This is a genomic window from Cognatilysobacter bugurensis (assembly GCF_014652095.1).
Taxonomy (GTDB): domain Bacteria; phylum Pseudomonadota; class Gammaproteobacteria; order Xanthomonadales; family Xanthomonadaceae; genus Cognatilysobacter; species Cognatilysobacter bugurensis.
This window is the reverse complement of sequence record NZ_BMYD01000001.1, coordinates 1381727-1437031: the sequence shown is the minus strand read 5'-3', so window position 1 is coordinate 1437031 and position 55305 is coordinate 1381727. Positions and strand designations below refer to the sequence as shown.

Annotated in this window: 61 protein-coding genes and 1 pseudogene (1 of these 62 running past the window's edge); 39 read left to right on the top strand and 23 right to left on the bottom strand. The window is 62.2% G+C overall.

Annotated elements, in window-relative coordinates:
- Both murD and IE075_RS06505 read left to right on the top strand, forming a co-directional pair.
- A protein-coding gene (gene murD, locus IE075_RS06510) for a UDP-N-acetylmuramoyl-L-alanine--D-glutamate ligase (protein WP_229792346.1) crosses the window boundary here: on the top strand, positions 1 to 330 show its 3' end. It extends 1089 nt beyond the left edge of the window; 330 of the gene's 1419 nt are visible here — the last part of the coding sequence; the start codon falls outside the window, past its left edge; its stop codon occupies positions 328 to 330.
- 62 nt (positions 331 to 392) lie between these two features.
- Positions 393 to 1184: a dienelactone hydrolase family protein gene (locus IE075_RS06505; RefSeq protein WP_189454405.1), complete on the top strand. Its 792-nt coding sequence runs from the start codon at positions 393 to 395 to the stop codon at positions 1182 to 1184.
- A 98-nt stretch (positions 1185 to 1282) separates the two neighbouring features.
- Here the strand turns inward: IE075_RS06505 and IE075_RS06500 are convergent, their stop codons facing one another.
- Entirely contained in the window at positions 1283 to 2278 is a 996-nt protein-coding gene (locus IE075_RS06500; RefSeq protein WP_189454403.1) for a polyprenyl synthetase family protein, read from the bottom strand.
- 278 nt (positions 2279 to 2556) lie between these two features.
- On the opposite strand from IE075_RS06500, the gene ssb reads away from it, so the two are divergent.
- From ssb to IE075_RS06470, 6 genes are all read left to right on the top strand, one after another.
- Positions 2557 to 3069, top strand: a complete 513-nt coding sequence (ssb, locus tag IE075_RS06495) for a single-stranded DNA-binding protein (RefSeq protein ID WP_189454401.1) — start codon at positions 2557 to 2559, stop codon at positions 3067 to 3069.
- A gap of 657 nt (positions 3070 to 3726) precedes the next feature.
- Positions 3727 to 4452, top strand: coding sequence for a site-specific integrase (locus IE075_RS06490; RefSeq protein ID WP_189454399.1), 726 nt, complete (start codon positions 3727 to 3729; stop codon positions 4450 to 4452).
- Positions 4453 to 4784: 332 nt separating this feature from the next.
- Entirely contained in the window at positions 4785 to 6038 is a 1254-nt protein-coding gene (locus tag IE075_RS06485; protein ID WP_189454397.1) for a site-specific integrase, read from the top strand.
- Complete coding sequence (locus tag IE075_RS06480; protein ID WP_189454395.1) at positions 6038 to 8032, top strand: integrase; 1995 nt, start codon at positions 6038 to 6040, stop codon at positions 8030 to 8032. Before IE075_RS06485 ends, IE075_RS06480 begins: the two co-directional genes overlap by 1 nt.
- Positions 7992 to 8489 carry a protein kinase gene (locus IE075_RS06475; RefSeq protein ID WP_189454393.1) on the top strand — a complete coding sequence of 166 codons (498 nt, stop codon included), beginning with the start codon at positions 7992 to 7994 and terminating at the stop codon, positions 8487 to 8489. Before IE075_RS06480 ends, IE075_RS06475 begins: the two co-directional genes overlap by 41 nt.
- Positions 8490 to 9006: 517 nt before the next feature.
- Entirely contained in the window at positions 9007 to 10752 is a 1746-nt protein-coding gene (locus IE075_RS06470) for an ATP-dependent DNA helicase (RefSeq protein ID WP_229792345.1), read from the top strand.
- Between the two features lie 548 nt (positions 10753 to 11300).
- Here the strand turns inward: IE075_RS06470 and IE075_RS06465 are convergent.
- The 4 genes from IE075_RS06465 to IE075_RS06450 form a co-directional block, all read right to left on the bottom strand.
- Positions 11301 to 12506: a serine hydrolase domain-containing protein gene (locus IE075_RS06465; RefSeq protein WP_229792344.1), complete on the bottom strand. Its 1206-nt coding sequence runs from the start codon at positions 12504 to 12506 to the stop codon at positions 11301 to 11303.
- 282 nt (positions 12507 to 12788) lie between these two features.
- Positions 12789 to 13373 (bottom strand): HAAS signaling domain-containing protein, encoded by a 585-nt coding sequence (locus tag IE075_RS06460; RefSeq protein ID WP_189454387.1) that lies wholly within the window; start codon positions 13371 to 13373, stop codon positions 12789 to 12791.
- Positions 13370 to 13705: a PadR family transcriptional regulator gene (locus IE075_RS06455; protein WP_189454385.1), complete on the bottom strand. Its 336-nt coding sequence runs from the start codon at positions 13703 to 13705 to the stop codon at positions 13370 to 13372. Before IE075_RS06455 ends, IE075_RS06460 begins: the two co-directional genes overlap by 4 nt.
- Positions 13706 to 13991: 286 nt before the next feature.
- Positions 13992 to 16877 (bottom strand): ATP-binding protein, encoded by a 2886-nt coding sequence (locus IE075_RS06450; protein ID WP_189454383.1) that lies wholly within the window; start codon positions 16875 to 16877, stop codon positions 13992 to 13994.
- Positions 16878 to 17307: 430 nt separating this feature from the next.
- Here IE075_RS06450 and IE075_RS06445 point away from each other — a divergent pair, with 430 nt between their 5' ends.
- Positions 17308 to 20232, top strand: a complete 2925-nt coding sequence (locus tag IE075_RS06445) for a hybrid sensor histidine kinase/response regulator (protein WP_189454381.1) — start codon at positions 17308 to 17310, stop codon at positions 20230 to 20232.
- A 393-nt stretch (positions 20233 to 20625) separates the two neighbouring features.
- Here IE075_RS06445 and IE075_RS06440 read toward each other — a convergent pair whose 3' ends face one another.
- The 8 genes from IE075_RS06440 to IE075_RS06405 form a co-directional block, all read right to left on the bottom strand.
- Entirely contained in the window at positions 20626 to 21474 is an 849-nt protein-coding gene (locus tag IE075_RS06440; RefSeq protein WP_189454379.1) for a YsnF/AvaK domain-containing protein, read from the bottom strand.
- 280 nt (positions 21475 to 21754) lie between these two features.
- Positions 21755 to 22036 carry a WGxxGxxG family protein gene (locus tag IE075_RS06435; protein ID WP_189454377.1) on the bottom strand — a complete coding sequence of 94 codons (282 nt, stop codon included), beginning with the start codon at positions 22034 to 22036 and terminating at the stop codon, positions 21755 to 21757.
- A gap of 137 nt (positions 22037 to 22173) precedes the next feature.
- A complete protein-coding gene (locus IE075_RS06430) occupies positions 22174 to 22557 on the bottom strand; it encodes a DUF2382 domain-containing protein (RefSeq protein WP_189454866.1) in 384 nt (127 codons plus the stop codon).
- Positions 22558 to 22892: 335 nt separating this feature from the next.
- Entirely contained in the window at positions 22893 to 23501 is a 609-nt protein-coding gene (locus IE075_RS06425) for a tyrosine-type recombinase/integrase (RefSeq protein ID WP_189454374.1), read from the bottom strand.
- 46 nt (positions 23502 to 23547) lie between these two features.
- Positions 23548 to 23973, bottom strand: coding sequence for a helix-turn-helix domain-containing protein (locus tag IE075_RS06420; protein ID WP_189454372.1), 426 nt, complete (start codon positions 23971 to 23973; stop codon positions 23548 to 23550).
- 129 nt (positions 23974 to 24102) lie between these two features.
- Positions 24103 to 24483, bottom strand: a complete 381-nt coding sequence (locus tag IE075_RS06415) for a nuclear transport factor 2 family protein (RefSeq protein ID WP_268244913.1) — start codon at positions 24481 to 24483, stop codon at positions 24103 to 24105.
- Positions 24480 to 24683, bottom strand: a complete 204-nt coding sequence (locus tag IE075_RS06410; RefSeq protein WP_189454371.1) for a tautomerase family protein — start codon at positions 24681 to 24683, stop codon at positions 24480 to 24482. Before IE075_RS06410 ends, IE075_RS06415 begins: the two co-directional genes overlap by 4 nt.
- Before the next feature lie 3 nt (positions 24684 to 24686).
- Entirely contained in the window at positions 24687 to 25250 is a 564-nt protein-coding gene (locus tag IE075_RS06405) for a flavodoxin family protein (RefSeq protein WP_189454862.1), read from the bottom strand.
- Between the two features lie 100 nt (positions 25251 to 25350).
- On the opposite strand from IE075_RS06405, the gene IE075_RS06400 reads away from it, so the two are divergent.
- The 4 genes from IE075_RS06400 (at position 25351) to IE075_RS06385 (ending at position 28232) form a co-directional block, all read left to right on the top strand.
- A complete protein-coding gene (locus tag IE075_RS06400) occupies positions 25351 to 26280 on the top strand; it encodes a LysR family transcriptional regulator (protein WP_189454369.1) in 930 nt (309 codons plus the stop codon).
- Between the two features lie 438 nt (positions 26281 to 26718).
- Complete coding sequence (locus tag IE075_RS06395; protein ID WP_189454367.1) at positions 26719 to 26913, top strand: helix-turn-helix transcriptional regulator; 195 nt, start codon at positions 26719 to 26721, stop codon at positions 26911 to 26913.
- Between the two features lie 39 nt (positions 26914 to 26952).
- On the top strand, positions 26953 to 27354 hold the full coding sequence (locus IE075_RS06390) for a hypothetical protein (RefSeq protein WP_189454365.1): 402 nt from the start codon (positions 26953 to 26955) through the stop codon (positions 27352 to 27354).
- A gap of 359 nt (positions 27355 to 27713) precedes the next feature.
- Entirely contained in the window at positions 27714 to 28232 is a 519-nt protein-coding gene (locus IE075_RS06385; protein ID WP_189454363.1) for a helix-turn-helix domain-containing protein, read from the top strand.
- On the opposite strand, the gene IE075_RS06380 is transcribed toward IE075_RS06385, so the two are convergent.
- A complete protein-coding gene (locus IE075_RS06380) occupies positions 28208 to 28549 on the bottom strand; it encodes a DUF2834 domain-containing protein (protein ID WP_229792343.1) in 342 nt (113 codons plus the stop codon). The two genes, IE075_RS06385 and IE075_RS06380, sit on opposite strands and share 25 nt — an antisense overlap.
- 126 nt (positions 28550 to 28675) lie before the next feature.
- Between IE075_RS06380 and IE075_RS06375 the strand changes: the two genes are divergently transcribed.
- Both IE075_RS06375 and IE075_RS06370 read left to right on the top strand, forming a co-directional pair.
- On the top strand, positions 28676 to 28834 hold the full coding sequence (locus IE075_RS06375) for a hypothetical protein (protein ID WP_189454361.1): 159 nt from the start codon (positions 28676 to 28678) through the stop codon (positions 28832 to 28834).
- Positions 28835 to 28966: 132 nt separating this feature from the next.
- Positions 28967 to 29131: a hypothetical protein gene (locus tag IE075_RS06370; protein ID WP_189454359.1), complete on the top strand. Its 165-nt coding sequence runs from the start codon at positions 28967 to 28969 to the stop codon at positions 29129 to 29131.
- An 84-nt stretch (positions 29132 to 29215) separates the two neighbouring features.
- On the opposite strand, the gene IE075_RS06365 is transcribed toward IE075_RS06370, so the two are convergent.
- Both IE075_RS06365 and IE075_RS06360 read right to left on the bottom strand, forming a co-directional pair.
- On the bottom strand, positions 29216 to 30523 hold the full coding sequence (locus tag IE075_RS06365; protein WP_189454358.1) for a DUF3616 domain-containing protein: 1308 nt from the start codon (positions 30521 to 30523) through the stop codon (positions 29216 to 29218).
- A 69-nt stretch (positions 30524 to 30592) separates the two neighbouring features.
- The gene (locus IE075_RS06360; RefSeq protein ID WP_189454356.1) at positions 30593 to 31594 is read right to left on the bottom strand and encodes an integron integrase; all 1002 of its coding nucleotides are present in this window, start codon (positions 31592 to 31594) and stop codon (positions 30593 to 30595) included.
- A gap of 182 nt (positions 31595 to 31776) precedes the next feature.
- On the opposite strand from IE075_RS06360, the pseudogene IE075_RS16060 reads away from it, so the two are divergent.
- From IE075_RS16060 to IE075_RS06255, 22 genes and pseudogenes are all read left to right on the top strand, one after another.
- Positions 31777 to 31863 (top strand): annotated as a pseudogene (locus IE075_RS16060) (hypothetical protein); the annotation flags it as partial.
- A gap of 11 nt (positions 31864 to 31874) precedes the next feature.
- Complete coding sequence (locus IE075_RS06355; RefSeq protein WP_229792342.1) at positions 31875 to 32336, top strand: hypothetical protein; 462 nt, start codon at positions 31875 to 31877, stop codon at positions 32334 to 32336.
- A 137-nt stretch (positions 32337 to 32473) separates the two neighbouring features.
- Complete coding sequence (locus tag IE075_RS06350) at positions 32474 to 32920, top strand: DUF6678 family protein (RefSeq protein ID WP_189454354.1); 447 nt, start codon at positions 32474 to 32476, stop codon at positions 32918 to 32920.
- Between the two features lie 338 nt (positions 32921 to 33258).
- Positions 33259 to 33567, top strand: a complete 309-nt coding sequence (locus IE075_RS06345) for a hypothetical protein (RefSeq protein ID WP_189454352.1) — start codon at positions 33259 to 33261, stop codon at positions 33565 to 33567.
- Positions 33568 to 33609: 42 nt separating this feature from the next.
- Positions 33610 to 34026 (top strand): hypothetical protein, encoded by a 417-nt coding sequence (locus tag IE075_RS06340; RefSeq protein ID WP_229792341.1) that lies wholly within the window; start codon positions 33610 to 33612, stop codon positions 34024 to 34026.
- 615 nt (positions 34027 to 34641) lie between these two features.
- Positions 34642 to 34890 (top strand): hypothetical protein, encoded by a 249-nt coding sequence (locus IE075_RS06335; RefSeq protein WP_229792340.1) that lies wholly within the window; start codon positions 34642 to 34644, stop codon positions 34888 to 34890.
- Positions 34891 to 35673: 783 nt separating this feature from the next.
- Entirely contained in the window at positions 35674 to 36168 is a 495-nt protein-coding gene (locus IE075_RS06330; RefSeq protein WP_189454345.1) for a hypothetical protein, read from the top strand.
- 456 nt (positions 36169 to 36624) lie between these two features.
- A complete protein-coding gene (locus tag IE075_RS06325) occupies positions 36625 to 36918 on the top strand; it encodes a hypothetical protein (protein ID WP_189454343.1) in 294 nt (97 codons plus the stop codon).
- A 124-nt stretch (positions 36919 to 37042) separates the two neighbouring features.
- On the top strand, positions 37043 to 37585 hold the full coding sequence (locus IE075_RS06320) for a DUF2262 domain-containing protein (protein ID WP_189454341.1): 543 nt from the start codon (positions 37043 to 37045) through the stop codon (positions 37583 to 37585).
- A 1297-nt stretch (positions 37586 to 38882) separates the two neighbouring features.
- On the top strand, positions 38883 to 39113 hold the full coding sequence (locus tag IE075_RS06315; protein WP_189454339.1) for a hypothetical protein: 231 nt from the start codon (positions 38883 to 38885) through the stop codon (positions 39111 to 39113).
- Between the two features lie 90 nt (positions 39114 to 39203).
- Positions 39204 to 39539: a hypothetical protein gene (locus IE075_RS06310; protein WP_189454337.1), complete on the top strand. Its 336-nt coding sequence runs from the start codon at positions 39204 to 39206 to the stop codon at positions 39537 to 39539.
- A gap of 578 nt (positions 39540 to 40117) precedes the next feature.
- A complete protein-coding gene (locus IE075_RS06305; RefSeq protein ID WP_189454335.1) occupies positions 40118 to 40486 on the top strand; it encodes a hypothetical protein in 369 nt (122 codons plus the stop codon).
- A gap of 491 nt (positions 40487 to 40977) precedes the next feature.
- Positions 40978 to 41358: a hypothetical protein gene (locus tag IE075_RS06300; RefSeq protein ID WP_189454334.1), complete on the top strand. Its 381-nt coding sequence runs from the start codon at positions 40978 to 40980 to the stop codon at positions 41356 to 41358.
- A gap of 58 nt (positions 41359 to 41416) precedes the next feature.
- On the top strand, positions 41417 to 41626 hold the full coding sequence (locus IE075_RS06295) for a hypothetical protein (RefSeq protein ID WP_189454332.1): 210 nt from the start codon (positions 41417 to 41419) through the stop codon (positions 41624 to 41626).
- A 121-nt stretch (positions 41627 to 41747) separates the two neighbouring features.
- Complete coding sequence (locus IE075_RS06290; protein WP_189454330.1) at positions 41748 to 42101, top strand: hypothetical protein; 354 nt, start codon at positions 41748 to 41750, stop codon at positions 42099 to 42101.
- A gap of 66 nt (positions 42102 to 42167) precedes the next feature.
- Positions 42168 to 42581 carry an SMI1/KNR4 family protein gene (locus IE075_RS15970; RefSeq protein ID WP_189454328.1) on the top strand — a complete coding sequence of 138 codons (414 nt, stop codon included), beginning with the start codon at positions 42168 to 42170 and terminating at the stop codon, positions 42579 to 42581.
- A 123-nt stretch (positions 42582 to 42704) separates the two neighbouring features.
- Positions 42705 to 43397, top strand: a complete 693-nt coding sequence (locus tag IE075_RS06280; RefSeq protein WP_189454326.1) for a hypothetical protein — start codon at positions 42705 to 42707, stop codon at positions 43395 to 43397.
- 20 nt (positions 43398 to 43417) lie between these two features.
- Positions 43418 to 43924, top strand: a complete 507-nt coding sequence (locus IE075_RS06275; protein WP_189454324.1) for a GNAT family N-acetyltransferase — start codon at positions 43418 to 43420, stop codon at positions 43922 to 43924.
- A gap of 143 nt (positions 43925 to 44067) precedes the next feature.
- Positions 44068 to 44940: a S41 family peptidase gene (locus IE075_RS06270; RefSeq protein ID WP_189454323.1), complete on the top strand. Its 873-nt coding sequence runs from the start codon at positions 44068 to 44070 to the stop codon at positions 44938 to 44940.
- Between the two features lie 64 nt (positions 44941 to 45004).
- Complete coding sequence (locus IE075_RS06265; RefSeq protein WP_268244912.1) at positions 45005 to 45493, top strand: DUF4262 domain-containing protein; 489 nt, start codon at positions 45005 to 45007, stop codon at positions 45491 to 45493.
- Between the two features lie 629 nt (positions 45494 to 46122).
- On the top strand, positions 46123 to 46560 hold the full coding sequence (locus IE075_RS06260) for a hypothetical protein (RefSeq protein WP_189454319.1): 438 nt from the start codon (positions 46123 to 46125) through the stop codon (positions 46558 to 46560).
- A 58-nt stretch (positions 46561 to 46618) separates the two neighbouring features.
- Positions 46619 to 46909, top strand: a complete 291-nt coding sequence (locus tag IE075_RS06255) for a hypothetical protein (RefSeq protein ID WP_189454317.1) — start codon at positions 46619 to 46621, stop codon at positions 46907 to 46909.
- Positions 46910 to 47815: 906 nt separating this feature from the next.
- Here the strand turns inward: IE075_RS06255 and IE075_RS06250 are convergent.
- The 7 genes from IE075_RS06250 to IE075_RS06220 form a co-directional block, all read right to left on the bottom strand.
- On the bottom strand, positions 47816 to 48472 hold the full coding sequence (locus IE075_RS06250) for a flavodoxin (RefSeq protein ID WP_189454315.1): 657 nt from the start codon (positions 48470 to 48472) through the stop codon (positions 47816 to 47818).
- A 454-nt stretch (positions 48473 to 48926) separates the two neighbouring features.
- Positions 48927 to 49571: a DUF4145 domain-containing protein gene (locus IE075_RS06245; RefSeq protein ID WP_189454313.1), complete on the bottom strand. Its 645-nt coding sequence runs from the start codon at positions 49569 to 49571 to the stop codon at positions 48927 to 48929.
- A gap of 135 nt (positions 49572 to 49706) precedes the next feature.
- Positions 49707 to 50525 (bottom strand): abortive infection family protein, encoded by an 819-nt coding sequence (locus IE075_RS06240; protein WP_189454311.1) that lies wholly within the window; start codon positions 50523 to 50525, stop codon positions 49707 to 49709.
- A 30-nt stretch (positions 50526 to 50555) separates the two neighbouring features.
- The gene (locus IE075_RS06235; protein ID WP_189454309.1) at positions 50556 to 51038 is read right to left on the bottom strand and encodes a hypothetical protein; all 483 of its coding nucleotides are present in this window, start codon (positions 51036 to 51038) and stop codon (positions 50556 to 50558) included.
- Positions 51039 to 51051: 13 nt separating this feature from the next.
- A complete protein-coding gene (locus IE075_RS06230) occupies positions 51052 to 52158 on the bottom strand; it encodes a HigA family addiction module antitoxin (RefSeq protein ID WP_189454307.1) in 1107 nt (368 codons plus the stop codon).
- Positions 52159 to 52175: 17 nt separating this feature from the next.
- Positions 52176 to 52472 (bottom strand): type II toxin-antitoxin system RelE/ParE family toxin, encoded by a 297-nt coding sequence (locus tag IE075_RS06225; protein ID WP_189454305.1) that lies wholly within the window; start codon positions 52470 to 52472, stop codon positions 52176 to 52178.
- 109 nt (positions 52473 to 52581) lie between these two features.
- Positions 52582 to 53349: a hypothetical protein gene (locus IE075_RS06220; protein ID WP_189454303.1), complete on the bottom strand. Its 768-nt coding sequence runs from the start codon at positions 53347 to 53349 to the stop codon at positions 52582 to 52584.
- A gap of 113 nt (positions 53350 to 53462) precedes the next feature.
- On the opposite strand from IE075_RS06220, the gene IE075_RS06215 reads away from it, so the two are divergent.
- Positions 53463 to 53831 carry a helix-turn-helix domain-containing protein gene (locus IE075_RS06215; RefSeq protein WP_189454301.1) on the top strand — a complete coding sequence of 123 codons (369 nt, stop codon included), beginning with the start codon at positions 53463 to 53465 and terminating at the stop codon, positions 53829 to 53831.
- 80 nt (positions 53832 to 53911) lie between these two features.
- On the top strand, positions 53912 to 54631 hold the full coding sequence (locus IE075_RS06210; protein WP_189454299.1) for an SseB family protein: 720 nt from the start codon (positions 53912 to 53914) through the stop codon (positions 54629 to 54631).
- The last annotated feature ends 674 nt before the right edge of the window (positions 54632 to 55305 follow it).

Here is a 55305-nt window from a genome sequence, read left to right as displayed (position 1 = left end):
GACTGGCAGGCATTCTCCGATGCGCTGCGCGACGGCGTCGCTCGGCCGCAGGCAATCGTCACGATGGGGCAGAACGGTCCGCGCATCCACGCACTGATCGAGCCCCTCGCAACGCAGTGCGGCATTGCACTTTCGGCTGCGTGCGATCTGCGTGATGCAATGACGCAGGCGCGCGAGGCGCTGGACGGCGAGGGCGTCGTGCTGTTGTCGCCGGGCGCGCCGAGCTTTGGGGTGTATCGGGATTACGTCGAACGCGGCCGTCACTTCGCCTCGCTCGCCGGCTTCAATCCCGATTTGATCAGTGCGATTCCGGGGCTCGGCATCGCCTGAGTTTCACGCGTGGCGAGCGGCGTGGGGCTACGCTCGCTGGCACTTCATCCGGAGCTGCCGCCATGGCCCGCCGCCTGCTTGCCGCTGCACTCGCCTGCCTTGTGTCGCCCGCGTTCGCCGCTCCGGTCGAGCGGCCGGTTGAATGGACGATCGACGGCGAATCGTTCACCGGCACGATCGTCTACGACGACGCGGTCGCGACGAAGCGACCGGGCCTTCTCATGGTGCCGAACTGGCGCGGCGTAACCGCGCCGTCGGTCGAACTTGCGAAGCGCATCGCTGCGGATGACTACGTGATTCTCGTCGCCGACGTGTACGGGACCCAGGTGCGGCCCGAAACCAATGAAGCGGCCGGTAAGGTCGCTGGCGCGCTGCGCTCGGATCCGGCGTTGTTGCGCTCGCGGACGGCGAAAGCGGTCGAGGTGCTGCGGGCGCAGGCCGGCAACGCCCCGCTCGACGCGGGCAGGGTCGGCGCGATCGGCTTCTGCTTCGGCGGCACCGCGGTGCTCGAGCTCGCGCGCAGCGGCGCTGATCTCGCGGGCGTCGCGAGCTTTCACGGCGGGCTCGACACGTCGATGCGTGCAAAGGAAGACGTCATGCAGACGCCGGTGCTCGTGCTCAACGGCGCGGCGGACAAAGCCGTGACCGACGAGGACATCGAGGAATTCGAACGGGAAATGGACCTTGCGAACGCCGACTGGCAGTTCGTGAACTTTGGCGGGGCCGTGCACTGCTTCGCCGAGCCGCGCGCGGGCAACGACCCGGCCAGCAACTGCCGTTACGACGAGCGCGCTGCCACGCGCGCGCACGGGATGATGGAAGACTTCTTCCGGCGGCAGTTCGCGAGCGAGTAAGCTGCGCGCCGCGTCTGACGCGTCTGACGGAACATCCAACCAGCTTTGGCTGGTTTGACCTCGGACGACGCCCGCTCTGAGCGGACGCTGAGATGCACTCAGTGGTCGCGGCTGACCGCGTACCGCGCAAGTCCGCGCAGCGCATCGACATAGGCGTTGTTGGCCAGCCCACCGAGCGCGCCCTCCGCAAGCGCGGCGTAGTGGCGCGCTTGGTTGCGGCTGTGTTCGAGCCCACCGGTCGCGTGGATCGCGGCGACCACCTCGGGCAGCGCCTCGGTGTCGCCGTGCTCGACCGCCGCACGCAGCCGCGCCTGAGTTGCCGCGTCGGCGTGGGCGATCGCGTGAATCAACGGCAGCGTCGCCTTGCCTTCGGCAAGGTCATCGCCCAGGTTCTTACCGAGTGTCTCCGCATCGGACGCGTAGTCGAGCACGTCGTCGGCAATCTGAAATGCATACCCGAGGTGCAAGCCGAAATCGTGCAGCGCCTGCTCGGTCGCCTCGTCCGCGCCGGCCAGCAGTGCACCCAGCTGCGTCGCGGCCGCGAAAAGCACCGCCGTCTTGCGCTCGATCACGCGCAGATAGGCGGCCTCGTCGGTGTCGGGATTGCGCACGTGCAGCAGCTGCAACACCTCGCCCTCGGCGATGCGATTCGTCGTGTCGGCGAGGATCCGCATCACGCGCGGCTGCTCGAGCTCGACCATGAGCTGGAAGCTCCGCGAATAGAGGAAATCGCCAACGAGAACACTTGCCGCGTTGCCCCACACGGCATTCGCAGTGCGCCGGCCGCGGCGCAGGTCGGACTCATCGACGACGTCGTCGTGGAGGAGCGTCGCGGTGTGGATGAACTCGACGACGGCCGCAAGCTGGTGCGCGTCCGCGCCGCGGTGGCCGAGCGCGCCCGCGGCCAGCAGCAGCAGCATCGGCCGCAGGCGCTTGCCGCCCGCGCCGATGATGTACTCGGCGACCTGGTTGATCAGCACGACGTCCGACGCAAGACGCCGACGGATCAATGCATCGACGGCCTGCATGTCGTCGCGCGCAAGCGCCTGGATCGCGGACAGGTCGGGCGCAGCGGCGAGGGCGGGGGTCGACATGCAGCGTCCGGCGGGGGAGACCGCGCAATTATACGGAGCGCAGCCCGACGCTCGTCGATGCGCGGTCTTGCGCCGGCGCGCGGGTGGGCTTCACGCCGCACCGTGCCGGGTTGCGCCCGCCGTGGACGCCGCCGCGCTCGCCCGAGCCGTCCCGATCGCTGCGACGGCATTGCGGCAAAGTCCTACCCGCCGGTGCGTCGGCGCCCGGGCGGCAGACGCCCCCGGCTATACTTCACACTCGGTCACTGCCTTCGGGCGCCCAACCAGGACCAGCATTCATGGCACGCGGCATCAATAAGGTCATCCTCGTCGGCAATCTCGGCAACGATCCCGAAATGCGATACACGCAGGGCGGCATGGCCGTCTGCTCGCTGTCGCTCGCGACGACCAGCGCTCGCAAGGACCGCGACGGCAACCAGATCGAAAAGACCGAATGGCACCGCGTGAAGCTGTTCGGCAAGCTCGGCGAGATCGCCGGCGAGTACCTCAAGAAGGGCCGCCAGGTCTACATCGAAGGCCGCATCGAGTACTCCACGAGCGGCGAGGGTGAGTCGAAGAAATATTTCACCGACATCATCGCCGACGAGATGCAGATGCTCGGCGGTGGCGGCGAGGGCAGCGGTGGGGCCGGTGGTGGTGGTGGACGCCGCGAGTTCGGTGGCGGCGGTGGCGGCGGCGATCGGCCGGCCCGCGCACCGCAGCGCTCCGAGTCTGCGCCGCGTCGCGAAGCCCCTGCGGCACGCAACAACGATTTCGCGGACGATTTCGCGGACGACGATATTCCGTTCTGATTGGGATAACTTTACAAACGTAAAGTTGCTGGATGTCGTCTGGCTTCAAACATCCCATCTTTACGAAAGATCGAGCACTGCTCTGAGGCCGCCGGACCGTAAGGTTTGGCGGCTTTTCTATTGATCGGGGGTGCGGGTCCGAAAAACGCTTGAAGGTCAGGAATGTAAAGTTCATCGTGGAGCTCTCACCCCGGCTTAGCGCGATGAATGCGAGTCCAACTAGTCTCACATCCGAGCGGCGACGAACTGCCGCTTCTTCTTGATGCCACTGGTCTTCCCATTCCAGAGCCCAATGAATGGACGATCTCCAGACGGGCGAGCTCCCCAGCAACGCTGACCAGGCAGCTACGAGAGCTAATTCCGTTTCTTGAGTGGTGTGCCCAGCACCAGATCGACCCTTGGCACAGGGTTGAGCAAGGGCTTGGCTTCACGGAAGCGGAGTTAGTGGGCTCGCTTGCCGAAGTTCTCCGCGTCCCGCGTCGCGGTGGCTCTCGCGCAGTCACGCCCGCGGTCTTCAATTCGCGGGTAGAGACCACGGCGAGCTACTTGAACTGGATTGCGCGATGCGTTCTGGCGTCGATCTCAAGCGACGAGAAGGTCTGTAGGAGGGTTGAGCGCGTAAAGGGTCTCACTGCTGCCGCGCTCGCCTCTGTGCTCATGAATGAGCCGCTTTCTGCAGCTAGCGCACGAGCTCTTAGCTCTGACCAGCAGTCAGCCTTCCTATCAATGCTAGACCCGGAAATCGACGGTCATGGCGCGTCCCCGGAGCTGCGTTCCCGCAACCAAGTGATCGGCATGACTCTGATGTCTTGCGGGCTACGAAGCGGAGAATTTCTGCTCCTGAAGGTGTCGGACATCAAATTTGGCGCGATACCGTCACTCGAAGTGGTACGCCGCCCGCCGGATCCGCAGGACGTGCGCAGGCCAAGGCCACGCGTCAAGCGGCAAGGGCGAGTACTTCCACTAGACCCAAGTCTCGCCCGAGCACTGAATAACTACATCATGCGTGACCGAGAAGTCCTCGCGATGCGGTCGAGTATCGACTCGCCCTATCTGATTCTGAGTGACGAAGGCGAACCACTCTCGCGGGCTCGCCTGAACGCGCTTTTTGTCGAGTTCCGCTCACGGCTGCCCGGGATGCTGCCAGAAGATTTTTCTCCCCATAGCCTTCGACATACTTTCTCCTGTGAGATAGAGAAAGGACTCGCCGAAGCCGGATTCTCAGAAGAGAAACGTGCCAGTGCACTCGCGCTAATGCGTGGCGACACCTCGCTTGCATCACAGGACGTCTACTTGCAACGGGAGACTGAGCGTCGCGCACATAAAGCCTTAAGCGACTACCAGGCACGAACTCTCGCATCTGCTGTGCGGAGCCGTGAATGAGAATGCCAGCGGCTCGAGAGCGATTTGAGCTTAGCGAAGCGAGGCTCTTAGCGGATATTCCTCAAAACTTCTCGACCCGAGACGGGACGCTCGTAGATGGGTCGTCTGACACATGGACGCTCCCTACGGCCCGAAACATCGATCGCCTCTACTTCGACAGAATCGATGACCCCACTTTCTGCTGGACTGTAAAGCGCTATGTCGTCCATCGCCTTAAGACGATATCAAACACTAGCGGTGTTACGGCGTTCAAAGCACTGAAGCGGCTCTACTCGAACAATTATTCCAAGCGTGGCGGCGCAACTTCCTTCGAAGATCGGCTTCTTGAGGCCATGGAAGCTGCGATCAGCGAGGCCAAGAACAAGAAGGCGTTATGGACAATCTATCTCATAACCCGCTGGTACGTGTGGTGCGCCGAAGCGTTTCCCGAGATCGGATTCGATATTGACTATGCTCACGAACTCGATGGTCTGATTATTCCAGGCAGCCCGAAGGGAGAAGCGGTTCGAGTTAACGATCCCGACGACGGTCCGCTCGATCGCACGGTAGAGCTGCCGTTGCTTCTTCGCGCCTTATCCGAGGACACCTGTCAGGACTACGAGAGCATTGAGCAGAGGGCAGCTCTCGCCCTCTGCATTGCATTCGGCCGTAATCCGGCCTGCTTCGCTTATCTAGAAGCGAATGACATCCGGAACGTCGCCGACGGCCTCGCGAATGTTCCACCCGCATACATGATCGATTTGCCTCGGATAAAGAAGAGGCAATTGCATCCCCGGGACGAAATTCGCACCGAACCGATGGAACATCGGCTAGCCAAATACGTTGTCGACCTGAAGAAACAGTGCATGTCTGAGGTCGTCACCGTCGCAACCTTTGACGGGCCGACCAATGTTTCGTTCCAACCACTGTTCAGACACCCGAGGGGACGTACGCTGCTGGTACATGACGATGTCGTCGACAGGGCTGCACGCGTCCAGAGCGGACGCATAAGTGCCTTGGTGCAAAGTTTCGCACAACGCAATAGGGTCGTTTCGCCGCTGACCCACGAGATCATGCGCGTCACGCCCCGACGGCTCAGGTACACGCTCGCATGCGGGCTCGTTGAGGAAGGGATTAGTCGCAAGGAGTTGGCACGACTGCTCGACCACTCGGATACGCAGCACGTCCGAGTGTACTTCGACCTAAAGAGTAACGTTGTCCGGCGCCTGGATGCCGCCGCGGCCAAGTCGTTCGCTCCGCTGATGAGCTTCTTCCGCGGAACGGTGATCGACCCGGAGACAGGCAATGATTCGACCAATGCGTCTGAGATTGCCTATGCCGACCCATCAGAGCCTGGCACGCTCAGCCAGGTAGGTCTGTGTGGACAGAAAAAACTATGCCATCTCGACCCACCATTTAGCTGCTACCTGTGCGAGAAGTTTCGGCCGTATCGAACGGTGGACCACGAACGTGTGCTCACGAGCATGTTGAGCGAGCGCGAGCGAGTACTAGAAAAGCTTGACGACCAGCGGCTGGGCGTGCAGCTCGACGACGTCATCTTTGCCGTTGCAGAGGTTTGCCGCATCGTCGAGGAGGCTCGAGACTGATGCCTAAGCGGATTGTAGATGGCCGTTCAGAGCGGCGCCGGAAGGTGGTAGCTTTCCTGACGAAACTGCAGCGCAATCGCAAGCAGAACCTCTCAGCGATGGTAGAACTCGCCAAGAAGCTGATGGGTCAGTTCCCTGGCGCAGAATGGGACCAAGAGACGTGGACAGTTACGAGAGGACCCCTAGTCGGTAGGGCCGGCCGCAACAACCGCGCCGTGAGTATTCACTTCGGGCTGCCGCTCAACCGCAAGCAAGAGGCCCTACGCGGCGACTTTGCCGATTGCGCAAAGGCACTGGTTGCACTGCGATACCACCGATCGACACAGTCGGTCGAGAACCAGCGCACGCACGTGCATGCCATTGCCTACGTGCAGGCTGCAGCCGGCGATATTCCACTTTTCGGCATTTTGCCGCAGCATTTGGACGAGGCATCGGAAGCAGTGGCGCGCGACTACACGCCAGGTGCTGCCTACAATATGCATAAGCACATCGCCGAGTTTGCGAGCCACCTCGACGCGAATAGGCTCTGCACTGTTCTTCTCGATTACAAGTTTGCTCGCCAAGCACGTCCGCCCAACACGGGCGGGATCGAGATTCGACATCTCGATGACCCTGATGCGCAAAAGACGGTGTCGAATAAGATGGCTGACACGGCGGTCTACAGGCTCCTTGGCAGCTTGTATCGCAACGTCCCGGCAAGCCATCCGCACAGGATTCATATCCTGGTGCTGTCTCTGCTCGCATGCGCGGGTCGCCGGTTTGCCGAGATTGCTACTCTGCCGCTTTCCTGCGAGGTGTCGAGCCCTGATGGACGCAAAGCCATCCGATATTTCCCCCGCAAGGCGTCGAGAGGTTGCGCCACGAGCGCTTACCGCGATTGCTGGCTTCCTACCGCGACAGTAGAGGTCGTCGGTGACGTAGTCGAGGAGGCACGGCAGCTTTGTAGCGCGGCCCGTGCCACTGCCCGCGTCGTTCGGCTCACCGGCGGCCCCGACCTGTCTTCGATCGCCCACCTGACGGAGGAGCAACGCGTCTGGCGGGGTGATCTCGCCGAGCTTCGTCTCCCCGATGGCGCATTTGACTGGCTTACCCGTAGCGGGCACTCATTCCCCGACGCCGAGCACTCGGGATCTGGTCTGGCTCCCCGTTATGTTCACAAGGCTGGGCTGGAGGCGTATCTCCGTCGCGATTTCAACGAGTGCATCAACTTTTCTGTCCACACCGATCAATTCGGACAGCATTACTACCTGGAAGACATGCTCTTCTGCTGTCCCGTATATCTGGGCGGTGCAGCCCGTGCATGGTGGCTTTCCAGCGGGTATAGCCACGTCATGCTTGCGAAGTTCATCGAGCGGTCTCTACCGCTTTTAGCGAGTGAATATGCCCCGGAGGATGCGCTTTCAATCAGCTTCACGTCACATGCCTTTCGGCACACGATGAATACGCTTCTCGATGAAGGCGGGCTGCCAGAGTTGATCCAGACAGATTGGTTCGGGCGCAAAAACCCGCGCGACACAAAAGCGTATCAACACTCCAGTCGGGAAAAGCGGGTGCTCGAGGTTAGGGCGGCGCTTCTGGAGGGGCGCGCACATGGAAGTATCGCTCAGGTTCTAAAGGTAGTCCCGATCGAGCTGCGGGAGGCGTATGTGGCTGCCAAGGTCAATGCGGTTCATGACGTCGGCCCGGGTGTCTGCATTCACGACTTCAATCAGATGCCCTGCGAACGACACCTGCAGTGCAGTGCCAAATGCGACGATCTGGTTTGGGCGGAGACCGACAGCGGGCGTATGGATGATGTCATGCGCCAATGGGCAATCACGAAGGTGACGGACATGACGGCGCAAGAGCGCCAAACCAGCGGACGCCCGCGACAGAGCGCTGCATGGCGTGATCACAACCGAAAGAAGCTCGAAACACTCGAAGCGATCCTGGAGCAAAACGGAATCGCCCTATTTGATCCAGTCGATTACTTGGGTGCTGGGCATGAAGGCTAAGCGGTTCGGACGCATGTCACCCCAGGAGGAGCAGGCAATCATTAATGAGCTTGGCAAGTGGCAGCGGGGTGAGCTAGGCAGCAGCCTGACCTGGGCGAAGCTGGAGACTCGATTCGGCTTCTCGCGGCAGACGTTGCACACTAGAAAGTCGATAACTGACGCTTTTGCATTGGCAAAGGCGGCGCTTGCTGGCGGCTTATCAAAGGGCAAGACCGATGCGGAACAGCAGATTGCTGCGATGGCGGCAAAAATCACGGTCCTGGAAAACAAACTTGCCGCGAGCGAGGAGCGTGAGAGAAAGTGGATGGTCCGGTGGCAGCAAATAGCGTTTCACGTGAGGCAGCGTGGAATGCATACGCGCGATGTCGACCGCACTGCGACCAGCGCTGTCCCCGATAAGCGGGAGGCCGCTGCGGTGCTTCGCCCGTTTGATCGTCCAATTCCGTCGGCTCAATGAAGGGAGTTAAGTCGACAGCCCAGCGTGACGAGTACGTAGCCGCCCTAGCGGACTTTGCGGCGACAGTGCCTTTGGGGGACTGGCCGATAATGAGGGGACGGGTGAGTCGCTCAGGTATCGAGCGAGAAATGCGGGCAAGAGGATTCACTCGGTTCGATCGAAAGCGATTGCTCAGCGCGGGCTGCCGAAAGATTCTCGACGCCATGGACACCCAGGTGCTCCAGTCGCCTGGTTCGGTGACAAGCCCGATGGCCGAGTCGCCGGTCCCGAATCTGCAGTGTGTGAGGTCCCTTGAGCGACGCCTAAGGGCTGCACTTCAAGCGCTTGATTGTTCAGCCAAGCGAGAGAAGCTCCTCGAACGGCGTTGCGCCCTGCTGTCGGCCGAAGTCGATGCTTTACGATGGCAAAAGTCGGCTTTCGAAGCACATTGTGAGTCAAGCCTGCGTAGCCTATATCGCTGATCATGGCGTCTGATCCGCTATTGTGCGCCGGCGTAGGTCCCTCGACAGCACAAAAGTTGCGCGACAAATTCGGTGATGCGCTCCCGTCCATTCTGGATGCGGGGGATCGCGCGAAACTGCTCGAAGCCATAACGCCCAAGAAGGCAGATGCCATTCTGAAGCACTGGCACTTTAGGCGCTCGCATCGAACTCTTGAGGCTTTGCTTGGGGAGTGGGGTCTTCCTAACGTTTCAGCCGATCGCGCACTTGCGCTGTGGGGACCTAGTGCGGGGTCAGTTCTGTCAGCAGACCTCTACAAGCTGCTTGCAGTGGCAAGCTGGCGAGAGGTCGACGCGGCAGCTCTGAGGGCCGGCGTCCTGAGGGATGCTCCACGGCGGCTCACGGCCGCCTGTGAGGCCGCCGCGTACATGTCGCTAGAGCGAAGCGGCGCTACGTTGATCTCGGAGCCGCACCTTAGGTTGGGGGTTGAGGGCTTGCTGGGTTCGGCGGAACTAGCGGCCGCAGCGTTGGCTTCGGCGCTCGATGCGGGCGCCATTTTGCGGTTGGGGAATGCCTACCAGGTTCCGGGCGCCTATTACGCCGAGCGCGAGGTGGAGGCTTGGGTTGTAGCGAAGGTCGCCGAACCAGGACGCAAACGAGCGGTTTGCGTCGAAGATCGAGTCCTCACGCCTGCGCAGCGTCAGGCCGTACGGAATGCGTTGACCCTCCCCCTCAGTCTGTTTCACGGACCGGCAGGGACTGGCAAAACGTATATCGCGAAAGCCATTTGCCAAGGAGCGGTGGAGCAGGGCGAGACCCCGGTTCTGATTGCGGTAGCGGCACGGGCCGCGCGTCGATTGGCTGAAGCTTCCGGCCATGAAGCTATGACGCTCGCCCGCGCGCAGAAGATACTAGCGAGTCGGTCTGGTTCGTCGATGCTCCTCATCATCGACGAATTCAGCATGGTCGATCTATTGGACTTCCGAAATCTCATCCGGCGGATCCCAGCGACCGCCCGGGTCGTGCTGTGCGGCGATGTAGCGCAGCTTCCGAGTATCGGACCAGGTCGCCTGATCCATTCATTTGTGCGTTCCGGCATTGTCGCTTGTACCGAACTCGTTGATTCGCAACGACAGGCCATCGGAGGGCAGTTGCGTCTGGCGGTCGAAGCGCTTCGGGCAGGCTGCCTCCCACCCTTTCGCGCTGGCTCCGGGACAGCCTCTGAGGACTTCGACGTAATTAGTGGCTCAGAGGGCGAACTCGCGCGACTTGCGAAGGCCCGTTACAGCGAGCTGCCGCACCCGCAGATCATCACTCCATTTGCCAAGGGGCAGCTCGGGTCGAGACGCATTAATCTGGACATTCACCTGCGGGAGACCGGAGGTACGGGGCCGTCACCCGGCGCGCCAGTGGTGTTTACAAAGAACGTCGTAACCGCGCTTGGGTTCAACGTATTGAACGGGCAACAAGGGCTCGTCGAGATCGTCTGGCCACATAAGCCTAATCGTCCGCTCGCCCCTGTGGTGCGCATCAGATCGGGCCTTGAAATAATAGAGCTGACCCAATCGGATTGGGACTGCTACGTCGAATTCGGATATGCGCTCACGATTCACCGGGCTCAAGGCGGGGAGTGGGACTCGGTTATCGCTCTCCTTCCCATGAGCCCATTTATTGATCGAAGTATGGTGTATACGGCTGTAAGCCGCGCTAGGAAACGCTGTATCGTCTTGGCGAGTTCCGTGGGTTGGCTTCGTGAAGTAGTGGCGAAGCCTCCGGTAGTAGCGAGCCGCCTAGACGGGCTGTTTTTTCGCCGCGCGCAGTAACTAGCTAATCCAAAGCTCTGGCAACGCCGGGAGGTGTCTCTGTAATCGGCGCAGCGTCCGTATGCGTATACCCATCGCATTGACCATGGGGGCCAGCGCTAGATGAACCAGGTGCCGAAGGTGATCGGTCGCTGATTCAGTAGCCTTTCTAGCCCTGAACAGCGAGCCAAGGTTTATCAGCCCGCTTTTCGGTGTGCGCGTACCGATCTGGTTGATTGGTAGCACAATTCCGAGGTGATCACTTGCTGCTATTGACCAGGTCCGCGATCGGCCAGAAGCGGACTTCGCTCAATTCAGGCGTCACCGCTCAGCTGTATGGACCAGATGTCCTTGGCTTTAAGGGCGCTTTCTAGCTCACCAGCGCGGCCGTGTCCCGCCGCGTTCGTCGAAGCGCCAACGGCGTCACCTACGCAGCAGACTCCGAGCGTCGTGCGATAACGACGACCACAAGTCGAGTACCAGCTAGCCGGAGATCCTTTGCCGCCTGAGCCGGAACCAGCTTCAGCTAAATCGGAGCAACCTCGGCAGCAAACGACACTCTCACGAGCCTATTTCACGACCTGAGTCACAGGTGCATACGTGCGCAGTAGGGCGCTTAGGGTTTTGAACGCTGCAGTCTGGCCAGGCTCCTCGGGCGCGTTCGTTGCTACCACGATGGCAATGTCCTGAGCCGGAGAGACGAATATGATCGCGAAGAATGTTTCCGCGCTTCCGAGATGCGTGCTCACCGTATTGCCCTTGATGACCTGCTGGTTCCACCCGAGGCCATAGTCGTCCGCAACCGGCGTGTGCAGCTGCTTAAAGGTGGGCGATGACAAAAGACGCGGTGTTCCCGTCAGTCCCCGCAAGTGCAGCTGAGCAAAGCGCGCCAGATCCTCGATGCTGGCGTGAATATCGCCACCCGGACCAACGACGGCCGGGAACTGATAGGCGTCGGTAGGAGGGTGCGGCACCAGCTTGCCAGCCGTTCCGCGGTGACCCCATGGCTGGGCTTGATCAGCCAGACCAGGCCATCCAAATCCGGATCTGGTCATTTTCAGAGGTTGGAATATCCTGCTACGAATCAGATGTTCCCACGACTGGCCAGAAACCTGCTCCGCCATTACCGCAGCGACGGCGTACCCGGCGTTCGAGTAGACGTATTCCGCCCCCGGCTGCTTCTCTGGCTTGCGCGACAGCAGCCATTTGACGTAAGCACGTCGCTTCTGTTCAGCGGAGCCGGTAAACGCCGGAAGCATCTCGAACTCCGCGTCATCCGTAAAGCTCGCTAGTCCTGCACGATGGGAAAGCAACTGCTCAAGGGTGACCTTGGCGAGAGCCGGGTTCATTTCAGCCGCAAGATCTGGAAAGACGCTGGCCGGCGTGCTTTGCCAGGTCAGCCTTCCCTCTTCAACCAGCGTGGCGATCATTGTTGCCGTAATTGGCTTCGTGATCGAGCCAAGGTGAAAGCGGTCAGCTTTGGTCACTGGAGAAGGCGCATCCACGACGCGGTTTCCAACCGCATTTGCTTGAACGATGCCGGTTCCTTTGACCACTGCTGCAGCCAACGCCGGGACGCCGTATTCGGCCCGAAGCTCCTCGAGTATCGGCTCTAGGTCAGGCGTAACTTCGCGGTGGTTAGCAGTCTTAGCTGGCTGGCTAGCGTGGCTCGTGATCGGGCCTGGCCTCTCTGAGACAGAGGTGCAGGCTGCAAGGCCAATGCAGATAGTCTGTGCCATCACCAACAACGCCATCTTCTTCTGCTTAACACTCATTTCCTGCCCCTTCATATTTCAGCCTAAGCGCCCGTTTCGGGTAATGCACAATCTCTTGCGTGTGCGTCCCGTCAGGCGAACCTGGTCATCGCCGCAGTACGCACAATCGCAAACTGAGTTTCCGTCACACGTTCGACGACCGCTCGCGGGGCTCGTCCTCTGTTTGCGTGGGGCGCTCATTTCGGCCTGCAGCACCAACGAGGCATTCCTGCTACCGGCCAGAAGCGGACCAGAACGCGCTTCCACGATGTGGCGCCCAGAGGGGTAGGCGAAGCGGTGAATTCATGCTCGCCGTCTCGACGATGACGGCTGCACGGCGAGTGCTTTCAGTGCGCGAATGAGTGTCAGTCGGCCGGCGACCCAACAGATCGCAACGACGACGGCGGCGAAAGGGTAGATCGCGGCACCGAGCAACTCGCGCGCGTCGGCCGGATCATCGAGCTGTCCAAGCAGCAGCATCCGGTTTGAAGCCCACAGCCCCCAGTGAGTCGGGTCAATAAAGTGCATCAGTGCGGTCAGCAAGACGCCAGCGCCTAGCAGCCCAAGCAGGAGAACGCCTACGAACGCGCCAAAAGCGATGGCGCTTCGATGCGTTCTCTGGCCCACGGCCGCCATCAAACCGGTCGCCGTCCCTTCTCCGAGCGCTCTGGCGAGCTCGTAGTCGTCGAGAAAGCCACGAGCGTAGTCCTCAGGCGAGCCCATCGCTCGGAGCGCATCGGCATCCTCTACGCCGCTGGCTCCCCGCTCTTCCAGATGCGATCGGGCCTCGCGGACGATGTCCGCGCGTTCGGTGTTGGGTAGCGAGCTGAGCGCCCATTCGAGACGCCGTAGCCAGCCGTCCAGGTTGTCTCGGTCCTTTGTGCTCATTGATTTGCCTTTCTCGTAACAAACGCGTGCAGGGCGCTGCTGGTTCGCAGCCAGTCGTCCAGCGCACTGCGCAGCTCGGCACGGCCCGCCGCTGTCAGGCTGTAGTACTTGCGAGGGCGATCCTGGCCCCCGTCGAGCCGCCATTCCGCGCTGACTGAGCCAGCGCGCTCGAGCCGATGCAGCAACGGGTAGATGCTGCCTTCGGCGACATTCAAGCCAGCCTCCTGCCGTACCCGGTCGAGAATGCCTACCCCGTATTGGGCGCCGTCGTCGAGCGTGCTGAGCACCGCGAGTTCTGCCAAGCCCTTGAGGATCTGAGGTTGACTGCTCATTTGTCTTGCTACGCACGTGACCTTGCAATGCAAGGTATAAGCGCGGCGATTGCTTTGCAAGCGTGAATTCTTTCTTGCGAGCCCAGAATGCGAGGTCAGCTTTGGGTCGGAAGCAGCCATCCGCGCGAGGGGCGCTTCCGACCCGAAGCAGACATTCATTAGCTCGACCCGGCCCCGTACAACACTGGCACTCGCACGAAATACATCGCTTGAGAGCATCAGCTTGTGCTCGCGGCGCTCGCCATCGCAAACACGCCAGCCAAGCCAGGCGGCGTCAACGGGTGCCTCAGCGCGGCCTGACGGCAGCAAGCAACCCCGCGAGCGCAATCGGGTCAAGCGGTTTCACGAGATGGTGGTTAAACCCTGCTGCTGCACTGCTTTGTCGATCCAACTCCTGCCCGTACCCCGTCACGGCAATCAGCAGCGTGTCCGCCGTCTTCGGATTGGAACGCAGCTGCCTCGCTAGTTCGTTCCCGTCCATGTCCGGCAGGCCGATATCGAGCAGGCAAACATCAGGCCGCTCCGCAAACGCGCGCGCAAGCCCCTCTCGGGAGCTGTGCTCGGTCGTCACCGCGTGGCCCGACGCCTCCAGAAACATTGCCAGCATGCTGGCAGCATCCTCGTTGTCGTCGACGATCAGGATGCGCAGGGATTGATCCGACTGCGCTCCGCGCGACGCTTCATCCCCGGGTGGCACCACGGACCTGCCGCTGAGCCGCGGCAGGCAGACCGTGAACTTGCTGCCCGTGTCGGCACCGCGGCTCTTGGCTGACACCCGTCCGTCGTGGAGCTCGACCAGGCTTTTGACGAGCGCCAATCCGATTCCAAGGCCGCCGAGGGTCCGGTCTGAAGTCCGCTCGGCCTGGGCGAACAGCGCAAACGCGCGCTCGGCCATCTCGGGGGACATTCCGATTCCGCTGTCCTCGACCGTCACCGAGATGTATTTGTCCTCGATGTCCATCGCGATGGCAATGCGGCCGCCCTCGGGGGTGAACTTGGCCGCGTTGTTGAGCAGGTTGATCAGCACCTGCACGAGTCGCTTGTGGTCGCCCGCTACGTAGGCCGATTCAGGGGGCAGGCCCACACTCAAATGGTGGCGCCTGGCCTCGACGAGTGGACGCACCTGTTCGACCGCATCCGATACGACGCGCTTGAGGTCCACATCGGCCTTCTCGAGCACCACCTGACCGCGCGTGACGCGCGATACGTCCAGCAGGTCGTCGACCAGGCTGGTCAGGTGAATGACCTGTCGCGAGATGATGGCGCTGGCCTTCTTGACCCGTTCTTCGTCCGCAGGGGTTTTCGACAGCAGGTCCGCAGCCGCGCGGATAGGGGCCAATGGATTGCGGAGTTCATGCGCGAGCATGGCCAGGAACTCGTCCTTACGCCGGGCCGCGAGGGCGATCTCTTCCTCCATCCGCTTGCGTGCCGTGATGTTGCGAAAGAAAACAGCCAGCTGGCCGTCAGCGAGTCTGTAGGGCCTGATTTCAATCCACTGCTGCCGGCCTGACGGCGGCGTATACGGGTACTCGAGCGTCTGACTCTCACCTGTGGCCCGCACCTGTTCGTACACGGGCAGTAGCGATGTGCCAGCAGTTTCCGGCAGCGCGTCCCACAGGAACCGGCCGAGCAGTTCGGAGCGCGGCCGCTCCGTCATGGCTGCGCCGACTTCGTTGATTGCCGCAAACCTCCATTCGTTGTCGATCAGCGTAAAGCCCTCGCCCATCGTGTCGAAGATGGACTGGCTGAAGTCGCGCTGATCACGCAGTTCCGCCTGTGCGCCGGCAGTTTCGGCGGCCAGCCAGATCTGCTGTGCAACCGCCTGAGCGACGAGAAGCTCGGTGTCGTGCCAGCGATGTGGCTCAGACCTGTGTATCGCAACGACCAGGCGCAATTCGCCCGCGTGGCTCACAGGCACCACGATCTCCGAGTGCACCCCGAGCGCCTCGAACGCCGCGGCGTTCGCCGCCGTCCTAGGGTCGAGTCGCACGTTGTTGTTTGCGACCACCCTCCCTGCCCGGAGGTCGACAAACATATCCGGCCCGAAGTCCGACAGGGCCAGCGTCACGCCGGTGAGGTCTTCGAAGCCTTCTGCTGTCCAGCTGTGTCGGATGAACAGGCTGTTGCCGCTCTGGACCTGCCCGTAGATCACGCGGCTCGCACCGAGGTGCCTGGCCAGCATGGCAGTTGCGGTACTGATGATCTCTGCGGGTGAGCGCAATACACGTACGGCCTCGACGACCTCCAGCTGGAACGCCAGGCCGGCCGCCGTGGCAAGCGCAAGGGCTTCAGCATTTTTGCGTTCGGTGATGTCGAGTGCGATGCCCGCAAACTGCGCGCCGGGCTTTCCCGGGTCATCGGTCATCCCGCCCTTTACCGCTACCCAGACGTCTTGCCCGTCGTTCTGCGGAATACGGTATTCGACGTCATACGGCTCGCCCCTTTCGAGCGAGTTGCTGATCGCCGCAACGACATGGTCGCGGTCCTCGTCGTGGATCATGTTCGTGAACCGTTCCACCTCGTTGTCGCCGCGCGCTTGGGCAGCATCAAGCTGGAAGAGGCGTGCAAACCGTTCGTCGATCGTCACGATGTTGGTGACCGGGTCGACGGCCCAGGTGCCGATGGAACGCGAAGCATCCAGGGCACCTTGCAGGCGCCGTTCGCTCTCCTTGACGCGCATGGTCGCCGCGACTTTTTCGGTCGTCTCGGTGCCGACGAACAGGATTCCCTTCGCCGGGCCGACCCCCGTGTTGATCGGGCTATAGGAGAACGTGAAAAACCCTTGGTCCGGGCGTCCCGGGCGGTCGATCAAAAACGGCCGGTCTTCGAAGAACGACGATTCACCTGCGAGCGCCTTGTGCGCGATCGGTCCCACCTGATCCCAGGCTTCCGGCCACAGATCGGCCAGCCGGGCGCCCTGCTCGCGAAACGGTCGCGTGCCAAGGATCTCCACGTACGGGTCGTTGTAGAAGACGTGGAAGTCCTCTCCCCAGGCGATGAATGATGGAAAACCCGAGTTCATGACCATGCCAAGCGCGGTCCGGAACTCGACTGGCCAGCCATCCGGGTCGCCGATCGGGTGCGACGACCAGTCGTGCCCGGCGATGGCGCGGCCGGCTTGGCCAGCAGTAGCCAGAAACTCGAGCGAGGGATGCGTATGCGAACGTGCCAAGGAAACTCCCTTCGTCCGAGCCAAATGGATCGACGCTGAAAGCGGCTACCCATGTTTCATAGGTCGAGCACTGATGTGCTTGCGAAGGAACAGTTTATGTCCAGGCCAGCATGGGCTTGATCACGGCTCTGTTCACCGGCGCCTTGGCCCGCCTTTGACATAACGCTGCTTGACGCAACCGTGAGGGTCCCCGTTTGGTCGGAAGCGGGCTTCCCGCAAACGGCCGGTTCACCCGCAACCCAAAGCGGACGCCGAGGTCGGTCGGATCGTTGATGACCGCTGTCACCCGTGCCGCTCGGCGTTCCATCAGCCTTCGCCAATAAATACCGGTCACAAGGCCAGTGCTACGGTGCACAGCCAGCCAGCAGGCGCCGCATTCCACGAATGTTCGCCGCCGTGAACGATCCGCTTGAGGTCGAAGCTCATCCGTATGCCGCACCCAGTCGATTTCGCCGCCCATTTCCAGACCGCGCCGTACCCGTTCCTGCTGATCGGAACCGATCTGGTCCTGCTCGACGCAAACCGGGCTTATCTGCAGGCCACGGGGCGCCACGCGGACGAGATCGTGGGCAGACACATCTTTGATGCGTTCCCGCCCAACCCGTCCGATCCGGACTCGACGAACCTGCGCGAGGTCAAGCGCGCGATCGAACTCGCCATTTCGACGCGCGAGCCGGTGACCAGCCCGTTGTTCCGGTACTCGGTTCCGCGCGAAACGGCGGACGGCACCGTGTTCGACGACCGTTACTGGAGCGTGGTGCATACGCCGGTCCTCGACGACGAGGGCAATGTGGCCTTCGTGTCGCAAAGCCCCATGGACGTGACCGACCTGTACCGGGTCGACCCCGATTCGCGGCTGTTCTTCCTCAAGCCGGGCGCGAACGCAGTGCCCGACATCAGTGACGCGAACCGCCCGCAAATGCATGCGGCAATGGCCCGCATCCTCAAAATAGAGCGCAACCAGCTGCAGCTCCTGTTCGACCAGGCGCCCGGCTTCATCGCGGTGCTGACCGGACGGGACCACGTCTTTGAGATGCTCAACCAGGCCTATTACCAGCTGGTCGGCCATCGCGACCTCATCGGCAAGCGAGTGCTCGACGCGCTGCCGGAGGCGCGTGATCAGGGATTCAAGGAGGTCTTGGACCAAGTGTTCGAGACGGGCGAGCCGATCGTATCGAAAGGCCAGCGGGTGCTCGTCCAGCGCGAGAGTGACGGACCGCTGGCCGAACTCTATGTCGATCTGCTCTACCAACCGATCCTCGGCACGGATGGGCAGGTCAGTGGCATCTTTGTGCAGGGCGTCGACATTACATCGGGCCACCTCGCGACCCGGGCGCTTGAACAGCGCGTCCAGGAGCTCGCGGCGGTGCGTGCCAGCCAAGCGTTCCAGCTCGAGCTGTCCGACCACATCCGCGCGTTGACTTCGCCCGACGCGATCATCGATGCCGCCAGCGAGTTGCTTGGCAAACGCCTGAAGGCATCGCGCGTGTTGTATTCCTTGGTAGACCCAGACGGCGCCGCGGTCTTCGTGCAACGCAGCTGGACCGCGCCCGGCATCGACGACATCGCTGGTAGGGCGTTCGTCCTCGACGATTTCGGGGCCGAGCTTGCGCGTGAGCTTCGCGAAGGCCGTGTCGTCACGAATGGTGACGTCAGGCTCGACCCTCGGACGGCAGCCAGCGCGCAGGCCTACGCGCACGAGGGCGTAGGCGCCGAACTGCTGGTGCCGTTTCGCAGCGGGGGTACTTTGAGCGCGTTGCTCGTCGCCCACAGCGACGTCCCCCGCGCTTGGGCAGCCGATGAAATCGAGGCGATGGAAGAAGTGGCCCAGCGCACCTGGCTCGCAGTCGAAGCGGCTCGCGCCCAGGATGAGCTGCGCGCCCAGCGCGACCTCAGCCAGTCCGTATTTGACAACATGGCCGAGGGCTTCGAGCTGCTCCGCAGCGACTGGACGATCGAGTACATCAATGAGGTTGGCCTGGAGCTCGCGCAGCGCACCGCGGAGGAGATGATCGGGCGCAACCAATGGGAGGCCGTTCCGGAGGCGGCGAATTCAGCCGTGGAGGCCATGTATCGGCAAGCCTTCGCCAGCGGCGAGCCGGGCACGCTCGAGTACTTCTATCGAGCGGACTCGGGGGTCGAACGTTGGATCGAACTGCGTGCCTATCCGATCCCGGGCGACCGCCTGGCGATCTTTTTCCGCGATATCAGCGCGCGCAAGCGTGCCGAGCAGGAGACCCGCGATGCGGACCGCCGCAAGGACGAGTTCCTGGCGATGCTCGCGCACGAGCTGCGCAACCCGCTCGCGCCGATCCGCGCTGCAGCAGACCTGTTGTCGTTGCCCAGCTCCGACCTGGCGCGCGTGAGGTCGACCAGCGCCATCATCTCGCGGCAGGTGGGGCACCTGACGAGCTTGGTTGACGACCTGCTCGACGTCTCACGGGTGACGCGCGGCCTCGTGCTGCTCGAGACGGAACTCGTAGATATGAAGCGCGTGGTCAGCGAGGCGGTGGAGCAGGCGCGTCCGCTGGTGGAGGCGCGGGGCCATTCGCTCACCGTCCATTTGCCACCGGATGCGGCCAACGTGCGGGGCGATCGCAAGCGACTCGTGCAGGTGCTGAGCAATCTGCTCAACAACGCGGCGAAATACACGCCCGAGGGCGGCCGCGTTCGCGTAGCAATGGAGGTTGAATCGGCGCACGTGTCGGTGACGGTGAGCGACAACGGTATCGGCATGTCGGCCGACATGACCTCGCACGCATTCAAACTGTTCGCCCAGGCCGAGCGCACATCAGACCGCACCCAGGGCGGTCTCGGCATCGGCCTGGCGCTGGTCCGGAGCCTGGTCGAACTGCACGATGGAACGGTATCGGCGAAGAGTGCTGGTGCCGACAAAGGCAGCGAATTCACGATCTGTCTACCGCGCATCGCCACCACGAAGGACGCGCCGCCGGTGGTGCGATCGACTCTCCCAAAGGCGGCCGTCACCCCCCTGCGTGTACTCGTCGTCGACGACAACGAGGACGCGGCGGACATGCTTGCAATGTTCCTCGAGGCTCTTGGCCACGCGACGTTCGTGGAGTACGGTTCACGGCAGGGGCTGGCCCGCGCCCTGGCTGAGCAACCCGATGCCTGCCTGCTCGACATCGGCCTGCCGGACATGGATGGAAACGCGCTTGCACGGCAACTGCGAGCGGATTCGCGTACAGCAGACACGGTGCTGATCGCCGTCACTGGCTACGGGCAGGAGTTCGATCGGGCCAGCACGTGCGATGCCGGATTCGACCACCATTTGGTCAAGCCTCTCGACCCGTCCGTCCTTGCAGGGCTTCTCGCGGCGGGAAGACGCGCCTGATAACCCAGTAGAGCGAACGCGCGGGTGTCGAGCGCCGGCGCCGCACAGCGTCGCCTCCGGTTTGCGCTGCCCGCGGGTAGCGGACCTACTGGTCGTGCCGGCATGGCACCTGCAGCACCACGTCCTTGGGCGGCGCCAGTCAAGATCAGACCGCGCGTTGGGGTGCCTAGGTTTTTGACGTCCGCTTCTGGCCGGAAGCGGACCGGGACGCGTGGAGCAAGGGCCATCAGCCCCGGGTCATACCGCTAATCGAGGCTGCGAGCGTCGCCGCAGGTCCGGCTGGCTGCCAGCGCATCGCTCAGCCCATCGGATTTGGCACGAAAGACCCCGCCACGGAGGCGGGGCCTTATTTTCGTTGTGCGTTATCTGCTGAGCCCGCAGCAGGCGGATCGGTCAGCGCACGCCCGGACGGGGCCCATCGCCGGGCTTGCTCCGCATGCGCTCGGCATTCGATGCGTCGAGGTGCTCGACGTCGACATCAGTTCTGCGAATCGTGTCGTTGATCGTCTCTGTATGCTCGACGGCCTTTTTGCCAATGCTGATTTCTTCAACAACGCGGGCCTGCTTGTCGATCACGGCTTCCTCGTGGGTCTCGCGGACCTCGATGGTCTTGTCGCCTGCGTCGAAGCCCTGCAGGTCCGCCGCCGTCGCAAGGCGATCGACCGGACGACGCTCGATCACGGCCTGCTCGTCACGAAGCGTGATCTGCTCGCTCACCGGGGTCTCGACAATATGGCGCCGGACGCGCACACCGCCGGCCTGAACTTGGCGCTTGCCGACGCGCAGCTCTTCCTGCACCACCTTCAGCGTCTCTCGGTCCTTGGCGATCTCATCCGCCGTGAAATCGCGCGCGCCAGCCTTGTAACCGTCGTAGCCGGAGGAGCGCCACGCGTGAACTCGCTCGTCCAGGTCCACCGACCCGGCATTCTCGAGGATGCGTTCGACTTCAGCCGCTTTGTCCTCGTGCTCAAGATGCACAGTCACGACGCTGGAGCCGCGTCGCACAGCCTCGGCGTAGTGTCCGCTCAGTTCGTGGGCATCGTTATCGTGGTCGCCGCCACCGAACAGTTTCGAAAAAAAGCCGTGATGCTCATCAGAACGGCCGCTGGACGACGCGTCGAGGCCAGACCCGTGGTGATGCGCGCGGATGCGCTCCTGTTCAATACCGAGCTTCCGGATCTGCTGCACTGCGTCTTCCGCAACAGCGCGATCATCAAAAATGCCGATCAGGTTGACTGCCATCTGTGCTCTCCTTCAATCGAAGGGCGCAGGAATAGCAATGCAAAAGTGACGGGACTATCGATGAGCTAGGTTGGCCATTCAGTTCGCGGCGCCTTGGCTTCGTGCAAGGTGACGGCCAAGCGCCGCTCGTTGGGCCTCGCGCTTGCACTTTCTCGCGCTTGCACTTTATTGGAACGTTCGCTGGCCCTGGGTCGCGTAGATATGCACGCCTGTGAAAAAAACGCAGCGATTTGCACCGCTGCGTATGTTCGACTTGTGCTCGGGGTGCGACGCGCTGACGTTAGCGACGAGCTCCGGGCGCATTGTCGTTGTGGACGACGCGCGTCTCATCCTTATTCTTGCGAAGCAGGCCCAACAGGCCCAGCAAACCAAGCAGTCCCCACGGGAAGTCGTTGTCCTCTTCGACCTCGACGGCCTCGTAACTGCGGTCCTGCGCGTCTGCGGCGACAGGCGCGGCCGTATCAGCAGTCGGCTCGGCTGTCTGGGCAGCCACCGGCATCGAGAATGCGCCGGCCAGCAGGGCGGCAGTGGCGGCGGCGGTCAGCGATTTACGTACCTTCATACGGTGCTCCGAGTTGCTTGCGAGGGATTCGCGTGCCGAACCTAGGCAGGGGAGTGTCGTGGCCGCGTTACCAGCCGCGAGCATTTATTCACGGGATGGCCCGCGTCCCAGTCTCGTCGGGATAGCGGGCCGGCCGCTCAATCCGCAGGCGGCGCGTCGCCGTTTTCAGGCGGGATCCGCTCAAATGAGACGGACTCGCGGCGTAATGTCACTTCGCCCGTGGCACGTGCCTGCGTCGTCCGGCGAGTGACATGCAGCTCTTCAACCAGCACCCATTGCCGAACGAGCCGCTCCTCGTGCACGGGAATAATCAGCGTGTCGCCGTCTTCGCGCGTGGGGACGGGCTCATCAACGACGCGGTCTACAGGCACGCGGCGCACGGCGACGGCGTCGCGATGCAGCGACAGCTCGATCGGCTCGAGGTGTTCCTCGACGTGCTTACGAATCCGCACCCCACCACTGTCGACGGTGCGGGTGTGGATGTGCAGGCTTTCTTCGACAATGGGGATGGGCTTATCCATGGGCACTCCGAGGGTCGCGGGGGTGATCGGGCCACCGGTCCGGCGGCGTCAATCGACGGTCACACCGTGCAGTGCGGCAGGTGAGCGCGCTATGCATGAGGCAGAGCTTCACGCCGGGACCGGTTGCGCGTGGCGGTGAAACGCAGGCCCGGCACCAGGATCGAACAACGCGCTGGCTTGCCCTCCGTCGGGGCACTGCACTCCCGCCCATCGTTCTTGAGCTCCCGCCTGACGGGCGGGGCAGCGGTGATCCGTGTGGCCGATGTCCACTCCTGGCCAGAAGCAACCGCGACGTCCAAGCGCCGGCGGCTGCTGCGTATGTCCCGCAATGACGGCTAGGCTTCCGTCTGCTCTGCCATCTCCAGCGCGTCCTCGACCTCGATCCCGAGGTACCTCACCGTGCTCTCGAGCTTGGTATGCCCCAGCAGGATCTGGACGGCGCGTAGGTTCTTGGTGCGTCGGTAGATCAGCGAGGCCCTGGTCCGGCGCATGCTGTGTGTCCCGTACGCGTGGCGGTCCAGCCCGATGGCGGTAACCCACCCTGAGACAATCCGCGCGTACTGCCGGGTCGAGAGGTGGCCCTCCCGGCCCGAGCGCCCTGGGAACAGGTGGGAGCCAGACGTTAGCTGAGCTTGGCGCGCCCATTCGGCAATGGACGCTCTCGTTAGGTCCGTCAGCTCGAACTGCACGGGCCTGCCGGTCTTCCGCTGCAGCACGATTGCGCGCTTGGCGATTGCCGTACCGTGGGACACGTCCCTGAGCCGCAGGCTGACGAGGTCACAGCCCCGCAGCTTGGAATCAATGGCCAGATTGAACAGCGCCAGATCACGGGCACTCTCACTTAGCTGCAGGCGGACCCGGATGGACCAAATTTCGCTCAGGCGCAACGGCGCCTTCTGACCGACGAGCTTGCCCTTGTTCCACGGTATGTGCTTTGTACGCATCCAAGCCTCCTAAGTGGAGGCTTCACCGTGACTGAGCCTGGGCCGGTCAGGTTATGGTTTCGAGACGGCGGGCAGCTTCGCGCTTGCCGAGCCCACGGATCGAGGCAAGCGCAGCTTGTTGGCTGCTACGTGGCACAGCCTTGCCAGTCTCCCAGTTATAGACCGACTGACCGCTAGCGCCGACAAGGCGACCAAAGTCTGACGCCGAGAGTCCGAGGCGCGAACGCAGCGCCTTTGCCCCGCTAGCCGCGAAGCGTGTCTTGCGCGGCTTGGATTCAACGTCCGGTTTCGGCTTCGCGGGGCGACCACCGGCCTTCAAATCTCGCTGCAGCAGTGAGATTTGCTGCTTCAGCTCCGCAATCTCACGGCGATACGAAGCGCTTGCCTTGCGAAGTGGATCGACAGCACCTTTGACTTCCTTTCGCGCCAGGCGGGTGATCTCGCTTTTGAGGACAGAGCTTAAACTGGGCATTGACGGTACCAAGTGATCGATCCCGTCAGTCTAGCGACTGTGCTTGTGGCGCTTCCACACGGGGGTGCGCTCTTGGCCAGAAACGGCATCAGGTGGCCGGTCGTATGGGTAGCTGTGGGCCCCGTCCCGTCAATCTCGGATCTCGTAGTGGAAGACCTTAGCGACGATCTGCCATCGGTCATCTACCTTGACTAGCGTCAGCACATCGAGGAAGTGCTTGGGCGGGATGGAGCACATGGCTTTGACCAGGGCCGTTACGGGTCCAACGAAGTCGATGGCAACGATCGCATCCGTCCTGAGGGCGCCCGTGCTCGCCGGGGAGGCGCGGGCATTCACGATCGGGAAGTATTCGGCCATGTCGTAGTGCAGGAGCTCACCGCCACTTGCGGTGAAGTAATGCGCCTGTGGATGGAAGGCCCGCTCCAGTCGCGAGACATCGCTGAAGAACAGGCCGTCGAAATAGTCCTGCATGACTAGTTCGACAGCGCGCGTTTCTTCGAGTCGGCTCACCTGCCGCGCTTCCTGAATTCGGGCACCGCGAGTCCGGCAACGCCCCAGTTGTCCGGGTCTACTTCGTCGATGACGACGTGGGTGGTCATGGGATCCTTGCCGAGCACGTCCACCACCAGGTTGGTCGCACCTGCGATCAGTTTGGCCTTTTGCTCACGTGTCACGCCTTCGCGCGTGATCCGGATATGGATGTAGGGCATGGCTCAGGCTTCCTTGGCGAACAGGGCGGTGACCTCGCGCACGCGCGCGCCGAAAGCGAGTGCCGTGGCGAGGTCGCCCTTCGGCACCTCGTCCACGCCGGCATCGGCCGGGGTCGCGGCCATGAGCCCGGAAAACGAGGCCAGGAAGTTCAGGTCGTCGCGCGTTGACCCCTTCGTGTTGCTCGGCATCAGTCCCGTACCGAGCCAGATCATTCCGTGCTGCTGGGATACGGTGAACAGCGCTTGTAGCGTGCCGTGCTTGTCACCGTTGATACCCGCACTGTTGGTAAAGCCGGCCGCGAGCTTGTTCCGCCACCCCTGCCGGGCCCATACGGCAGAGCTCGCGTCCAGGAACTTCTTGAACTGCCAGCTGACGTTGCCCATGTACGTTGGCGATCCGAACACGATCACCTTGGCCTGCGAGAGCTTCTCCCATTCGTTGGATGGCAGTTCGCCGGCCTCGTCGATCCGGAGCAGGGCGGCCTGGCTCCCCTCGGCGATGGCCTCTGCAACCCTTTGGGTGTGGCCGAAACCACTGTGGAACACGACGCATATCTCGGGATTCATGATGACGCTCCGCAGGTAATGACCGAAGCGCAAGGCTATTGACGCCAGCAGGATTGAAAAAGGCATCATGCGTACCTTCAGATGTTCCATTAGGTAACAAATGAGCCGTCACTTCGGGGATGTCGGGTTGGGCAGCATCGAACTCTTCTGCCTGGCAGCGGAGCACGAGAGCTTCACGACCGCGGCCGTGCATGCAGGGCTGACCCCTGCCGCGGTCAGCCGAACCATCGCGCGCATGGAGGAGCGGCTGAAGGTCCGCCTGTTCGTGAGGAGTACCCGGAGGATCCGGATGACGGACAGTGGGCGTGCGTACTACGCGCAGTGCAGGCAGGCACTCGACCAATTGGTCGATGCCGAACGCGAGCTCACGGGTGCGCAGGTCGAACCCGCAGGGACGCTCCGGATTAGCATTCCGACCCCGCTGGGTCACCACCGCATCCTCCCTCTGCTCCCGCGATTCCGCGAACGCTTTCATCGGGTCGGGTTGGAGATCCACCTGAGCAACAGGAACGTCGACTTGGTCGCCGAGGGTCTCGACCTCGCAGTGCGCGCCCGGGTCCAGCCGGACTCGGGGCTCATCGCCCGCAAGCTGCTCGACGCCGAGCTGGTGGTGGTGGGCACCCCAACCTATCTGGAGGCGCACGGTCGACCGGCCACACCGCAGGATTTGTCACGGCACCAGTGCATCCAGTTCGTCCTGCCCAGCAGTGGTCAGCACGTTCCATGGATGTTCCGCGACAGCGGGCGCGACTTTGAGCTGGTCACGCCGGGCGCCTTGACCTGCTCGGAGGATCTTCTGGGGATCTCCACTTTGGCGCTGCACGGCGGCGGCCTCGCACAGACCTATCGCTTCATCGTTGAGCGGGAGTTAGCGGATGGACGTCTGATCGAAGTTTTGAAGGAATACGGCGGACGCTCCCGGCCATTCTCGTTGGTGTACCCGGCCACGCGGCACATGCCGCTGCACCTGCGAGCATTCATTGATTTCCTGATTGAGGAGATCACCTCTTCAGGCCCTCCCCGGTTATAGGCGGGTACTGGCTCGGCTGTACATCTGACGTACTGAGCGGACCGCTGCAGGCTTTACAGACTGTCGTGGCCGCATAGTGCGCTCCCGCTCCGATGGATCATGAGCATCGGTCCGGGTTGATCGCTGCGCTGTTACTGACCATGTCCGCTTCCGACCCGATAGCGGACACGGCTGTCTGCTTTGGTCCGCCTAGCGAACGCTGTCACCACATCGATCTTGGCGGATTAGCCACAACAACCCGTGCGGCGGAGCGGCATCTGCGTCGCACCCTGCCCGTGGAAACCGGCCTTCGCAGTTGACCCGGCAGCAGCCAGAAGTGTCACGTTTCCAGTCTGCATGGCGGGGACTGACCGTGATCCAGCCGGCGCCCGCTCGCGCCATCATCAGCACCTGTAAAGTTTGCTTTACAGCCTGTAAAGCATGCTTTACATTCCGCCTATGCAGAACCGACTCCGCGAACTTCGCGCTCAGCGCAACTGGTCCCAAGGCGACCTGGCTCAACGGCTCGAGGTGTCGCGGCAGACCGTCAATGCCATCGAGACGTCGAAGTACGACCCCAGCCTTCCGCTCGCCTTCCGAATCGCCCGCCTGTTCGAGTGTTCGATCGAAGAAATCTTTGACTGCGCTGACTAAGCCGCGCTGCCTTTCTGCCCACCCCTGGAGGATCTACCAATGAACCTGTTGCACACGTTCTCAGTCGGAAAGTGGCCCGCGACGGGCAAGCTGGTTGCAGTCGCCGCAGTCACCGTCGCCGCTGCGATACACCTGCTTAATACGGGCTACGAGGACTGGTCATCAGGAGCCGACACGGCGTACGTGCTAGCGCTTCTTGTCCTGTTCTTCTCGAAGGACAAGGTCGAGGACGAGCGCGCGCTGGATCTGAAGCTGCGCGCGCTCGCCACTGCGGCATTCGGAGGATGGCTCATGGCCAGTCTCCATCGGCTGGGGTTCTACTTCCTGCAGCGACCAGAAGCGCCAAGCACGTTGTCGGCGTTCGACGTGTTGTTCCTGATTCTGCTAATCGCGCATATTCAGTACCACGCTCAGCGCCATCTGGATGGAACTGACAGGTAAAGCCCCTGATCGGGCCGTCGCGCAGCGACAGGAGTGGATCGATGCCGCCTACCACATCAATGCTTGATTTCGTCGAGCCGCCCCGTAAGTTGCGGTCATGGTGCGAGGGGGGTGTGGTCGTCGCCAGCGGAGCCGACCTTTCGGCGTCTGCGTTTCCCGCGATGTTGGCGTCCATGCTCACTGTGCGTGTTCGCGGCTCCATCTGTGACGACCAAGGCCAGTCGTTTCCGAGAGGTACGCTGCATGGCTTGGCAACGCGGCCGCGAACATTTCAGCATCTGGGCGCCGTCTCGGCGGTTGGCCTGGTCCTGACTCCCGAAGCAGGGCCCAGCCTGTACGGCGGCCCTGCCGGGAATCTCGTGAACTCCGTGCTGGGCGCGTGCGACGTGTTCGGCAATAAGTGGCGGGACGTTGAAACCAGCCTGGTGGCGTCGACCAGCGCCAAGGCGGCGGTTGAGACCATGTTCTCGTTTATTGCCGAAGTGGCTCGCGACCCGATGATCGCGGCGCGACGCGACCACCTGGCTAGGCTGGCTGAGATGGCGTTGGCAAGACCGGAGCGCGTCTCGACGGAGAGAGCTTTGAGCACGCGGCAGTTCGAACGCCGTTTCTCTTCGGCGTTCGGTATCAGCCCGCATCGCTTTCGCATGATCCATCGGTTGCGGCTGTCGCTTGCCGACCTGGTGGCCGAGAAGGCCGTGAATGTCGAGTTGGCGAACCAGCACGGCTTCTACGACCAAGCGCACCTCGGTCGGGACATGAGGCGGTGGGTCGGTCGGACCCCCGGGGAGATCAGGCGTCTGCCCGATGACCCGAGCGACCCGCACTGGCCGATCAGAGTCGGCGCCCGCGCTCAGCGCTTACCAAGCAGGCGGTGAGCCGCGTACAGCGGAAGTGCAAACGACAGTCCGATGCAGAAACACCCGATCACATACGCCCAGCGCAGGCGGCCAAGTGCAGCGTCTCGCGCGACGATCAGGCTGAAGGCCGTCGCAGCGATATACACGTCCCATGTGATGGCAGTAGTCAGCGCATTTGCCCCTACGTCCCGGAAGAACACGTTGGGGGCAACGCTGCCACCGTTTAGGAAGTAAGTGACATTGAAAAACCAGGGCACGACGAGGCCGACCGCAGCCAGCAACCACAGCAGTGCACGCGAGGTGCGGTCCTTCAGAAACGTCTGTTCACCGGTCACGATCTTGTCTCCAAATGGGGCAGAGACCGTAGGGCGCGAGGGTAGACAGCGGATAGGAAAAAAACGACAACGTTTCTCAACGAGTCGAGGTCAATCATGAGGAAGATAGATCCACGATCTGCGGCTATGGGTCGAATCGCCGGTTGCATCGCATTCTTCGGTAGCTACTGGCTCTGCAAAGACAAGACGCCATTGCTGCCGGCACAGGCGCTTTGGGGCTGCACATTGCTTTTCGGCGCGGCGGTCGCGTGGGGGTTGATGTACCTGCTCGCGCGCAGAAGCTGATGCGGGCGCCTGGCTGGTCTCGCTTGCTTGCTCATCGGACGTCGTGCCGGGCCTGGGGTAGCGGCGCACCTCGGGGTCCCGATGTGTTCTGGCGCGTAGTTCGATGTCCGCTCCTGGCCGGAAGCAGACACGGTGAACTGGACGATTCCCGAGCAGTCGACGACCGTCCATCCAGCTCGATGGCGATGCGCACGCCTGCTATTTCTGGTACTGGCGGCGGTGATGGTCGTGATCCGCAAGGTGGACTGTTACCAGTTGGCGAATGCGCGGCCGATGGCGCCCTGGCCGCAGGTGTAACGCGTCAGCGGTGCAGTGCGAAAAGGGCCCGGCCAGGTGACCGGGCGTTGCGGTGTTCCGGCAATCGCAGGTGCCCTGCGACTATCACGGCATCCGATACAGGTCGGCGCGCAATGCACGGGGATCCTTGCGCCGTGCAGGTGCAGGCGAGTCGCACACCACCATCAGCAGCTGCGTGCTCCCATCGGTATGCGTAACGATGCCTTCGGCGTGATCGGCGCCATCCACGATCGGCAGACACATGACCCGATGGATCCGGTCGCGCGCGAGGTGGTGGCCGCGCGCGGGCATGGCATCGAGTGCATAGATCGCCTGCGGCCCGCTAAGGCCCATCGACGCGCCGCCAAGAATCAGCAGGCGCCCGTCGACGTACAGCAGATCGCGCACACCCAGGCCGTCAAGCAGCATTGGATGCAAGAGGTAGTCGAGGCCTTCAGTCACTTCAGCGAGCTTCAGGCCTCCGCGCCCGCCGTCGGCGATGCGCAGTTCGACCAGCATGGCGACCTTCGAGATCACCGGGCCGCGCAGCCCGAGGAACACGCGGTCGCCGACAACGGCAAGGCCTTCGATATCGAACCCGTTCTCCTTGGCCGGCACGCGCATGAAGGGCGCCAACAACGGATCCTTGCCCAGCCTGCGGCGGATCGCATTGCTTCCGTCCTTGCGGATGTGCAGCGCAGCCGCACGTCGCTGGCCATCGCGCTTGACCGGCTCGAACATGCCCGGGGTGCGCTCGACCAGCGGCATGCGGCCAAGAAAGCAACGATTACGATCGGTCTTGATCTCCGGCAGGCGGCTCAGGTCGTCGCCATCGCGCAACTTCGAGCGTTTGAGGCTGTGGCTGCCGACGATCCACAGCCAGCCGTCATCGATGGCGAGGCCTTCGATGTCCATCTCTCCCTCGTCGCCGTCTGGCAAGTCGAACACGTCGGCCAGCGGCAGGCAGCGATGCGCGCCGTACCGCTGGGCCTTGCCATCCCATGCAAGTGATTCGATTGCAGAGCCTTCGTCGGTCGCGCAGAACAGCGTGTCTCCAATGCGCGCCAGCGCGGAGACGTCGTCGCCGATCGGCTTCTCGTCGGTCCCTGGATCATGGTCGTTGAAATCCAGGTCGACCTGCCCGGCCACCTTTTCCGATGCAGTCGCGCGGATGACCGACGCCGGGGCCTTCGCCGCCTCGGCGGGAAGCGTGGAAGCGACTTGGGGACGCGTTACCGGACGTGCGGGCATCGGGATGTCCAGTTGTGGGCAATGCGCGCAATGTAGCCGACGCCGCCGGAGCAAATGCGATTGATGGAGGGGAGAGCGCAGCGCAATCGCAATGATAGGCCCGGGGAAGGGCGTCTGGTCCGCCCCGGTGCCCCGGCTGCGTGTACCGGTCCCTTTGATCACGAGTTCTGGTCCACACTGACCAGATCGCTGTTATTGACGAGTTCCGCTATCGGCCAGAAGCGGACGTGACTATGGGAGGTCCAGTGGGCTGACAACGCCGTTGGCACCCCGGCCCAGCACATGGGTGTAGATCTGGGTGGTGGCCACGTCCTTGTGCCCCAGCAACTCCTGCACGGTCCGGATGTCATGCCCGCTCTCCAGCAGATGCGTGGCGAAAGAATGCCGGAGCGTGTGGCAGCTGGCTGGCTTCACGATCCCGGCCTTGAGCCGAGCGGCCTTCACTGCCCGCTGGATCACGGCCTCGTCGACGTGGTGCCGGCGCAGGTCGCCGGTGCGGGGGTCGGCGGACAGTCGGCCCGAGGGAAACAAGTACTGCCAGCCTGGCTCCTTTGGCGCCATCGGGTACTTTCGCGCCAACGCGTGCGGCAGCCAGACTCGCCCAAAGCCGTCGAGGACGTCTCGGCCGTGGAGCAGCCGCGTCCGCTGAATGCGGTCTCTCAGCGGCTCCACCAGCTTTGCCGGCAGTGGCACGCGCCGGTCCTTTCCGCCCTTACCGTGCCGGACGAGGATCTCGCGCCGGTCGAAGTCCACGTCCTTGACCCGCAGGCGCACGCACTCCATCAGCCTGAGCCCGGCGCCGTACATCGATGCCCCCATAACCCAGTGGGGCCCTTCGAGTGCGGCAAGCAGGCGTCCGACTTCGTCGCGTGAGAGCACTGTCGGGATCTTGCCGGGGCGCTTGGCCCGCACGACGCCGTCGAGCCACGGCAGGTCAATGCCCAGCACCTGCCGGTAGAGAAACAACAGGGCCGAGAGCGCCTGGTTCTGGGTGTTCGCCGCCACGTCCTGCTCGGTTGCCAGCCCTGTGAGAAAGGTAGTGACCTCCTCGGCACCCATATCTCGAGGATGGCGCTTGCCCATGGCCACGACGAACCGCCGCGTCCACCCGACGTAAGCACGCTCTGTCCGCAGGCTGTAGTGCCGGACGCGACATGCAGCCCTGACCTGATCGAGCAGCCGCGGCTGCTGCGCAGGCGGCCTTACCGCCTCGGAAACGGGGTGGTAATCCATTACCGCCTCACATGTGGGGTGTATGCCGCTAGCCTGCGCGACCCAGCCGGCCGTCAACAGCGGGCAAGTGCTTGTCAGGTCGTAGGATTCTTCCGATTGACCACCCAGCCCAGCCGCGTCAGCATCCGGATACACCCCGCTTATGGGGTCCACTTGGTGTTAGGCAACAATCGGAGATCGATATGACCTTGTCTACAAAGCGGAAGCAGACCACGCGCATCGGGTGCGCATGTGGGCAGACACGCCTGGAATTGGAGGGAGATCCGATTCTCGTGTCGGAATGCCTGTGCAACAGCTGCCGCGCTGCCGCGGCTCGGCTCGGCTCGCGGCGCTACCGGGCGCGAAGAACATTCTCACCTCCTATGGCGCAACGGCTTGCGCTGAATATCGCAAAGACCGCGTCCAGTTCGTGTCTGGGACCGAGCATCTGAAGGAGTTCCGGCTGTCCGACGATGCGGGTTCGCGCCGTGGCATCGCATCCTGTTGCAACACGCCGATCTTTCTGGAGCTGAAGGGCGCTCACTGGCTGAGCATCTATCTTCACCTCTGGCCCGGCCGCACGCGGCCCGCCGTGGAGATCAGAACCATGGTCGGTGATCTGGCCGATTCTTCACGTTTGCCCAGTGGCATCCCTAATGTGAAAACCCACACGATGTCCTTCTACATGAAGCTTTTGGGGGCATGGATAAGAATGGGATTCAGAAATCCGAAAATCGCCACCGCCGGAAGGATCACTGCCTAACCATAAGACCCTGGAGAGAATCCGCGCACGTGCGGCAGCTCAATCCAGAGGCGGTACTAATGCAGTTGTTGCCTAACAATTCGTCCAAGCCGACGCCGCTTCGCGGCGCGGCTTAACTCAGGTGTTAGGCGGCAGACATGACTGACGTGTGGACCGACAGAGCAGGTAAGACCTACTACCCGTCCTTGATGCAAGAGGAGCGCGAAGTAAGAGCCGTGCTCAAGCGGGAATTCTCGGCATCGCTGCTCAACAACACCAAGTGGCGTGAGCTACTGCAGCCCCTTGAGGCCTGGGGCGTTACGTATGACATCAAATTCGTGGATGTCGGAGCGCCGGTCCGAGGAAGTCTTTCGCACCGAACTGACCGGTTCTACGACAGCCGATGGGGGCCCGTTCCCATTCTTTCAGTTGAGTGGATCCAGCTGCACGACCCGGAGCCGAAGGTGCAGCACCTCGTCGAGGCGCTTAAGCTGCCCTATGTCGCCACCGGCGGAGCTTGGAGAGTCGTAGCGCACCTGCGTAACGGCGACCCTATGCCGCCTAACAATTCGTCCAAGCCGACGCCGCTTCGCGGCGCGGCTTAACTCAGGTGTTAGGCCGCGCCAAACGTTGCTTTGATTTCAGTTGGCTCTTCGGCTGCAACAACAGCGCCTGTCGTTCTCAGTCGCGGCTGGCTGAGGGTGCTGCGAGAGAGCAAGGCGGCTCGGGTCCGGCAACCGTGTGGGTCTGTCGCCTCCGGCCGCATCAACCGGTACTCTTCCGCAAAGGCCTGCAACCGCTTGGTTGGTCGCTGCCTAACAATTCGTCCAAGCCGAACCCGCTTCGTGGCTTCGTTGAAAGGTCCGGGCGCTCAGAACACTGGCCTTCGGCATCGTCCGGCAGCGGGTCGGCTTAACTCAGGTGTTAGGCCACAGAGGCAGCTATGTCGCAGTTGTTGGTCCGGGCTCTAGGTATCGCCGGAGCTAGCTGGCTACTGCTGGCCGGCAACTCGCCGCTTTCCAGCCACCTGACGGGCATGCCACTCATCACCAATGTCGCGTCGGCCGTCAATCTGCCCTCTACCCTCTTTGCGCTGTCCGGCTTCCCGGGTAGCGCGGCCCCATCAAATGCAGCGGTCGCCTTGGTCGCCACAGCCCAATGGCTGGCCTATGGCTTGGCGGCTGCTTGGCTATGGCGCAAGCTGTGGCCTAACAATTCGTCCAAGCCGACGCCGCTTCGCGGCGCGGCTTAACTCAGGTGTTAGGCGCTAAGAGCCCGTGTCCGTGCCAGCCAAGTGCTCGCCCCTTTACAAGAGAGTGAACGCGTGATGCAGCAAGAAGCAGAACTGGTACTCGAGGCCGTTACCGAGTTCATGCGCTATATCCGCCTGTACGTTCGAGACTGGGAGGAGGCCTACCTCAGGTTCACTGTGTCAGAGGAAAGCTCGGGAATAGCAGTAACTTACCTCGCGGGCCACGAAGCGCATTTTGTTGACTCTGACGACGAACATGAGATCGAGGTCATGTCACTGCTTAGCAACTGCCTCGCAGAGCTTCAGAGAAAGTTGGGGTTTAAGGTCGCGTTGCTGATCGTAAGACCTTCGAACGATTTCAAGGTACTGTATGAGCATCGCGATTCGTCGAGGTGGGAAATCACCAAACTGGATGGACGCTCTGGCATTCCGGAAGGGTATTTACGCAGGTCTTGGTAGTTAATGAGGGCGCATGCCGCACGTCCACATGAACAGCGGCCCCTCTGGGCAGCACCGTAGCGCCTAACAATTCGTCCAAGCCGACGCCGCTTCGCGGCGCGGCTTAACTCAGGTGTTAGGCCCCTCATTGCCGCATCACAATCTGCATGGAGTAGCGGAAATGCGTTGGACATTTGTAGTGGCAGTTTTCGGTATCGCTTCGTGCTCTTGCTCCCGAGACGGAACCACGGCGGGGACTGATGCCGAGCAACCGCCCTCCTACACTGCAGAGGCGACCGCTGCGATGGTCACGCTCAACAACGCATGTCCAAACTTAAACGCAGCGCCCGCACTTCAGAAGGCCGGAATAGGCGGCTCTCCGACGGCCGGCATGGAGATCACCTATGTTGTTCAGTCGCTGACTGAGCAAGCGACCTTGCTCAAGTTGAAGCAAGGCGATAACTGTGTCTTTACAGTTGGGCCCGGGCCAGCGGGCCAGGTGGTGGCGTCGCCAGCGCGCTGCATGTCGTTTTGCAAGTGAACGGGGCGGGGCCTAACAATTCGTCCAAGCCGACGCCGCTTCGCGGCGCGGCTTAACTCAGGTGTTAGGCGTCACAGTCACTGCAGGAGGTCGTGATGCTAGGAGATAAGGGCTATTGGTTCCCGGCTAAGACTTACGGCTGGGGCTGGGGCTTCCCTGTTGCGTGGCAGGGCTGGGTCGTCCTCGCCGCATATGTTGTCGGCATTGTCGCGCTGTCGGCCCGAGTGCCACCGGATGCCGAGCCAGTTCGCTACGCGGCGTACTTCACCTTGCTCACGCTGGCCGTGCTGGCGGTGTGCTGGCTAAAGGGCGAGCCTCCACGCTGGCGTTGGGGCGGCAGGTGACGCCTAACAGTTCGTCCAAGCCGACACCGCTTCGCGGCGCGGCTTAACTCAGGTGTTAGGCGGCACGTGTGGCGAGTGTGTTCAGAGGTGAGAGCGGGCGTCTGCCAGTCGGCGTCCCATGTCGTTACTCGCACGATCGGGCAGCTCGGCCCCGCGCAGCCTTCCGCGCAACGCGTCGGCCACATCCGGCTCGGACGTAGTGGCAACGGGAACATCTCTGGCGTTCTTGCTGTTCTGTCCGGAGCAACCGTGAGGTAGTGTTCGCCCACAGGTGGTCGCTCGCATCCATGCCCGCTACCGCCTAACAGTTCGTCCAAGCCGAACCCGCTTCGTGGCTTCGTTGAAAGGTCCGGTTGCTCACGCTTCCAGCCTTCTGAAACGTCCGGCAGCGGGTCGGCTTAACTCAGGTGTTAGGCGGCACGGGTGGCGAGTGTGTTCAATGGTGAAAGCCAGTATCTGATCGTCGGCGCCCCAGCTGCTCTTCCGCTTAATTGAGCTCTGCGTCCCGGCTGCTCTTTCGCGCAACGCATCGGCCACAACCGGCTCGAGTGCGAGTTCGGCTGGAACTCTTCTCCCCTTCGTGCAGTGTCGTCCGGAGCACTCGTGCGGTAGTGTTCGCCCGGTGGTGGCAGCCGGCGTCCGCGCCCGCTGCCGCCTAACAGTTCGTCCAAGCCGACACCGCTCCGTGGCTTCGTTATAAGTCCGCTCGCTTGACCATCCGGTCCTCGGTCACAGCCGGCAGCGGTGCGGCTTAACTCAGGTGTTAGGCCTCAGAGGCAACATATGAAGCGCCCGCGTTCCATCATCCTGCTGATTCTTTGGTTCTTCTGGGCTGCCGGCAGGGACCTCGACTCGCTCGCCCGCTATTCGACGACCTCTGACTATTACATCTTGTCCGCGGCAGGGCTCACTTGGCTCTTTTTCGCCATGGCCGGGGCAGTCATGCTGCTGAATGCTGCAGGGGCTTACTACTTGTTGCGCCCGGCGTCTGTCGGCTACCCGGTTCTACTCAGCGCGCTAGGTGCCGGCGCAGCACAGAATGTCGTCACTGTCGCATTGGCAATGAGGGATCTCCCCGGCGTCCGGAATGCGTACGAGGTCGGTAGAGAGCTTCGAGGCTTGCCGGTACGGCAAGAGGCGCTGGACCTCATTTTCACTCCTAACGCGATGTGGACCTCCCTTGCAATTAGCTTGGTCGTATACGCTCTAATCGGCTGGCTGGTGTACCGCAATCGCCGGCTGTTCATCGGCACGGTGGGTTATGCAGCTGAGGCCTAACAATTCGTCCAAGCCGACGCCGCTTCGCGGCGCGGCTTAACTCAGGTGTTAGGCGGCACAGCAAAATGCGAGGCAAGCGAGTATTTGAAGCGTGGCAAGACCCAGAAGGCGACGTAACGTTCGCCAGCGCTTCTGCTATTGCCGAGCAGCGATCCAAGAAGCTGTTGGCGGCGTCTGCGGCTCTGCTCTACACCGTCGAGGCCAACACTTGGGAAGAGGCCATGGCTGTCCATCATCTGCGGATGGGGTACGAGCCGTATCGGCCACACGGGGAACCGGCACCATGTCCAGACTGTCATGCTCTGGTTTACATTGCTGGCAGTGGTGAGTGCTGGCGGTGCAGGCGATAGCCGGTGCCGCCTAACAATTCGTCCAAGCCGACGCCGCTTCGCGGCGCGGCTTAACTCAGGTGTTAGGCGCCCGGGTGCAAAGTCTTCGCGGCCGAGAGAGGATGAGATGGTCTTTGCAGAGCTCCATTACGAACAGCACTATTCTGTGGAGCATGAGGGAATCGCATCCGTGCTCAGCAGGAGCTTTCCCAATGTACGTTCCGGGCTGCAGGGCGACTCGTGGATCTGGATCACCGAGCACGAGCATAAGGTTGCTGTGGACACATTCACGGCGATGAAGCATCAGGTAAAAAGCGAATCTCCTTGCACTCTGGTCAATCGAGTTCTTGCGGCGCTGTCCCGGCAGTACAAGATGAAGGTATTTACTCCACCGGAACCGGAAGCTCACGAGGCCTCCTAGGCCGGGCCGCGGGGTGCAGTGTGGTCAAGCAGGCGTAGCTGGCCGTCCGTGGCCGGTACGCCTAACAATTCGTCCAAGCCGACGCCGCTTCGCGGCGCGGCTTAACTCAGGTGTTAGGGCGCACATGAGGCTACTCCGCAGCGTTTACAGCCGGTTCCGCCGCACGCCCAACCAGCGTGTCACGGAGATCCTTACCGTCGTTATCGAACACCCAGTGCTCGGGAACCTCACCCCATGCAGAGAATTGCCTGGCAGCTTATGCGGCCAGCTCAGGTACGGAGAGGATCTTATAGACCTCACTGTCTCTCCGGATAACAAGGGCATTGAGTGCGCGCTTGTGTTGGCTACCTCACTTGCGCAATCGTTGGAGCACCTCGACTTCACATGTAGGCGCCTCGTAGCCGACACATCCCTAGAGGGCTACAACTCTGATTGGCGGTTCGGGCTCGTGGCACAGGGCGACGGAACATTCGAACGGGTCGAAGAGCCCCCGCTCACACGTGAGGATTTCTGTCGGAACCTGAAGCTCAGTAGTATCGTGGCGTCAGGCGAAGCGATGCTTCTGTTCTATTACGGCGATAGCGACATGTTTGGCGGCCATAGCGTGGAGGTCACCTCCTTTGACGGCACAGCATTCCAAGACACAGATGTTTCGCTAGTCGGCTAAAAATCGATGGGGTTCGCACCGGTGCGCCCTAACAATTCGTCCAAGCCGACGCCGCTTCGCGGCGCGGCTTAACTCAGGTGTTAGGCCGCGCCAAACGCAACATTGATCTGAGCTCGCTCTTCGGCTGCATCGGTGGCGCTGGTAGCTCCGCGCCTCGGCTGGCTGAGGGTGCTCCGAGAGCATCAGGCGGCTCGGGTCCGGCAACCGTCTGAGCCTGTCGCCTCCGGACCCATCAGCCGGTACTCTTCCGCCAAAGGCCTGCAGCCACATGGTTGGTCGCTGCCTAACAATTCGTCCAAGCCGACACCGCTTCGCGGCGCGGCTTAACTCAGGTGTTAGAGCGCATGAGGCAGGTCGCCTGGATGCTTGGAGTAGTAGTGCTCGCATCCTGCGCGCCGGTGACCGAGGAGAATGTCGCGCGGGCGGAGGTGGACCTCCTGAGCACCGTGTTCAATGGCTGTCCCAAACCTGAGGGCCGGCCACTCCGCGTCACGGTCCCAGAGCTCATCGCGAGACGAGTTGATCTGCACGGCGCTCTGGTGAGTCTTACTGGGCACTACCATTCCGGATTCGAGCACGGCGCCATATATGCCGACCCCCGGCCAGAGCCAGACGAGCACACTTTCAACGAAGGCATCTGGATACTGCGAGCGCCACCTGAGCTTCCCGGTGAGGAAGTCGAGGTTACGGGCTACTTCACGGCTAAAAATTAAAGGCCATCTCAGCCAGTGGCCGGGCTCACTCTGCGTGACATCAGGCGAGGTACTGGCGGATCATGCGCTCTAACAATTCGTCCAAGCCGACGCCGCTTCGCGGCGCGGCTTAACTCAGGTGTTAGCGCTCATATGAATTTCGTCGGTCCCGTAATTACATACCTCTTCATCTCGGCCGCTTGCGGGATGGTCGCAATGGGTCATGAGGCTCGCTGGAAGGTCACGACCGAGACAACGGCTAGCCCAGTTGCTTGTACTAGATGGACTTACCGCTATCTGCTGTTCTCATTCTGGTACGGCTTAACCCTGCTGGGGGTGGCGCCTGTAACCACTTGGCGGCTCCTTGAACTGCCGCAGTTCGCCTGGGCGAGTGGACCCGAAGACAGCTGGGTACTGCTGGCGCTCAACCTGCCGCTTGCTTTGTCTATCTACTGGCTGCACCGGGTCTTCATTCGGTGGTGTGACCCAGTGAAGCTTCGGGCTCGGCGAGATGCGGCGCGCCACCTCGCGCGAGCTGAGCGCTAACAATTCGTCCAAGCCGACGCCGCTTCGCGGCGCGGCTTAACTCAGGTGTTAGGCCCCAAATGGCGATCCTCAGCAGATTGAAGGCGGCGATAGCGGATATGCGCGTAGTGCAGTGCTGCTTCTGTGGCGAGGCGGTGGTGGGCGAGCCGCCGCTCGAAATCCACCTGGCATTGCCCGAGGGCGCCTCGCAGTCCATGTTCGCGCACGGGGAGTGCTTTCGCTCGTGCCTGCATCCCTCTGTACCCTTTCTCACGCCCGCAGAACACCTTGAAGCAGATGGCGGCTCGTAGCCGGGTGCGTGGGGCAGTACAGTTGGGGCCTAACAATTCGTCCAAGCCGACGCCGCTTCGCGGCGCGGCTTAACTCAGGTGTTAGGCGCCATGACAGGTAACTACCTCGACCAGGTTCCAAAAAAGGTGCATGTACTGTGGGCTCGGCTGCTTTCTGTAGTTGGAGGCCTGCTGAGCGGCGCGGTCTTGGTGAACCTGCTGATGGCAGTGGTAAGTCAATCCGGTACGCCGATTCAGCCCCTCGCTGTCACTATCTGGGGGCTGTTCTTTCTCGGCTGCGCATGGGTTTTCGCCAAGTCTTTCTTCGCCACGCCGCGCCGCCCGTCTCCGCTAGCCGTTAAGGTCTTCTCTGTAGTGGCTTCAGTCGTCTCGCTGCTCTTCGGAGCGCTTGCTCTCTTCGCGTTGGTGAGCAAAGCTGGCGCCTAACAATTCGTCCAAGCCGAAACCGCTTCGCGGTTCGGCTTAACTCAGGTGTTAGGCCCCTATGGCAGCAGCTTCGCACCCGGCAGCTCCACGCCTCCTATCCGCGGCCTTATTGGCGTTCGTCCTTTTCGCGCTTGCGGGCTGCCAGCTGCGGCCAGCGATCCTGTCAGCTAGTTCCCACCGGGTTGGCACCGAGGAAGTTGTTCAAGTATCTCTGCGCCCGTCGGACGCGGAGAGCATCAAAACTAGGCAGCTGTACTTTTCGGTAGTTGTTGGAGACTGCCAGGACCCGTCGGAAGGTTTCCCCGCGGAGGCTTATGTGTCCGGCAAACGAGCGTCCGAGTTCGACTTCTCAACAGAAGGCAAACAGGTCGTAGTGGTTGGCCGGGTGCCCGCGAAGGTCTTCGATGCTTACTCCAGCCCTTGCGTCTTCCTTCAAGGCGGCGGCTATCTTACCGGATCCATCAAGTCGGCCCCGGCGCCCGTCGTCAAGAGCGGCGGTGCGGGGCCTAACAGTTCGTCCAAGCCGACACCGCTTCGCGGCGCGGCTTAACTCAGGTGTTAGAGGGCAGAGGTAGATCATGGACTGGTCGTTTGTCCTGTTCGCGATTGGAGAGGGCGCGCCAGGGCTGCTCGTAATTGCGGCCACGCTTCCCGTGCTGGCCTTGGCGGCCGAGCCTAATCGCAAGCTTCTCGCTTCTTCTGCCGGTCTCGTGGGCCTCGCCACCTTTGCCCTAGCTAGCCTTCTGGCTGGCGCCCAACCCGGACAGTCACCGGCGCTCGCTCAAGCCGTCCCGTTAGTCGGCTCAGCGGCCGCGCTCGTCCTTTTTGTTCCGTCTGTACTAGCACTCAAGTGGCGCTGGCTGGGCGTGGTACATCTGTTCACCCTTCTTGCGCTCGGCTACTTGTTCTTTATCGGCAGCTTGGTCTTGAGCGGTGATGCCACGTAAGCTGCCCTCTAACAATTCGTCCAAGCCGACGCCGCTTCGCGGCGCGGCTTAACTCAGGTGTTAGGCCGCATGGGCAAGTTCCAAGCACTCGTCGTCGCGTCAGCCTTAGCTGCTTCGGGCTGCGATGTCGCCGGATGCGAGAACGAAATCTCCGCGCGGGCACCGTCCCCATCGGGCGGCCGAGATGCAGTCGTCATTAATCGCGGCTGCGGAGCCACGACCGGCTTCAACACGCAGCTGGCCATCGTTGACGCGGGTCACGTGCCAGAGGGCGCCGGTAATGTGCTCGTCTTGGACGGGACCGTGCCACTCAGGCTCACGTGGCGCGGGGATAGGTCCCTGCACGTGGAGGGCGCAGGGGGTTCTCGCGTCTTTAAGCGCGAGGCTAGCGCGGACGGTGTGTCTATCTCGTATGGCCGGTAAGCTGCGGCCTAACAATTCGTCCAAGCCGACGCCGCTTCGCGGCGCGGCTTAACTCAGGTGTTAGGTGCGTGGAAGAAGAACTGCGGCAGCTTGTGGCTCAGTGCATCAAGGCGAGCGGGCACAACCCTCTCAGCCAAGGTGCCTTGGAGTCGTTCTGCGCGGCGCACGGCCTGACTCGTGTCGGCCTCTTTCGTGAGTACTCGCGCCATGTGGCGCAGGAGTTCTCCGAAGGAGCGCTCGCATTCTGGGACGGGAACCGCGCCATGAACCAGCTTGGTGGCGCGGCGCTTGAGGAACTCGAAGGGTTCGCGCTAGACGTCTTTCACGCCTTCGACCATGGCGAGTACTTAGAGGCCGGCGATCCGGCCGGCACGGTTCCTTGGCAGCGCTACACTCTTCCAGAGGTCATGGCAGCACTTGCCCGTGAGGGGCTGCAGCCACGCACCTAACAATTCGTCCAAGCCGACGCCGCTTCGCGGCGCGGCTTAACTCAGGTGTTAGGCGGCGATGGCGAGATCGACGTTACCGAAACTGATCACGGCCGCGGGCGTCATTCTGCTGCTCTTGTCGCTCGTGCTCTTCACCAACGGCTATTTCTGCACATTCAACAAGGCTTCCTGCGGCATGGTTGAGCCGCTTATCGGCTTGCCTGTTGCCCTGGCTGGGTTCGTGTTGCTCGTTGTGGGGCTGCTGGGCCTTCGGCGCAACGGGCGATAGACCTCGCCATGGGCCTTCGAGATCTTGCCCTCCCGCTGCTCCGTGGCGCACAGTTGCCGCCTAACAATTCGTCCAAGCCGACGCCGCTTCGCGGCGCGGCTTAACTCAGGTGTTAGGGCTCATGGTGCTGGATTCGTTGCTATCGCAGATCCAAGACATCCTTTCGGCGCCACGCTGGGCTTACCCTGATTCGCCGGGGAGCGCCAACGTGCCGAGGCTTACAACTCGGCTCACGCCAGAGCAGTTTCAGTCGCTGCGTGCCGTTCCGGAAGGTGCCTTCCTGCTGGACCTGCTAGACCTCTTTGAGGAGGCCCTCAATGATGATTGGCTTCCGTTCGAGTTGGCCGGCCTTCCGCTGCCTAAAGCGCGGGAGTTCCTAAGCAACTTGGCGGGCTACATGCGCGAACACCAGCAGCTTGCCCCGGTCGAGCAAGCACGCGCCATGCATAGGGCGCTTGCGGAGCTGGTAGCCTGAGCCCTAACAATTCGTCCAAGCCGACGCCGCTTCGCGGCGCGGCTTAACTCAGGTGTTAGAGCCCACATGGAATACCCGCCGCCGTCCGAGCTCGAGATCGCTGAAGTGGAGCGGGCTGTGGGGCATACGCTGCCTGAGGCTCTCGTCTCGTTGTACGTCGCGCAAGGCAACGGCGGGTTTGGGCCGGATGAAGGACTGTTGGGGCTGTCAACTGGTCACGTCACAGACCTAGGAGATTCGGCGCTGGGCCTTTGTCAGACCCTGTCGAGTCCAGACCCAGAGGATCCGGGTTGGAGTTGGCCATCCGACCTGCTGCCGATCCTGCACATAGGCTGCGCCATCTACTATTGCGTGCACCTAGCCGCGCCAGGTAATCCGGTTGTCCAGTTCGACCCGAACGGGTTCGGCCCGGGCGACGATTGGCGCGGCGCGTTTACGGTAGTGAGCCCATCGCTTGAGGGTTGGCTGGGTGGGCTCTAACAATTCGTCCAAGCCGACGCCGCTTCGCGGCGCGGCTTAACTCAGGTGTTAGCCGGCCGTGGGAGCTCGTAGGAGTATGGATACGTGATCGGGGCGGAAGCGGCTTCGGGCGGTTTAGCAGGAATGGCGCTGTTCAACGCGCTTGCCCTGGTTCTGTTGGTTGCGTTCGTATCCGGGGTTTTGCTCATCAGCAAGCGCCGCAAGGCGGGCTGGCCGCTAGCTGGAGCCGCAGCTGCGATGCTCTTTGCGTTAGGAGCAACGGTATACGGCGCCCTCCGCGTGCCGGAGCGAACAATAACCGTGGAACTCGGTGCCTCGTGGGTCGGAGAAAAGGCCCGCTGTGCGGAGGCGGCACTAGAGAGCATGTGCTTCCCCGCGCATGGCCGTTACACGGCCCGCATTTTGCTGCCGGATGGACAAACACGCTTAGTCGAAGGTGAGCAACTTTTCGTTCGCCTCGGCCCGAACGGGCGCGTCAAAGCGGTCCAGTTGGCACTTTCACCCCATCCGACGGTACAAGGTCTCGACGGCCTTTTGGCGCAAGAACAGCGCCGGGGCCGAGCCACTCACCGCGGATGCGGTCAGGCCGGAGGCGCGTCTACCATGACCGCCTATCGCAAGTGGTTGACCGAGCCGAAGGTGGGTGACTGCAACCTCGAGATTAAGCAGGGCAGCTACTCCGTTGGTCTCCATCTGCAGAAGTCCGGGAGCGAGGCCGGCCGAGTATTCACCTGGTACACGGTCTACCTAGCGGATCAGCAAGACGGCCCGGCCAACAATTCGTCCAAGCCGAAACCGCTTCGCGGGTCGGCTTAACTCAGGTGTTAGGCGGCCTAATGCTGCATTCGCAAATCCTCTACCGAGAAGCACTGGAGTCCGACTGTCCAGAACTGGTCGGGGTGCACTACGCGGCCGTCCAGGCGCTTGCTTCAGGCCACTACTCCGCCGACGTGCTCGCAGCGTGGTCGCCCGAGCCGGATGAAGCACGGTACCGTTGGCTGGCCGGCGTGATCGGACAGGAGGGCGTGCTCTGCACCGTCGCTGAGGCGGGCGGCCAGCCCGTGGGGTTCTGCATTGCAGCACCGGAGCAGGCCTTGCTCAGAGCCCTCTACGTGCATCCGGCGGCCGCCGGCTCCGGTGTGGGACGAGGCCTCCTGCAACATGCTGAGCAGGGATGTCGGGCACGCGGGGTTGCATCGCTGTGGCTCAACGCCTCCTACAATGCCGAGGCCTTCTACGTGCGGTGCGGGTATGAGCCTGCTGGGCCCGTCACCTACCCATTGTCAGAGCAGGTATCAATGTGCGCCGCCCGCATGGTCAAGCACCTCGCGCCGGCCGCCTAACAATTCGTCCAAGCCGACACCGCTTCGCGGTGCGGCTTAACTCAGGTGTTAGGGCTCACATGGAGGCACGGATGCGGCTTGTACCTTTCTATTTGGCTCTGCTCGCATTGCCCGTACTAGGTCCCGCGCAGGAAGATTCGAGCTTGGACCTGACGTTGAAGCTGGCGCGTGAGCGCGCCTACCGCGCAGCACACGTTGAGTGGCAGTCCGTCGAAGAGGAGGCGAGATCACTCGCCTCGAATCAAGGCGAAGGCGCGGCAATCCGTTTCGTTCTGAAGTCGCTGGGCGACGGGCACTCCTTCTACCGCCCGCCACGAAAAGCAGTCATGGCGCCCGCTGACGCCAATTCCGCGCCCCGACCGCCGACACGGGTCCTGTCTCAAGTCGAAGCACCTATTGAAGGCGTGCCCGTCATACGCATCAATGGCTGGTCGGGCACCCATCAGGAAGCCATGGCCGCAACCGAGGCACTTAGGTCGCAGTTGGTAAGCACGCTTTCAGAGCCTCGCTGCGGTGTAGTTCTGGATTTCTCAGGCAACAGCGGCGGTAACATGTGGCCCATGCTTGTCGGCTTAAGCCCGCTCCTTTCGGAGGGGGTACTGGGCCACTTCAAGAATGCGCGCGGCACTGTCACAACCATCGAGAAGAAGACCGGCGGAATCTTTATCGGTGGCTCGGGCCATGTGCTTAACGGCGGAACGGCACAGCAGCCTGAGCACCCTGTCCCGTTGATTGCAGTAGCGGTAGGGCCGCGAAGTTCCAGTTCCGGCGAGATCGTTCCCATCATGTTCCATGGCCAAGAAAACGTGCGCCTATTCGGCCAGCGGACCTCGGGCAAATCCACGGCGAACTCGACGTTCCCATTGCCCAATGGCGGCGCAGCGAACATCACCACCGCGGTTACGCTGGACAGGCACGGGCGGGTGTTCGACGCACACATTGAACCAGAAGCCTCGACTGCGCGGCCTTTAGAAGACGCCGCACGGTGGATCTCAGGTGAGTGTCGTCGCGGGTGAGCCCTAACAATTCGTCCAAGCCGACGCCGCTTCGCGGCACGGCTTAACTCAGGTGTTAGACGTCATGCCAGGGCTCCGCTTGCCGCCAGAGAATGACTACGAGCGGTCGGTCGTCCACAATGTCGAGACCTTTGGGTGGCACTGCACTAGCGTGCTTCCGACCGACACCGCCCCGGGGAAGCCACCGTTCTCGTATACGGTCGGCCTGCACGAAAGCTACGGTGGGCCCGCACTGATCATGTTCGGCCTCAACAGCACTACCGCGCACTCGATTCTCGGCTTGTGCGCAAACCGCCTCGCAGACGGCAACCCGTTGAGCCTTTCGAAGCCAAGTCACGACCTCATAGAAGGCTATCCCTGCATTTTCGTTGAGGTGCCACGGCACCTCTACAACGACTATGTGTACTCGTTACTCTGGTTTTATGCCGAGCAGGAGTTTCCTCTGTATCAAGTGGTGTGGCCAGACGCGAACGGCTGCTTCCCTTGGCACGCGGCGGCGTCAGCCAGCTTGAAAGCGCTGCAGCCCGTGCTAGGCAACTACAATGACGTCTAACAATTCGTCCAAGCCGAAACCGCTTCGCGGTTCGGCTTAACTCAGGTGTTAGGCATGCTCATGCGCTTCTTCGCCGCCGCCACATTAGTAATGCTCGCGAGCTGTAACCAAGAGGCTGGGCCTTCACTCGAGCGCGGATGGGCACCACCTGGTGCATGCGTCTTTGTCGGGAACAGGGCGGACAGTCATTCGTGCGCCACCACGGGCACTCAATTGCTCGCTAATCCCATGGTTTACGACGGGCGTCGCATCTCGGTGCGCGGATGGGGAGTCGTCGGCCGGGATCACTCAGATCGGCCCGTAGTGTGGCTCTACCTCACCCAAGATGCTGTTGAAACGACCGCCACACATTCCGTCGTCGTGCTTAAGGGCCAAGCCGTCGGAGCGATTGCTGCCTATTTAGAACGGCAAAATCAGTCGATGGAGCCGCGGCTACTTGGCGTAACAGGGGATTTCGAGGTCTTCAAACCGGACGCCTCAGGCAGCCGAAAACGAAACTCAGTGGAATGCTGCCGCTTCGGTATGCTCCGCAACGTCACCATGTGGGGGCCGTAGCAAGCATGCCTAACAATTCGTCTAAGCCGACGCCGCTTCGCGGCGCGGCTTAACGCAGGTGTTAGGCCGCACACATGCAACGTCGCGATCTTGAGCTGTTTTCTGGCTACAACCAGTTCTATGTCCAGGACGAGCCGGCAAGCGGTGACTTGTCAGAGGCATGGACAGATGAGGCGGTGGAAAGGCTTCTCGCTCTCGCCCCGGGCACGGTCGGTGTCGGCACCGTCAGCGATGGTAATGTCCCCGTGGCGGTCGAGGTGCTAGAGGCCGCGCCGGCCGAGTCATTGGAGCCCTACGATCAGGTTAATGAGTGTTCGCTGGAGATCGCGCAAGGGCCATTGGTCGTCGCGGGCTGCACGGACTACTTCCCAGAGGCTGCACGCATCCCCGTAGCGCCCGGTGTCTACCGCGTCCGAGTCAGTTATTGTTTGTCTGGTGACGAACGCTACCTCGTTCAGCTCTGGCAGGCCCCGCAAATCGAGCCCGTCGTGGTCAAGGCGCGTGCGGCCTAACAATTCGTCCAAGCCGACGCCGCTTCGCGGCGCGGCTTAACTCAGGTGTTAGGCCACAGTGGAAGTCACGTTCGCAGGTCCGGTTTTCTTCTCCGAAATAGACGAGGCAATGTTCTTTGCCTGGCTGGAGCGGGTGCCGGGGTTCGTCTCTGTCCAAGGCCATGGCTGCTCTCTCACGGTCACGCTCACGAATGACCGGGCCGGTGCCATCGCCGAGCTACTGGTCCTTCTGCGCCGCTGGCAGGTTGATCCTGCGCCTCTTCGCCCACTGCGCGGCGAGGACCCGTATCTCTCAAGCCTCTGGGAGCACCCGATACATGAAGTGGCAGCCGGCACCGAAGAGCCGTAGCCTGTGGCCTAACAATTCGTCCAAGCCGACGCCGCTTCGCGGCGCGGCTTAACTCAGGTGTTAAGCCCTACATGACAGTTCGAACGCTTGCGTGGCTAAACGGACTCGGTCTTCTCGCCTTCGTAATGGTGGCGGTCAAGGGCTCCCGCATACCCGTCGCCTCCTACGACTTCGTTCTTCGCTACGCTGCATTGGTAGCGGCGGGGCTCGGCTTTATCACTGCTGCCGTACTGATTTCCCGTAGAGCACCCCTCGCGGCTAAGATCCTGTTGGCTACCCCGCCCGTGGTCGTCATAGCGTTCCTACTCGGCCTTCTCGTTGCTGCTTTCATCGCACCGCTGTAGGGCCTAACAGTTCGTCCAAGCCGACGCCGCTTCGCGGCGCGGCTTAACTCAGGTGTTAGGCGGCTATGAACCCGCTCTTCGTCTTGCCGGCATGCGCGCTACTCGGTTACGCCTTTTACTGGGCATGGCTTCCTGTAGGCACTACAGGCTACGGCGGCTTGAGTCGCCCGTACGCGGGACACGCGTCACTGCAGAGCATGAGAATATGGGCCTGGATAAAAGCGCTGTTTATAGTTGTGCCGTGCCTGCTCTCCTGGCCGGACGCGCAGCCAGATTTCCCGCTGCGTCAGGCTGCATGGGGATGCGTAGTCGGTGGATACGTGGCGGGCCACGTTCACTGGCTGGCTATTCCAGCACGTTGGTGGCATACGAGAGCCGCCTAACAATTCGTCCAAGCCGACGCCGCTTCGCGGCGCGGCTTAACTCAGGTGTTGAGCCGGGGGACGATGTCCGCTACGGGTCGGAAGCGGACCTGGCGCAGTCAGCATCGTCATGCTGGTAAGCAATGACGGGACCAGCGACACACCGGCATCGGCGCACGCAGCAAGGTCCAGCACGAGACTCACGACCGCATTCTGGTCAAGCTAGCGCGACTCCAGCTTTCCGAACGTTGATTGGATGCAGCGTCGATGCTCGTCACGAGGGTGTTGTGACCGCGCCCGCCCCCGGGCAGTGCGAGGCCAGGCACCAGTCGGGCACCTACGCATAGCCGACGGAGCGTCGCTTCTGTCCCGGCAAGGCCGCTCATCGCGCTCGTAGAAAACGGCGCAAGGGTTTTGCCGGCGAAGTTCTGACGCCGAAGAAAGGTGTACAGAAAGCGGGGCAGATCGACGGGCCAGATGGGATAGCCCAGGAACACGGTGCCGTAGCCCGCCAAGTTAGGGATAAGGCGCCCGGAAGGGGGAAACTCATTGGCTCGCTGCTGCCGATGGTTTAGGTCCACCGTTTCCTGATACGACCGCGGATAAGGGGTTGCTGGTTCGATTTCGAAGATGTCCGCTCCCACGGCCCGGGCAATCACCAAGGCTGCCTGGCGGGTGTGCCCAGTTCTGGAGTAGTAGGCGACAAGAGTCCTAGGGCTGACCCTTCCAGTGCCTGCCAATACCTCAAGCGGCGAGAGCACTGTCGCCGCGCCGGCTGCCGCCAGAGCAAGGTGCGCCCACTGGCGGAGGTGATGGCGTCGACTCAGGTCGGTCTCAGCGTTCTCTTCGTCGCGCATTCCAGCATCCTCTGCGCCGCCTTCAAGAAGCGCGTCGACGCCGCCAAGGGTGACGTCCGTTTGCTCTCGACTGCGGAGACTGGGACGCGTGGGAATACGCACATGATGATGATGGACAAAAACAATCTGCAGGTCGCGGACCTAATTCTTTCGTGGATCAACCAACAGGTCCGTTAGACGGTTGAAACCGCGGCCAGAGGGCGTTTCCGCTCCAAGCTAGTGCCGCGTATTTAATGTTCGCCATGGGTCGGAAGCAGGCCTCGGACACTGCTCGCCTCCTCGCGGGGTGCCAGCTGTCGGCCGTTAGAGACGGGGGCAGATGTCGCTTCCGGGTCAGGGCTGGCGCTGGTTAGTTGCAGACAAGTGGCTTCGCCGAAGCGGTCAAGTCATCAGGCCGGACGTCGAAGCGCGAACGCCAAATCCAATACGTTGCAGGCGACCCCATCTTCAATGGCTAAGGGCCGCGCCGGCTATTGATCCGCTTTGCGAGCTTTCGCACCTTCTTGTGGTGGTCATTGAAGAGCAACGTCAAGGCGCTTTCAAGGATGTCGAGCGCATCCATTACCTCGGCCTTGGTAAGCGCTCCCGAGTGCACGCCAGCGTTGCCGATCCATTTGACTGCCAAGAGGAGATCACCCGCCTCCGGATGCTGCTTAGCCAACAGTTCGATTCGCCGATGCAGCGTATGACGCTGCCGCTTCCCCTTGGCCACGGCTGACTTCGGAACCCTTAACTGGTCGAGCAGGCGCTCGACAGCCGTTCGGATATGGGCGGATGCCGCAGCGGCGTCGCCCCAAGCACTCGCGAACGCAAGATGTAGCTCGCTACATACGTCCTCGGAGCACTTTTTCGGAACCCCGATCAGCAGCGGTGAGGGATCGAAGTGCTCAGGGGTGTAGAACTCTTCGTAATCAAAGCTGCGACCGATCGGCTGAAGCCCGCCAGTACCTTTTAGAGTCGCCACTTCCATACAGCTCAGGTTGTCGCACTGCGCCATGGCTACGAACCGCAGCCTTTGCCAGTCAGGGTCCCACGCTGGGTGGTCCTGCGCCGCTACCGATTCCGCTGTTGCCTTTGCCGACACGGACGACTTATCCAAGCGTAGGTGTCCTGCCCGGCATGAGGGACAGGGCCACGCCGGCGACGCCGCCTTAGTAAAAGATTTCTCAAGGCTGATGCGATCTACAGGCATCGGTTTTGCTACCCCTCTCCGTTCATCGTGGCGCGCGACCAACTAGGAGGCTAGCGTTTCAGCTTGGCGCTTCTTCCAGGACTCTAGAATGTAGAGCGCGAGGGTATGTCCCGCATGTATAGCTAGGCGCGCGTGCCGCGGTTCTAGACGGTAGGGCGTCTTTCCCGCGCCGTGGGCAGAACTAGCATGGGTACGCAAAGATCCGATCCCGTGGACGACTGCTATAAGGCCAGACAAAATCGTTTGCAGGTCTTGGTCTTCGACCTTGCTTGGATCGATACGGAGTTCCTTCCGGACGACTCCCCAGACTGATTGAAGGTCCTGCTTATTCGGCATTGGGAGCCCTTCCTCGGCGATAATGACCTTGCAAACCGATTCCAGGATATTGCTGGCTGCCGACACCGCCTCCCGAGGTGACACCGAAGCGTTCTGAATGGCGCGCTCGAATTCTTGGTCGATTGACTGCACGTCCCCTTCCTGGATGAACTCCGAGAGTGTGCGGGTCGGGGTTCCCATTGCGCCGACGACGCGGCCGCCCTTCAAATACTGAAGATTCGAGGCAGCAAGAGCCGCCAACAGCTTGTCGCGCTCAGCGATCTTGTCCTTGTCCCAGCGATCCGTCGGATCGAGCGCCTCTTCCATGTAGCGCTCTATGATCTGCCCGAGGACCTGTAGCGGGCTTGAAGCTTCGTTGTTTACGCGCCGGAGCCAAGCCATTGCTTTCGCCGGCTTGCTTCCATCAGGCGGGGTACCTGGTGCCCCCGCGTAGGTAAACAGGCTGTCAAGTGTGGCATGCGTTTCCCAATGCGCACTCAGCTCAGCGGTGAGCGCCAGTACGGCTGCAGGTATGAGTTGGCGCATCGGATTTCGCTAGTCGATTTTAGGATCGGCTCACGCCGCCTTGGGTGTGTTCCGCAGCTGCATCTCTTCGACGTCAAGCGTGAAGTCGAGGGGCATCTGGATGGGGTGAGAGGGCTTGCGCTTGTCGTTGTAGACATCGACGTCGGTCTTGAGCTGGACGCAATCGCCAACGATCTGCTGGCGACGCTGCGCAAACGACTTCTGGAAATGGGCATGCGGCACATTAGGGTCGTCGATATCGCCCCACAGTGCGATCGTACGGGTGCCGCGCTTTTCAGTAGTGGCGTGCTTGGCCCGATAACGACGTCCTTGACGGTCGACTCGATATTCCTCACGAAACACCTGTGCGATATCCGTGGCGATTGCATCGATGACAGTACGTGGATTGGGCTTATACAGACCGCGCTGAAAGGCCCATTCGGCAATGGCATGCGGGTCGAGCAGCGCGTCCGGGCCAGCCTCGGTGCTGTAGCGGGTGACGAAGTCACGGACGGCATTGGAGTAAGCAGTCATTTGAATTTCTCCTTCAGACGCTTAAGACACCCCAGCCGTCCGTACGGGCGGTGGAGGTGACGACGTGGCGGATCTTCGCTTGGTGTTTTCTAAGGAAGTCGTAGCGACCCAAGCGACGCTGAAGCTGACCGACGACCAGACCTGGATGGATGTTGAGCCGCTGCGCGAAGCCTAGAACCCGCTCCTCCGCGAAGAACGGGCCCACGCGAGCCACGAACCCCTCGAATTCGTGGACAGGAATGGAGAAGGAGGCGCCGGCCTGATTCGCCGTTGCCTCTTCGACGTCCACGTGATCGCAAGCGCCATCGAGCTCCACGTCCAATATGAAGTCCCGATCGCGGCCATGGCCCTGCAGCACATGCTCGAGTTCGTGACGCAGCACGAACCAGAAGTTGTCGATCCGATCCAACCGCAGCGACATCACGACCACCGGCTTGTCAGACCCCAGCCAGAAGCAGGCTCCATCGATCTTGGTCCCGGGAATGGGCTCAACAACGACATATCGAACGCCAGCATCCGCCAGGATCGCAGGCACATGGCGGGCTTCTTCAGGGGCCGAAAGCAGGGCCGACAGCTTCGGCAGTGCTGCCTCGAGCCGGGCGTGCGTAAACTTACCGACCACCATCTCCGAGGCGATCTGCCTCGCCCGGATCAGCCACGCCAGCTGCAGCGGCGTCGCCTCCTGCTGCACGACCGTTCGTTTCGCTGCATGCGCTAGGCGCACTGGTGCGTCCAAGTCCTCCACACCGAAAAACGCGCGTAGGCCCTGTTCTAGTTCGCCCACATGCCGGCTAGCAGCGAGCCAGCCACGCTTGACCATCTCCCTCACCGGGAACTTCGAGTAGAGCTCAGCGCGGCGGGCCACCTGGCCATCACCCGCGGCGACCTTCGACAGCTGATACTGGCTTTCGAGGTTCATCCACAGCTCCGCGCCGGTACCCAGCGCATCACCGAGCTGGACCGCCGTCTCGGGCGTGATGCCCTTCTTCCCCGCGATCAGCTCATTGATGAGGCGCACCGGGCGCCCCATGATTTCCGCGAGCTCGGTCTGCGACCACCCTCGGGCTTCGAGCTCCTCCTTGAGGAACTCGCCGGGTGCGAATGTCTGTGCGATTCCCATCTCTCTTACCCCGCCGCTCAGTGGTAATCCACGATCGACACGACTACTACCGACGTCCCATCCGGGTTCTGCACCAGACGCACGATCAGTCGCCACTGGTCATTCAGCCGCATCGAATGCTGCCCTTCGCGATCGCCCTTGAGCTTCTCGAAGTGCAGGGACTTCAGGGCGTAGAACGCCCGGATATCAACCGCGGCACGGATCAACTGCATGCGCCTGCGAAAAAGGGTGACCAGGGGCTGCGCCAGCCCTGCGGTAAATCCCGCCTCGGCTTCCAGGCGCTGCAAGTCCGGGTCTTCAAATTCGACCTGCATAGCCTACCGGCAGTCCCGTGAATGCACAATGAGGCTATTACACTAAGTGTAATAGTGGGGCTATGCAAGTGTGACCTTGGGAGGGAGGGAGCGCTCCGGTTAGCCAGTCCTATGCTTCGCGATTGGCAGGGCTCACCCGAACCAGCAGCCCGTCGACGGAGGGCGCCAGCATCCAGAAGCTTGGACCCATAACGGTCAGGCTCTCGACGAACAGCCGGCTGGCCGCACTTTCGGGCCTCGGATTGAAGGGCACGAAGTTACATCGGTCCCAGTCGCCGCTCGCGAGTCGACTCGCTCGCCGCCTGAGCTCGGCGAACGTGTCCTCCCGGAGCTTCGGCACCTCCGTCGAGCGGTGCCGCTGGGCCTGTGCAGCCGCGAACCGGGTGGCGGCCCAGCAGCAGTAGCGCCACTGGGCAATCGGCAGGACGACCTTGCTCTCGCGGATGGCGAACGTCAGGTCCTGCGCCCATGCCGGCTCGAGGTTGTATTTGGCCAGTTGGCTCTCAAAGAAGCGCTCGGCCTCGGTGACTACCAGTTCTTCCCAGATGCGCAGCCGAAGCGCCAGGCCGTAGTCGTCGCGCGGTACGTCCTGGAGGTAGTCAGTGAGCGCAGGCAGCAGGCCATCGCGGATGTAGGCGTCCCACGCGTAGCGCCACTGGATCTGCTCGATGGGCGTGTCCTCGGCTCGCGGCTCCATCTCCCAGCGTGCATCCGGCCAGGGTGCATCGATGACCCCGATCTCGCGAAGCATGTGCATCGCGGCGAGCGTCGAGCGGCGGGTGGGCATCACCGGAATCCGGCGCTCGTGCGCCATGAGCAGCGCCGCCATGGAGAAGCAGCCCCGCACACCGAGATCATCGAAGGTGGGGGGTGCCATGGCGGACATCGATACAGTGCTGTTCTGCTGGCCTCAATAGTAAGGATATCTTACTATCAATGAGCCCTGTTCTTGGTCACCCTATTTGGCGGTATCGATAGGAGCGGTCTTCCGTGGCAGGGCCGGGGCAGCCTTCACTGTTTGCGCGGCGCTTGCGTCAGGCACGCGAGCGGGCGGCGTTATCCCAATACGAGCTCGGTCTTCGTGCCGGGTTGGATGCGAGCGTGGCCGGCCCCCGGATCAACCAATACGAGAACGGCGTACACGAGCCTCGGCAGCAGACTGCCCAGCAGATCGCGGACGCGCTCGGCATTCCGCCCGCCTTCTTCTATACCGGCGACGACGACCTCGCGCGCTTGCTGCTGGCCTGGCCGGGCCTGAGCAAGGAGAAGCGCCGTAAGGTCGCCGACCTGGTCGATGGCAAGTCCAAAGCAGTGACCCCGGCGGCGCCCGCGAAGAAGCGCGTACGTCGCAAGCCCTAGGAACGAGCGTCCGAGACGGGTCGCTCGACGTGGACCAGCTGCGTTAGCATCACAGTAAGGATTCCTTATGTGGCGCCCACATGACCGCAGCCCTCGACGCCCTTATGCAGCGGGCGATCAGTAACCCCGCCGACGAGCCGGAGTTCCTCCGGGCGCTCCTAGACGCGCAGCTGTTCGTTCATCGTCCCCAAGGTGACGATGATGACCGCCTGCGTATCGTGCAATTTGATCGCCCAGACGGCCTGCAGGTCATTCCCGTATTTACCGACATCCACAAGGCTTATGCGGCAACGTCTGCGACGGTCGAGATCGTCGGTCTGAAGGGGCGCGTTCTGTTCGAGGCGACACGCGGTGCTACGTTCATGCTCAATCCGAACGATACGAGCTGCACCCTGTATCCCGAGGAGATTGCGGACCTCCTCAGCGGGCGCCCTGTCTCACGCGCGCCGATCGCCGACCACATTGAAGGCGTGGGTGTCGAGCCCGCGGAGGAAAACGATCTGTGGATCGCTCGGCTCGTCGTCGGCGCGCTCGAAGCCATCGAACCCGTGACCGTCCTCTACCAACTCAAGGCACATGTACCGAATTCCGCGGGGCCGCCCGCGGCACTGCTCGTGATCGGCGTTCCCGAGCAACATGCCGAGCGAGCCGCCCGTGCGGTCAACGGGCGGTTGGAGGCGAACGCGCACCGGCTTCTTTGTGCGGTCGACCTGACCCATTTCGACCCGTGCGCACCGGTGCCCGACTGGCTCAAGCCTTTCGCGGCGCACCCGGTGTGGCGCCGGGAGCACATCCACTAGGCCCGACGGAAGTACGGGCCAACGGCCCCTCTTTCCCGCACCTCTCATCCTGCGCGGCGCCCGCCGTCGCATCGTCTCTGCTTTAAGGTGAAGCAGGGGGCAGTCATGCAGGAGCCGATCGAGCGAGAGGTACACGACGGTCGGGTCGCCGGGTAGGAAGCTGCCACATGATCAACCGTGAGGCCCTCTGATAGGGATCGTCCGTATTCCTGAAGACATCCTGGCGCACGAGCGGTGGGATCGGAACGCTCCCGGGCAGCCTAGGACCGGCAGGCGCGGCTTTCGCATCCGGGCACGCGTCTTAGGCAGGCGGCCGTCCGTGTGCGCGGTTGCAAGCTCCTTGAGTCTCGGCGCGCAGCCGGATCGCGTCTAGCCGGTGCCCTTGGGTCCGCTGGCTGCGGCGTTCTGACCGAGCTGGATCGAGTTGCAGGCCAGAAGGTTCGCGATCTGCCCCCCTGGGCAGTAATGCCGTAGGCATCTGCGCTGGCATGGTACACACAGGCCGCGGTAACCTTACAAATCCCTGCCGGGCCTCGCGGCAGCGCTTGTGCCGGCCCGTAACTTGACGATGTCCGATCGAAATGGTGGCTCAAATGCTCCAGACCAAAGCTTTGGCGCGCATTGCAACTGACTCACCCACTTTTTTCAGAGCGCGTTTCGACACGCTCCCGTTC

Bases quoted from the DNA above. Each gene is read 5' to 3' on its own strand.
- IE075_RS06505 (WP_189454405.1), top strand. From the start codon at position 393: ATGGCCCGCCGCCTGCTTGCCGCTGCACTCGCCTGCCTTGTGTCGCCC.
- IE075_RS06500 (WP_189454403.1), bottom strand. From the start codon at position 2,278: ATGTCGACCCCCGCCCTCGCCGCTGCGCCCGACCTGTCCGCGATCCAG.
- ssb (WP_189454401.1), top strand. From the start codon at position 2,557: ATGGCACGCGGCATCAATAAGGTCATCCTCGTCGGCAATCTCGGCAAC.
- IE075_RS06490 (WP_189454399.1), top strand. From the start codon at position 3,727: ATGAATGAGCCGCTTTCTGCAGCTAGCGCACGAGCTCTTAGCTCTGAC.
- IE075_RS06485 (WP_189454397.1), top strand. From the start codon at position 4,785: ATGGAAGCTGCGATCAGCGAGGCCAAGAACAAGAAGGCGTTATGGACA.
- IE075_RS06480 (WP_189454395.1), top strand. From the start codon at position 6,038: ATGCCTAAGCGGATTGTAGATGGCCGTTCAGAGCGGCGCCGGAAGGTG.
- IE075_RS06465 (WP_229792344.1), bottom strand. From the start codon at position 12,506: ATGAGTGTTAAGCAGAAGAAGATGGCGTTGTTGGTGATGGCACAGACT.
- IE075_RS06460 (WP_189454387.1), bottom strand. From the start codon at position 13,373: ATGAGCACAAAGGACCGAGACAACCTGGACGGCTGGCTACGGCGTCTC.
- IE075_RS06455 (WP_189454385.1), bottom strand. From the start codon at position 13,705: ATGAGCAGTCAACCTCAGATCCTCAAGGGCTTGGCAGAACTCGCGGTG.
- IE075_RS06445 (WP_189454381.1), top strand. From the start codon at position 17,308: ATGCCGCACCCAGTCGATTTCGCCGCCCATTTCCAGACCGCGCCGTAC.
- IE075_RS06440 (WP_189454379.1), bottom strand. From the start codon at position 21,474: ATGGCAGTCAACCTGATCGGCATTTTTGATGATCGCGCTGTTGCGGAA.
- IE075_RS06435 (WP_189454377.1), bottom strand. From the start codon at position 22,036: ATGAAGGTACGTAAATCGCTGACCGCCGCCGCCACTGCCGCCCTGCTG.
- IE075_RS06430 (WP_189454866.1), bottom strand. From the start codon at position 22,557: ATGGATAAGCCCATCCCCATTGTCGAAGAAAGCCTGCACATCCACACC.
- IE075_RS06425 (WP_189454374.1), bottom strand. From the start codon at position 23,501: ATGCGTACAAAGCACATACCGTGGAACAAGGGCAAGCTCGTCGGTCAG.
- IE075_RS06420 (WP_189454372.1), bottom strand. From the start codon at position 23,973: ATGCCCAGTTTAAGCTCTGTCCTCAAAAGCGAGATCACCCGCCTGGCG.
- IE075_RS06410 (WP_189454371.1), bottom strand. From the start codon at position 24,683: ATGCCCTACATCCATATCCGGATCACGCGCGAAGGCGTGACACGTGAG.
- IE075_RS06405 (WP_189454862.1), bottom strand. From the start codon at position 25,250: ATGAATCCCGAGATATGCGTCGTGTTCCACAGTGGTTTCGGCCACACC.
- IE075_RS06400 (WP_189454369.1), top strand. From the start codon at position 25,351: ATGAGCCGTCACTTCGGGGATGTCGGGTTGGGCAGCATCGAACTCTTC.
- IE075_RS06395 (WP_189454367.1), top strand. From the start codon at position 26,719: ATGCAGAACCGACTCCGCGAACTTCGCGCTCAGCGCAACTGGTCCCAA.
- IE075_RS06390 (WP_189454365.1), top strand. From the start codon at position 26,953: ATGAACCTGTTGCACACGTTCTCAGTCGGAAAGTGGCCCGCGACGGGC.
- IE075_RS06375 (WP_189454361.1), top strand. From the start codon at position 28,676: ATGGGTCGAATCGCCGGTTGCATCGCATTCTTCGGTAGCTACTGGCTC.
- IE075_RS06360 (WP_189454356.1), bottom strand. From the start codon at position 31,594: ATGGATTACCACCCCGTTTCCGAGGCGGTAAGGCCGCCTGCGCAGCAG.
- IE075_RS06355 (WP_229792342.1), top strand. From the start codon at position 31,875: ATGCCTGTGCAACAGCTGCCGCGCTGCCGCGGCTCGGCTCGGCTCGCG.
- IE075_RS06350 (WP_189454354.1), top strand. From the start codon at position 32,474: ATGACTGACGTGTGGACCGACAGAGCAGGTAAGACCTACTACCCGTCC.
- IE075_RS06345 (WP_189454352.1), top strand. From the start codon at position 33,259: ATGTCGCAGTTGTTGGTCCGGGCTCTAGGTATCGCCGGAGCTAGCTGG.
- IE075_RS06335 (WP_229792340.1), top strand. From the start codon at position 34,642: ATGCTAGGAGATAAGGGCTATTGGTTCCCGGCTAAGACTTACGGCTGG.
- IE075_RS06330 (WP_189454345.1), top strand. From the start codon at position 35,674: ATGAAGCGCCCGCGTTCCATCATCCTGCTGATTCTTTGGTTCTTCTGG.
- IE075_RS06325 (WP_189454343.1), top strand. From the start codon at position 36,625: ATGGTCTTTGCAGAGCTCCATTACGAACAGCACTATTCTGTGGAGCAT.
- IE075_RS06320 (WP_189454341.1), top strand. From the start codon at position 37,043: ATGAGGCTACTCCGCAGCGTTTACAGCCGGTTCCGCCGCACGCCCAAC.
- IE075_RS06315 (WP_189454339.1), top strand. From the start codon at position 38,883: ATGGCGATCCTCAGCAGATTGAAGGCGGCGATAGCGGATATGCGCGTA.
- IE075_RS06310 (WP_189454337.1), top strand. From the start codon at position 39,204: ATGACAGGTAACTACCTCGACCAGGTTCCAAAAAAGGTGCATGTACTG.
- IE075_RS06305 (WP_189454335.1), top strand. From the start codon at position 40,118: ATGGACTGGTCGTTTGTCCTGTTCGCGATTGGAGAGGGCGCGCCAGGG.
- IE075_RS06295 (WP_189454332.1), top strand. From the start codon at position 41,417: ATGGCGAGATCGACGTTACCGAAACTGATCACGGCCGCGGGCGTCATT.
- IE075_RS06290 (WP_189454330.1), top strand. From the start codon at position 41,748: ATGGTGCTGGATTCGTTGCTATCGCAGATCCAAGACATCCTTTCGGCG.
- IE075_RS15970 (WP_189454328.1), top strand. From the start codon at position 42,168: ATGGAATACCCGCCGCCGTCCGAGCTCGAGATCGCTGAAGTGGAGCGG.
- IE075_RS06280 (WP_189454326.1), top strand. From the start codon at position 42,705: ATGGCGCTGTTCAACGCGCTTGCCCTGGTTCTGTTGGTTGCGTTCGTA.
- IE075_RS06275 (WP_189454324.1), top strand. From the start codon at position 43,418: ATGCTGCATTCGCAAATCCTCTACCGAGAAGCACTGGAGTCCGACTGT.
- IE075_RS06265 (WP_268244912.1), top strand. From the start codon at position 45,005: ATGCCAGGGCTCCGCTTGCCGCCAGAGAATGACTACGAGCGGTCGGTC.
- IE075_RS06260 (WP_189454319.1), top strand. From the start codon at position 46,123: ATGCAACGTCGCGATCTTGAGCTGTTTTCTGGCTACAACCAGTTCTAT.
- IE075_RS06250 (WP_189454315.1), bottom strand. From the start codon at position 48,472: ATGCGCGACGAAGAGAACGCTGAGACCGACCTGAGTCGACGCCATCAC.
- IE075_RS06240 (WP_189454311.1), bottom strand. From the start codon at position 50,525: ATGCGCCAACTCATACCTGCAGCCGTACTGGCGCTCACCGCTGAGCTG.
- IE075_RS06235 (WP_189454309.1), bottom strand. From the start codon at position 51,038: ATGACTGCTTACTCCAATGCCGTCCGTGACTTCGTCACCCGCTACAGC.
- IE075_RS06230 (WP_189454307.1), bottom strand. From the start codon at position 52,158: ATGGGAATCGCACAGACATTCGCACCCGGCGAGTTCCTCAAGGAGGAG.
- IE075_RS06225 (WP_189454305.1), bottom strand. From the start codon at position 52,472: ATGCAGGTCGAATTTGAAGACCCGGACTTGCAGCGCCTGGAAGCCGAG.
- IE075_RS06220 (WP_189454303.1), bottom strand. From the start codon at position 53,349: ATGGCACCCCCCACCTTCGATGATCTCGGTGTGCGGGGCTGCTTCTCC.
- IE075_RS06210 (WP_189454299.1), top strand. From the start codon at position 53,912: ATGACCGCAGCCCTCGACGCCCTTATGCAGCGGGCGATCAGTAACCCC.